At 67.2% G+C, this 57,671-nt stretch carries 45 protein-coding genes and 1 tRNA gene (1 of these 46 running past the window's edge); 30 read left to right on the top strand and 16 right to left on the bottom strand.

Annotated features, from left to right (window positions below):
* On the bottom strand, positions 1–159 hold the beginning of the coding sequence (locus tag QSJ18_RS12215) for an aldo/keto reductase (RefSeq protein WP_286326747.1). Its footprint begins 855 nt before the window's first position; only the first 159 of its 1,014 coding nucleotides appear in the window; the start codon lies at positions 157–159; its stop codon lies off the left edge, out of view.
* Between the two features lie 250 nt (positions 160–409).
* Between QSJ18_RS12215 and QSJ18_RS12210 the strand changes: the two genes are divergently transcribed.
* Positions 410–577, top strand: a complete 168-nt coding sequence (locus QSJ18_RS12210) for a hypothetical protein (protein ID WP_286326746.1) — start codon at positions 410–412, stop codon at positions 575–577.
* A 281-nt stretch (positions 578–858) separates the two neighbouring features.
* Here the strand turns inward: QSJ18_RS12210 and QSJ18_RS12205 are convergent, their stop codons facing one another.
* From QSJ18_RS12205 to QSJ18_RS12190, 4 genes are all read right to left on the bottom strand, one after another.
* On the bottom strand, positions 859–1,497 hold the full coding sequence (locus QSJ18_RS12205; protein WP_286326744.1) for a PAS domain-containing protein: 639 nt from the start codon (positions 1,495–1,497) through the stop codon (positions 859–861).
* A complete protein-coding gene (locus QSJ18_RS12200) occupies positions 1,455–1,925 on the bottom strand; it encodes a GAF domain-containing protein (RefSeq protein ID WP_286326743.1) in 471 nt (156 codons plus the stop codon). The genes QSJ18_RS12205 and QSJ18_RS12200 overlap by 43 nt, the downstream gene beginning before the upstream one ends.
* A 27-nt stretch (positions 1,926–1,952) precedes the next feature.
* Positions 1,953–3,344 (bottom strand): cytochrome P450, encoded by a 1,392-nt coding sequence (locus QSJ18_RS12195; RefSeq protein WP_286326742.1) that lies wholly within the window; start codon positions 3,342–3,344, stop codon positions 1,953–1,955.
* Between the two features lie 119 nt (positions 3,345–3,463).
* Positions 3,464–3,539, bottom strand: a tRNA-Thr gene (locus QSJ18_RS12190).
* An 82-nt stretch (positions 3,540–3,621) separates the two neighbouring features.
* Here QSJ18_RS12190 and QSJ18_RS12185 point away from each other — a divergent pair.
* A complete protein-coding gene (locus tag QSJ18_RS12185) occupies positions 3,622–4,302 on the top strand; it encodes a VOC family protein (protein ID WP_286326741.1) in 681 nt (226 codons plus the stop codon).
* A 37-nt stretch (positions 4,303–4,339) separates the two neighbouring features.
* On the opposite strand, the gene QSJ18_RS12180 is transcribed toward QSJ18_RS12185, so the two are convergent.
* Positions 4,340–5,557, bottom strand: a complete 1,218-nt coding sequence (locus QSJ18_RS12180; protein WP_286326740.1) for an NAD(P)-dependent malic enzyme — start codon at positions 5,555–5,557, stop codon at positions 4,340–4,342.
* 276 nt (positions 5,558–5,833) lie between these two features.
* Between QSJ18_RS12180 and QSJ18_RS12175 the strand changes: the two genes are divergently transcribed.
* The 3 genes from QSJ18_RS12175 to QSJ18_RS12165 are packed head-to-tail and all read left to right on the top strand — an operon-like array spanning position 5,834 to position 9,835.
* The gene (locus tag QSJ18_RS12175; RefSeq protein WP_286326739.1) at positions 5,834–6,478 is read left to right on the top strand and encodes a GntR family transcriptional regulator; all 645 of its coding nucleotides are present in this window, start codon (positions 5,834–5,836) and stop codon (positions 6,476–6,478) included.
* Positions 6,475–7,743: an MFS transporter gene (locus QSJ18_RS12170; protein ID WP_286326738.1), complete on the top strand. Its 1,269-nt coding sequence runs from the start codon at positions 6,475–6,477 to the stop codon at positions 7,741–7,743. Before QSJ18_RS12175 ends, QSJ18_RS12170 begins: the two co-directional genes overlap by 4 nt.
* 49 nt (positions 7,744–7,792) lie before the next feature.
* On the top strand, positions 7,793–9,835 hold the full coding sequence (locus tag QSJ18_RS12165; RefSeq protein ID WP_286326737.1) for a DUF6541 family protein: 2,043 nt from the start codon (positions 7,793–7,795) through the stop codon (positions 9,833–9,835).
* A gap of 24 nt (positions 9,836–9,859) precedes the next feature.
* Here the strand turns inward: QSJ18_RS12165 and galE are convergent, their stop codons facing one another.
* Positions 9,860–10,882 (bottom strand): UDP-glucose 4-epimerase GalE, encoded by a 1,023-nt coding sequence (galE, locus tag QSJ18_RS12160; RefSeq protein ID WP_286326736.1) that lies wholly within the window; start codon positions 10,880–10,882, stop codon positions 9,860–9,862.
* Between the two features lie 159 nt (positions 10,883–11,041).
* On the opposite strand from galE, the gene QSJ18_RS12155 reads away from it, so the two are divergent.
* Positions 11,042–11,941: an alpha/beta hydrolase gene (locus QSJ18_RS12155; RefSeq protein WP_286326735.1), complete on the top strand. Its 900-nt coding sequence runs from the start codon at positions 11,042–11,044 to the stop codon at positions 11,939–11,941.
* On the opposite strand, the gene rfbB is transcribed toward QSJ18_RS12155, so the two are convergent.
* Positions 11,931–12,941 (bottom strand): dTDP-glucose 4,6-dehydratase, encoded by a 1,011-nt coding sequence (gene rfbB, locus QSJ18_RS12150; protein ID WP_286326734.1) that lies wholly within the window; start codon positions 12,939–12,941, stop codon positions 11,931–11,933. The genes QSJ18_RS12155 and rfbB overlap by 11 nt on opposite strands.
* Before the next feature lie 154 nt (positions 12,942–13,095).
* Here rfbB and rfbA point away from each other — a divergent pair, with 154 nt between their 5' ends.
* Positions 13,096–13,971 carry a glucose-1-phosphate thymidylyltransferase RfbA gene (gene rfbA / locus QSJ18_RS12145; protein WP_286326733.1) on the top strand — a complete coding sequence of 292 codons (876 nt, stop codon included), beginning with the start codon at positions 13,096–13,098 and terminating at the stop codon, positions 13,969–13,971.
* Positions 13,971–14,588, top strand: a complete 618-nt coding sequence (locus QSJ18_RS12140) for a dTDP-4-dehydrorhamnose 3,5-epimerase family protein (protein WP_286326731.1) — start codon at positions 13,971–13,973, stop codon at positions 14,586–14,588. The genes rfbA and QSJ18_RS12140 overlap by 1 nt, the downstream gene beginning before the upstream one ends.
* Before the next feature lie 137 nt (positions 14,589–14,725).
* Here QSJ18_RS12140 and QSJ18_RS12135 read toward each other — a convergent pair whose 3' ends face one another.
* Complete coding sequence (locus QSJ18_RS12135; protein ID WP_286326730.1) at positions 14,726–15,073, bottom strand: DUF2304 domain-containing protein; 348 nt, start codon at positions 15,071–15,073, stop codon at positions 14,726–14,728.
* Between the two features lie 16 nt (positions 15,074–15,089).
* A complete protein-coding gene (locus QSJ18_RS12130; RefSeq protein ID WP_286326729.1) occupies positions 15,090–15,791 on the bottom strand; it encodes a glycosyltransferase family 2 protein in 702 nt (233 codons plus the stop codon).
* A gap of 61 nt (positions 15,792–15,852) precedes the next feature.
* Here QSJ18_RS12130 and QSJ18_RS12125 point away from each other — a divergent pair, with 61 nt between their 5' ends.
* Positions 15,853–16,692 carry a glycosyltransferase family 2 protein gene (locus QSJ18_RS12125; RefSeq protein ID WP_286326728.1) on the top strand — a complete coding sequence of 280 codons (840 nt, stop codon included), beginning with the start codon at positions 15,853–15,855 and terminating at the stop codon, positions 16,690–16,692.
* A gap of 4 nt (positions 16,693–16,696) precedes the next feature.
* On the opposite strand, the gene QSJ18_RS12120 is transcribed toward QSJ18_RS12125, so the two are convergent.
* Together QSJ18_RS12120 and QSJ18_RS12115 are read right to left on the bottom strand one after the other, a co-directional pair.
* On the bottom strand, positions 16,697–17,971 hold the full coding sequence (locus QSJ18_RS12120) for a lipopolysaccharide biosynthesis protein (RefSeq protein ID WP_286326727.1): 1,275 nt from the start codon (positions 17,969–17,971) through the stop codon (positions 16,697–16,699).
* Between the two features lie 11 nt (positions 17,972–17,982).
* Entirely contained in the window at positions 17,983–19,353 is a 1,371-nt protein-coding gene (locus tag QSJ18_RS12115; protein ID WP_286326726.1) for a M1 family metallopeptidase, read from the bottom strand.
* Between the two features lie 145 nt (positions 19,354–19,498).
* Between QSJ18_RS12115 and QSJ18_RS12110 the strand changes: the two genes are divergently transcribed.
* Positions 19,499–19,930, top strand: a complete 432-nt coding sequence (locus tag QSJ18_RS12110) for a DoxX family protein (RefSeq protein WP_286326725.1) — start codon at positions 19,499–19,501, stop codon at positions 19,928–19,930.
* Between the two features lie 9 nt (positions 19,931–19,939).
* Here the strand turns inward: QSJ18_RS12110 and QSJ18_RS12105 are convergent, their stop codons facing one another.
* Positions 19,940–20,509, bottom strand: a complete 570-nt coding sequence (locus QSJ18_RS12105; RefSeq protein ID WP_286326724.1) for a hypothetical protein — start codon at positions 20,507–20,509, stop codon at positions 19,940–19,942.
* Positions 20,510–20,591: 82 nt separating this feature from the next.
* On the opposite strand from QSJ18_RS12105, the gene QSJ18_RS12100 reads away from it, so the two are divergent.
* Positions 20,592–21,074: a DUF5709 domain-containing protein gene (locus tag QSJ18_RS12100; RefSeq protein ID WP_286326723.1), complete on the top strand. Its 483-nt coding sequence runs from the start codon at positions 20,592–20,594 to the stop codon at positions 21,072–21,074.
* 7 nt (positions 21,075–21,081) lie between these two features.
* Here the strand turns inward: QSJ18_RS12100 and QSJ18_RS12095 are convergent, their stop codons facing one another.
* Complete coding sequence (locus tag QSJ18_RS12095) at positions 21,082–21,834, bottom strand: Clp protease N-terminal domain-containing protein (RefSeq protein WP_286326722.1); 753 nt, start codon at positions 21,832–21,834, stop codon at positions 21,082–21,084.
* 162 nt (positions 21,835–21,996) lie between these two features.
* Between QSJ18_RS12095 and egtB the strand changes: the two genes are divergently transcribed.
* Positions 21,997–23,280: an ergothioneine biosynthesis protein EgtB gene (gene egtB / locus QSJ18_RS12090; RefSeq protein WP_286326721.1), complete on the top strand. Its 1,284-nt coding sequence runs from the start codon at positions 21,997–21,999 to the stop codon at positions 23,278–23,280.
* Positions 23,277–24,245, top strand: coding sequence for an L-histidine N(alpha)-methyltransferase (egtD, locus tag QSJ18_RS12085; RefSeq protein ID WP_286326720.1), 969 nt, complete (start codon positions 23,277–23,279; stop codon positions 24,243–24,245). The genes egtB and egtD overlap by 4 nt, the downstream gene beginning before the upstream one ends.
* Here the strand turns inward: egtD and QSJ18_RS12080 are convergent.
* Complete coding sequence (locus QSJ18_RS12080) at positions 24,214–25,272, bottom strand: LLM class flavin-dependent oxidoreductase (RefSeq protein WP_286326719.1); 1,059 nt, start codon at positions 25,270–25,272, stop codon at positions 24,214–24,216. The two genes, egtD and QSJ18_RS12080, sit on opposite strands and share 32 nt — an antisense overlap.
* 144 nt (positions 25,273–25,416) lie before the next feature.
* Between QSJ18_RS12080 and QSJ18_RS12075 the strand changes: the two genes are divergently transcribed.
* From QSJ18_RS12075 to QSJ18_RS12055, 5 genes are all read left to right on the top strand, one after another.
* Positions 25,417–25,797 (top strand): SHOCT domain-containing protein, encoded by a 381-nt coding sequence (locus QSJ18_RS12075; protein WP_286326718.1) that lies wholly within the window; start codon positions 25,417–25,419, stop codon positions 25,795–25,797.
* Between the two features lie 203 nt (positions 25,798–26,000).
* On the top strand, positions 26,001–26,984 hold the full coding sequence (locus QSJ18_RS12070; protein WP_286326717.1) for an ABC transporter permease: 984 nt from the start codon (positions 26,001–26,003) through the stop codon (positions 26,982–26,984).
* Between the two features lies 1 nt (position 26,985).
* Complete coding sequence (locus QSJ18_RS12065) at positions 26,986–27,972, top strand: ABC transporter permease (protein ID WP_286326716.1); 987 nt, start codon at positions 26,986–26,988, stop codon at positions 27,970–27,972.
* Positions 27,969–30,110, top strand: coding sequence for a dipeptide ABC transporter ATP-binding protein (locus tag QSJ18_RS12060; protein ID WP_286326715.1), 2,142 nt, complete (start codon positions 27,969–27,971; stop codon positions 30,108–30,110). Before QSJ18_RS12065 ends, QSJ18_RS12060 begins: the two co-directional genes overlap by 4 nt.
* Positions 30,107–31,759, top strand: a complete 1,653-nt coding sequence (locus tag QSJ18_RS12055) for an ABC transporter family substrate-binding protein (protein WP_286326714.1) — start codon at positions 30,107–30,109, stop codon at positions 31,757–31,759. Before QSJ18_RS12060 ends, QSJ18_RS12055 begins: the two co-directional genes overlap by 4 nt.
* A gap of 238 nt (positions 31,760–31,997) precedes the next feature.
* Here the strand turns inward: QSJ18_RS12055 and QSJ18_RS12050 are convergent, their stop codons facing one another.
* On the bottom strand, positions 31,998–33,662 hold the full coding sequence (locus QSJ18_RS12050; protein ID WP_286326713.1) for a (2,3-dihydroxybenzoyl)adenylate synthase: 1,665 nt from the start codon (positions 33,660–33,662) through the stop codon (positions 31,998–32,000).
* Between the two features lie 132 nt (positions 33,663–33,794).
* Here QSJ18_RS12050 and QSJ18_RS12045 point away from each other — a divergent pair, with 132 nt between their 5' ends.
* The 12 genes from QSJ18_RS12045 to QSJ18_RS11990 form a co-directional block, all read left to right on the top strand.
* A complete protein-coding gene (locus QSJ18_RS12045) occupies positions 33,795–35,153 on the top strand; it encodes a salicylate synthase (RefSeq protein ID WP_286326712.1) in 1,359 nt (452 codons plus the stop codon).
* Positions 35,150–36,496, top strand: a complete 1,347-nt coding sequence (locus tag QSJ18_RS12040) for a beta-ketoacyl [acyl carrier protein] synthase domain-containing protein (protein ID WP_286326711.1) — start codon at positions 35,150–35,152, stop codon at positions 36,494–36,496. The genes QSJ18_RS12045 and QSJ18_RS12040 overlap by 4 nt, the downstream gene beginning before the upstream one ends.
* On the top strand, positions 36,489–37,835 hold the full coding sequence (locus tag QSJ18_RS12035) for an acyltransferase domain-containing protein (protein ID WP_286326710.1): 1,347 nt from the start codon (positions 36,489–36,491) through the stop codon (positions 37,833–37,835). Before QSJ18_RS12040 ends, QSJ18_RS12035 begins: the two co-directional genes overlap by 8 nt.
* Complete coding sequence (locus QSJ18_RS12030; RefSeq protein ID WP_286326709.1) at positions 37,832–39,145, top strand: SidA/IucD/PvdA family monooxygenase; 1,314 nt, start codon at positions 37,832–37,834, stop codon at positions 39,143–39,145. The genes QSJ18_RS12035 and QSJ18_RS12030 overlap by 4 nt, the downstream gene beginning before the upstream one ends.
* Positions 39,146–39,151: 6 nt before the next feature.
* A complete protein-coding gene (locus tag QSJ18_RS12025; RefSeq protein ID WP_286326708.1) occupies positions 39,152–40,090 on the top strand; it encodes a methionyl-tRNA formyltransferase in 939 nt (312 codons plus the stop codon).
* A gap of 49 nt (positions 40,091–40,139) precedes the next feature.
* Positions 40,140–44,543 carry a non-ribosomal peptide synthetase gene (locus QSJ18_RS12020; protein ID WP_286326707.1) on the top strand — a complete coding sequence of 1,468 codons (4,404 nt, stop codon included), beginning with the start codon at positions 40,140–40,142 and terminating at the stop codon, positions 44,541–44,543.
* Positions 44,540–49,219: a non-ribosomal peptide synthetase gene (locus QSJ18_RS12015; RefSeq protein ID WP_286326706.1), complete on the top strand. Its 4,680-nt coding sequence runs from the start codon at positions 44,540–44,542 to the stop codon at positions 49,217–49,219. Before QSJ18_RS12020 ends, QSJ18_RS12015 begins: the two co-directional genes overlap by 4 nt.
* A complete protein-coding gene (locus tag QSJ18_RS12010; RefSeq protein WP_286326705.1) occupies positions 49,219–49,977 on the top strand; it encodes a thioesterase II family protein in 759 nt (252 codons plus the stop codon). The genes QSJ18_RS12015 and QSJ18_RS12010 overlap by 1 nt, the downstream gene beginning before the upstream one ends.
* Before the next feature lie 55 nt (positions 49,978–50,032).
* Entirely contained in the window at positions 50,033–54,742 is a 4,710-nt protein-coding gene (locus tag QSJ18_RS12005) for an SDR family NAD(P)-dependent oxidoreductase (protein ID WP_286326704.1), read from the top strand.
* Between the two features lie 46 nt (positions 54,743–54,788).
* On the top strand, positions 54,789–55,910 hold the full coding sequence (locus tag QSJ18_RS12000) for a YncE family protein (protein ID WP_286326703.1): 1,122 nt from the start codon (positions 54,789–54,791) through the stop codon (positions 55,908–55,910).
* A 286-nt stretch (positions 55,911–56,196) separates the two neighbouring features.
* Positions 56,197–56,433: a hypothetical protein gene (locus QSJ18_RS11995; protein ID WP_286326701.1), complete on the top strand. Its 237-nt coding sequence runs from the start codon at positions 56,197–56,199 to the stop codon at positions 56,431–56,433.
* Between the two features lie 11 nt (positions 56,434–56,444).
* The coding region (locus tag QSJ18_RS11990) for a TPR repeat region-containing protein (protein ID WP_286326699.1) at positions 56,445–57,671 on the top strand (1,227 nt) is incomplete at its 3' end.

Here is a 57,671-nt window from a genome sequence, read left to right as displayed (position 1 = left end):
GAACAGGGTGACCCCGCTGTCGATGGCCTCGGCCACCAGTTCACTGGCCACGCGCTGCTCGGCGTCGTCGGAGGAGCGATTGAAGCTCATGAACCCGAGTCCGATCGCCGATACTTCCGGCCCGTCGGTGCCGAGGACGCGGCGTTGAGTGACTGGCATGTGGCAGTTCCCTTCTGACGAGATGCCGCTCTGGATGGTGAGCGGCGGACTTGCACCACGATGGGGTATGCCCCGGTGGGCGAACAATGAAATTGCGCTACCTGAACCGATCAGCAGCGCTTGCCGTGGTCGGCCGTCGCCGGTGGTGGGTGGTCGGCGGCTTTCGGTGTCCGCGCTCGGCGGCGTCTCTATAGTTGAGGTCAATCCGGGCGTGCAGTGGTGGCCGGTAACGCAGTGAGGGAGCGTAGCGATGTCGGACTTCGTCAAGAAGATCAAGGAAGACGTGAAGGCCGTCTCCGCGGCGATCGACCAGGAGCTGACCGTGCTCGAAGGTGTCGACGGCTTCGACGCGCTGGCGCCCGACCGTGGCGCCGAGGACTTCAACGGTGCGCCGCAGGAGGCCACCGCGGAAGAGTAGGCGCCGGACGCCTGGTCCGGCACCTTCCCCTCGTGAAGGTGCCGGACCGCGTCCTACTCGCGCCAGATGCGGCAGCGCGAGGATGGATGACGACGGGTCGGCATGAATGCACAACTCCTTCGCCAGGTCTGGGGTCAGCGGGATGACCGACCGTCCTCGGGCGACGACGGTCGTATCGCGACCGTCCTCGGAAATCCGGAGAAACGGGAACATCCACCTGGCGAGGTGCGCGTGAAGCAGGAGTCTAGCATCGGGTCCGCCGAGCGTCCGGCGGTGCGTCCTCAGTCGTCGTCGGCCGTGAAACGATCGGACGGCGCCGCGTCGTCGAGTCGACTGAAGCGACCGATGTGCAGGACCTCGCCGACACCGCCGGGATAACGCCGCAGGCTGAAACGAACCTGGACCCACTGTCCGTCAGCGCCGAGAAGTCGTGCCGGGAACGGGATTTCGAGGTCGTCGGCGCCGTCGGCGAGTTGCCGGGCGGCGTCGGTGAAACGGGGCCAGTCGTCGGGGTGGATGAGATTGCCCGCGACCGGGATCGAATCGGCGTGGTCGACAGCGGACTCCGCGATGTACCCGGGCCGGGCCGACACCCAGTACATGATCGCGGGTGTGCTCGGTGACGTCGCGGTCGCCGGCCGGTACGCGACGAGGACGGCAGGCGCCGCGTTGTCCTGCGATTCGACGTCGCTGAGGCGGAGCGCGGTGAGCAGTCCGATCTGTGGAGGTTCGGTGTCGGTGACGTCGTGGAACATGCCGCGGACCTCGGTGCCATTCGGGCCTGCGGCTCCACGTGCGAGGGCTCGCCACGCCATCAGGTGACTGTCGTCGTGCAGTACCGTCAGCGATCCCTGGAACTCGGTCCGCCGACCGTTGTTCAGGCAGAGGTCGGCGAGTTCGTCGAGTGCGTCGAACTGCACCACCTTGCGCAGGAACTGGCCGGGGTCGCGGGTGTGCCGAATCCCTCGGCGTCGACCGAACTCATCAGATACGACTCGACGGTGTGGCGGGCCGTGAAGGTCTCGATGTCCCAGTTCACCGAGGCGATCGCCCGCGGCGGTGTGGGCGGTTCGTCGACCTGCCCGACCCATGTCTTGATGCCATAGACGTCCCCCTCGAACCCAAGGACCGGAATCATGATGACCCGGCGCGGTCCCATACGGCCGTCGACGATGCGGTCGAGCCCGGTACGCCCGTCCCGTACCTGATGGCACAGGTCTTCGACAGTGTCGATGCCGTCGGATCGGGTGATGGCCCGGACCGAGGTCCAGTCACGCGGTCGACCGTCGGTGAAGACCACCGAGAGCGTCGGTGGCCGCAGGCATTCGATGAGATACCAGGTCGCCATGGTGACCTCACTTCACGTTGTCGGTACTCAAGATCGGGGGCGGACGGACAGGGTGAACGGTTCCGGACGTAGCGTCGCACGTTCGATCATCGCGGGTTCGGTGCGGTCGTCGGTCGGTTCCCAGCGGAATCGTGAGGCCGCGGCGCCGACCAGGAGCGCCGCCTCGTGGAGGGCGAACTGCCTGCCGATGCAGGACCGGGGACCGGTCCCCCACGGCGAGAAGAAATGGCCGGAGTTCGCGGTCACCCGGGTGTTGAGGAAACGGTTCGGGTCGAACTCGTCGGCGTTCGCGCCCCACACCGCCGGGTCGCGTTGCGCGGCCAAGGCGAGTACGAAGACGCCACGACCAGCCGGGATGTGATAGCCGTCGAGGTCTTGGTCGGTGCGCGCGATCCGGAAGAAGCCGGGTGCCGGTGGCCACAGTCGCAGGCATTCGTTGAGGAAGGCGCGGGTGGCGCGGGCCTTGGCGACTGCCTCGAAGGTGATGTCGCCGGTCGCGGGGAGTTCGGCAGCGATGGCGTCGGCTGCCTCGGGATGCCGCGCCAGATAGAACAGGGCCACCGACATCAGCGCGGCCGTGGTCTCGTGGCCCGCCGCGAGGAAGGTGATCACCTGGTCGCGGACATTGTCGTGGGGCAGGGCGTCGCCGGTGTCGGGGTCGACGGTGTTGAGCATCAGGCCAAGCAGGTCGTCGGTGTGGGTGGCGGTGGTGTCGTCGGCGAGGCGGTCGGTGATGATGTCGTCGATGAAGGAGCGGGCGAGCTGGACGTCGGCGCGACGCTGAGACGTGGACATGAGTTCGCGGATCGGGCCGATCACCGGAAGGTCGTTGGCGGACTCGCTGGCCCACCGCAGCGTGCGGTCGAGCGCGGCGAGGAAGTCGCCGGTCGCGGACTCCTGGTCCGGCTCGTCGGCGGGGCCGAGTAGGCCCATCCGGCGGGAGAATCCGGCCCGTCCGATGACTTCCAGCGTGGCTGCGGTCATGTCCGAATCGACTGCGACTTCGTTTGTCGCCGACCACTTTTCGGCGAGGTCATCGACTACGGTTCGCATCGCCTCGTGGTAGGTGCGCATGGCGTCCGCGCCGAATCCGGGGTTGAGGATGCGCCGCGCCTGACCCCACAGTGGGTCGGAGCTGCGTGCGGTGAACAGTCCCGAACCGGCGACCGCTCGCAGCTTCGCCAGCGGCCCGACGAGCACACGGCCCCAGTTCTTCTCGTTCAGCGTCTGACCGGCCGGACCCGCTCCGCCGACCACGATCAGCACGTCGCCGAGGAGTTTGCGCTGATAGATCGGGCCGAGTTCACGCGCCAGTGCGGCCTCATGCTGGGTCGGCCGGCGACGGTCGGCCGAGGTGATGTCACCGAGAACCGGGACGCGTCCCCTCGGGTGCGGCAACTGGGCGATGGTGCGGGTCACGGCGACCAGTGTGGCATGTCCGAAAGCGCCACTTCGATCAGGAAGCGCCAGTTCTAGAATGCGCTTTCTGGTTCGAAGTGGCGCTTTTGCGAGGGGTCCGACGAAGAAGTCGCTGGTGATGGAGCCGCCCAGGGGAATCGAACCCCTGACCTATTCATTACGAGTGAATTGCTCTACCGACTGAGCTAGGGCGGCGTGCTGCGTAAGCAGCGCTCACGAGTGTAGCGAGTGTGTTCGGCGGCGCAAAACCGGCCCTGACTCGGCGTAGGGTGCGGTTATGGCCGGATCAACCAGAACTCCGATGTCCGCGGCCGCAGCCACCGAGACGGTCGGCGACCCGTGGCGGGTGCTGTCCAACAAACTCGTGGCCGGCTTCCGCACCGGGTCGATGGTGAAGGGGCGGGACTTCATCTCCCGGATCATCGATGCCGCCGAAGCGGCCAATCATCACCCCGACATCGATTTACGTTATGGCACAGTTCATCTCGTGCTGACTACGCACAGCGAACATGGGCTTACCGAAGCTGATGTCGCACTGGCGAACACCATTGTCGGGATCGCGGCGGACCTGGGGATCGAGGCCGACGGGAAACCCGTGGCGCAACTCGACATCGCCATCGACGCCCTCGACATCGACGCGATCCGGCCGTTCTGGCGGGCGGTCCTCGGCTACGGCGACGCCGACGCGAAGGAACTCATCGACCTCACCGACCCGGCCGGCCGGCTACCGGGTGTGTGGTTCCAGCAGATGGGGGAACCACGTCCGCAGCGCAGTCGTACCCACCTCGACCTGTGGGTGCCGCACGACGTCGTCCACGAGCGTCTGCAAGCGGCGCTCATGGCCGGGGGACAGTTGCTCACCGATCGGCACGCGCCGTCGTTCTGGGTGCTGGCCGACCCGGAGGGCAACGAGGTGTGTCTGTGCACCTGGCAGGAACGCACAAACCCCCACGAGTGAAACGCAGACTCGCGGGGGGTTCGGGCGGAACGACAGGTCAGACGAGACCTTCGGCGTGTGCGGCCGCGGCGACAGCAGCGGCGACCGCCGGTGCGACGCGCTCGTCGAGGGGACTCGGCACGATCTTGTCGGTGCTGAGTTCGTCGGCGACGACCGAGAAGATGGCCTCGGCGGCGGCCAGCTTCATCCGCTCGGTGATCCGGCGGGCACCGGCGTCGAGCGCGCCCTTGAACACGCCGGGGAAGGCCAGCACGTTGTTGATCTGATTCGGGAAATCGCTGCGCCCGGTGGCCACGATGGCCGCGTACTTGGCCGCGACCTCCGGGTGGATCTCCGGATCGGGGTTCGACAGTGCGAAGACGATCGAGTCGGGAGCCATCGTGGCGATGTACTCCTCGGGGATCTTGCCTGCCGACACGCCCAGGAAGACGTCGGCGTCCTTGAGTGCCTCGGCCGGTCCGCCGCTGACCGCGCGCGGGTTGGTGCGTTCGGCCAGTTCCTGCTTGAACTCGTTGAGGTCCTCGCGGTGGAAGCTGACGATGCCCTTCGAGTCGAGCATCACGATGTCCTTGATGCCCGCGGCGATCAGGATGTTCGCGCAGGCCACGCCGGCGGCGCCGGCGCCGGAGACGACGACACGCAGCGAGGTGATGTCGCGCTGGAGTGCGGCGACCGCACCCTTGAGGGCGGCGAGCACCACGATGGCGGTGCCGTGCTGGTCGTCGTGCATGACGGGGCAGTCCAGGGCCTCGATGACGCGCTGCTCGATCTCGAAGCACCGCGGCGCGGAAATGTCTTCGAGGTTGACCGCACCAAAACTCGGGCGCAGCCGGATCAGCGTTTCGACGATCTCGTCGGGATCGGTTGTGTCGAGCACGATCGGGATCGAATTCAGGCCGGCGAAGCTGCGGAACAGGGCCGACTTGCCCTCCATGACGGGCAGTGAGGCGCGCGGGCCGATGTCGCCGAGTCCGAGCACGGCGGTACCGTCGCTGACCACCGCGACCAGCCGATCGGTCCAGGTGTACTTGTTCACCAGGTCGACGTCGGCGTCGATGGCGCGCGAGACCTGGGCGACGCCGGGCGTGTAGGCGATCGACAGGTCACGCTGGGTATTGATCGGTGAGCTCAACTCCACCGACAGCTTGCCGCCCACATGTGCGAGGAAGATCTCCTCGTCGGTGATGGGCAGATCAGCGGTCGTCGGTTCGTCGATCGACTCGCCCGTGCGGGCGTTGTCCTCCGTGCTCGTCAACGTGGGTCCTCCTGGCTTCCGCGCCGTCCTGGCGCGGGATGCGTCGTGCGAGGCTGCGCTGCCTCGATTGGTGCGCGCGGCGGATACCGCGCGGCCGTGTGGCGGTTCGGTGCGAGCCTCGTTGCTCGTCATGCGTCGAACGCGCCGCCGTGTCGGGCAGGGGTGTCGCCCCGGCACGGAACCTGTCCAGTCTTTCACCGAACCGAGCGCTCGGACAAGGTGGGTGTCCCACTGGGATTGGCACTTCCGGGCATCGGTGGAGTACAACTTGTATCTATGTTGCATGGCAGTACGGAATCCGCTGCTGAGCGGGTATATGCCGAGGTCAAAGAACTGATTCTCACAAACGGCATCGCCGGCGGTGAGCTGATCAGTGAGGGTGAGATCGCCCAGCGGTGCTCGGTAAGCCGAACCCCGGTGCGCGAGGCGTTCCTCCGTTTGGAGGCCCAGGGCTGGATGCGGCTCTACCCCAAGCGGGGTGCGCTGGTGGTGCCCATCGGGGACCGCGAGGCGCGTGACGTGGTCGACGCACGATGCCTTCTGGAGGGGCATGCGGTGCGGTCCGTCGTCGACCGTTCCGGGGCGCTCGCCGATCTCGCGCAACGGCTGCGCGCCAACCTCGACAGCCATCGGGCCGCCGAAGCCACCGACGTCGCCGAGTTCTCCCGGATCGACGCGCAGTTCCATCAGCTGATCGCCGCGGCCGGTGACAACCAGCTGCTGGAGGGGTTCTTCGTCAGCCTCGGTGAGCGTCACCGTCGGATGACCACGGCCAGCGTGCATCGCGACAGTGCGATCGCCGCGCGGATCCTCGATGACCACGACGAGCTGGTGCGGGCGATCGAGGCCGCCGACGCCGATCTGTTCGACGACGCGCTGGCCCGGCATCTGGTCGCCGTCCACGATCTGGAGGGGAAATGAGCACCACGCGCATCCGCCGGGATCTCGGCTGGTCCGCGGTCTCGCTCGCCGTCTTCGCCGCGGCGTGGGGCGGAAACGAGTTCACGCCGCTCCTGGTGATGTACAAGCAGGATTCGGCGATGTCCACGGTGACCGTCGACGCCCTGCTGTTCGCCTATGTCTTCGGCATCGTGCCCGCGCTCCTCATCGGCGGCCCGCTGTCGGACCGCTACGGCCGACGTCCGCTGATGCTGCCCGCGCCGGTCCTGGCGGCGATCGGTTCGCTGCTGCTGGCCACCGGCGCCGACTCGGTCGTCCAGCTCGGCGTCGGGCGGGTGTTCAGCGGTGTCGCCCTGGGATTGTCGATGGCGGTCGGCGGCAGCTGGATCAAGGAACTCAGCGATCGGGACGGCGCCCGGACCGGCGTCGCCGCCAAACGGGCCGCGATGAGTCTGACCGCGGGATTCGGGATCGGCGCCGGTGTCGCCGGTGCGCTCGCCCAGTGGGCGCCGTGGCCGCACGTACTGACGTATGTCATCAACATCGCGCTGTCGTTGCTGGCCGCACTGGCGCTCCTCGGCGCGCCGGAGACCCGGCAGCGTCGGCAGACATCCCGTCCGTTGCGGGCGGATCTCCGGATCCCGTCGGCCTCCCATCGTCGCTTCCTGCTGGTGGTGCTACCGGTCGCACCCTGGGTGTTCGGTGCCTGTGCGTCGGCCTACGCGATCATCCCCGCGCTGATGTCGGCGCGGACGGCGGGCGCCCCGATCGCCTTCGCCGCGCTGTGTTGCGTGCTCGGACTGACCGCCGGGTTCGGTATCCAATCGCTGGCCCGCCGCATCGACGACCCGCACGGCAACCGCGGCGTCGTCACCGCGCTGATCTTCCTCGCCGTCGGCATGGTGTTGGCCGCGATCGCCGCGCACGCCCTCACCATCTGGCTGTCGCTGGTGGCCGCGGCGGTGCTGGGCTGCGGCTACGGTATGGCACTGATCGCGGGTCTGCTGGAGGTGCAGCGCATCGCCGGGCCCGACGACCTGGCCGGGCTCACCGCGGTCTTCTACGGCCTGACCTACCTCGGGTTCGCCGTTCCGGCGGTGCTCGCCTGGATCTCGCAGACCTGGTCATCGATCGGCTATCCGGCGATGTTCGGCTTCGGTGCGGTCGCGGCGGTGGTGTGCCTGGCGGTCACCATCGCCGGGCATCACCTGGTGCGACGCGAGATCGTCGAAGAGAGGCTGGGTCCCGCCACTGCCGACCGCCGGGAACTGTCGGGCACACGGTGACGGGTAACCTTCTGGTGTTTGATCGCTGGGCGGCAGGAAGGCGCGGGTGATGATGCTGGGGGCGTGGGTCGTCGTGGTGACCGCGCTGGTCCTGATCGTGCCGGGAGCACTGGTCGGGCGCCGGATGTCGTTGCCGTGGCCGGTCGCATTGGCGGCCGGTCCGCCGATCACCTTCGGGCTGGTCAGCATCGCGACGGTCCTCTACTCCGCGGTCGGTTTCGAATGGAATCCGGTCAGCGCCCTGGTCGCGCTGGTCATCGCTTTGGCGGTCGCCTGGGGATACTCGGCGCTGCTGGCCACGCGCCTCGGCCGACGGCTGGCTCCGGTGCCCGGCTCGACCGCAGGCTCCGACGATCGTCCGGCCGGCCACACCGCGATGCTGCGCGCGGGGGCAGGCGTGTTCGTCGGCGGTGCGATCATCGCGCTCACGTGTATCCGGCCGCTGGTCAACACTGGGTTCGCCGGGCTGAACACACCCTCGCAGGTGTGGGATTCGCTGTGGCACGCCAGTTCGCTGCGCTGGATCCACGAGACCGGAATCGGCTCGGGTCTGCGGATGGGTGAGCTGATGAACTACGACACCCACGGGTTCAACTACTACCCGAATGCGTGGCATGCGCTGGGCGCGTTGCTCTTCCCGATCACCGGTGCCAACCCCGTTGAGCTGTACAACACCTATTCGCCTGCCGTACTCGCGATCACCGTGCCCCTCGGTGTGGCCTCGTTGTCGTATTGGTTCGCCCGTCATCGTTTCGACGTCGACGCCTCGGCGCTGATCGCCGGTATCGGCGCCGCGATCAGTGCGCTGTTCCCGTCGCTGCCCTACGTCGAGATCGCCCTCACCTCGGTGCCCAACGCGGTCGGCGTGAGCCTCGCGCCGGTCGCGGCGGTCCTGACGATCGGTGTGGTCGCTGATAGACGACGGATCGGTCCGGCTGCGCTCGCCGTCGCCGGGGTCACCGCCACCCATCCGTCGGGGCTGATCCTGATCGGCGTCATCGTCGGGCTGTGGTGGCTGTGCGAAGGATTGTGGCGGCCCGCCGCCGGACGACTGCGCGACTTCGCCGCCCTGGCCGCCGCGGGTGCGGTGACGCTGGTGCTCATCGTGCCGGTCGTCTGGGGCACGATCAGCGTTGCCGACACCAACGAGCTGCCCTTCTTCGACTTCCGTGTGGAGACGGTCGGCGTCGCGAAGGGTCTCGCGCAGGCGGCCTTCAACGGCACGATCCCGCTCGGCCCGTTCTTCCCGGTGTGGCCGCTGATCATCGTCACCGTCGCGGGCCTGGGTGTGCTGGTGTGGCTGCGATGCTGGGCGGGGCTGGCCGCCTGGATCGTCTTCGTCCTGGTCACCGCGAACTCGGTGGTCGAACTCGGCCCGCTGTCGTATCCGCTCGGTGCCATCGGCGGCTACTTCTACAATTCACCGCACCGGCTGACCTTCGTCGTCGCGCTGCTGTCGGCGGCCGCGGCGGGGGTTGCGGTCGGTGCGGCGACGCTGTGGCTGGCCACGACGGTGCGCGAACGCTGGGCACCGGGACGCGCCGCCGCGGTCGTCGCCTCGGCGGCGCTGGCGGTGATGCTGGTGATCGTCGCCGGGGCCGGTGTCTACCGCTATCCGCCGAACGCCCAGATCGCCACCAAGGAGCGCGGCGAGAAACTCGTCGGTGCCGACGATCTCGCCGCCTACGACTGGCTCGCACAACAGCCGGGGGCGCGCGATTCACTGATCCTCAACAACCTCGACCAGGGCACCGGCTGGATCTACCCGGTCACCGGCCTGCACCCGATGTTCCCGTTCTATCGGGCCAACGAGTTCTCGCAACGCCAGCGGGACCTGTTCTGGGGTGTCACCAAGATCGGCGCCGATCCGGCGATCGACAAGATTGTGCGAGATATGAACGTGCACTTCGTGATCGACTCACCCCCGAGCTACTGGGCCTTCCAGCGCGGCGTCCCCGACCCGGAGCACGGGGTCCAGGGCGACCCGTTCCTCGCGTTGCGTGAGCACGGGGCGCCGGGGCTGACCGTCGTCTACACCCGCGGGAACGTCACCGTTTATCGGGTCGACGAGGAGGTCTTGGCCGGACGCTGAGTCCGCCGACGGGGGAGGCGAGCCTCACGACGGGTCCGGATACCCCTGCGGATTGTTCGACTGCCAGCGCCAGGTGTCGGCGCACATGTCGTCGATCGTCTTGTGCGCGAACCACTTCAGTTCGGTGTTGGCACGGGTGGGATCCGCATAGGATGCGGCGATGTCGCCCGGGCGACGCGGTGCGATGTCGTAGGGGATGGGCTGTCCGCTCGCCCGTTCGAAGGCCTTGACCACCTCCAGCACCGAAACTCCTTGTCCGGTACCGAGATTCCAGGTCGACATACCCGGTTCGCCGACGCTGATCCGGTCCAGGGCGGCGACGTGGCCGGCAGCGAGATCGTCGACGTGGATGTAGTCGCGGACACCGGTGCCGTCGGGGGTGTCGTAGTCATCGCCGAAGATGGACAGCCGTTCGCGCCGGCCAACCGCGACCTGCGCGACGAAGGGCATCAGGTTGTTCGGGATGCCGCTGGGGTCCTCCCCGATCTGGCCGCTGGGGTGCGCGCCCACCGGATTGAAGTAGCGCAGCGCGGCGATCCGCAGCCTCGGGTCGGCGGCGGCGACGTCGGTCAGGATCTGCTCGATCATCACCTTGGTCCAGCCGTAGGGGTTGGTCGCCGAGGTGGGTAGGTCCTCGGTCATCGGCAGTTGCGGCTCGGCGCCGTAGACGGTGGCCGACGACGAGAACACCAGGGTGTGGACGTCGTGGCGGGTCATCGCGCGCAGCAGGGCGAAGGTCGAGTCGAGGTTGTTCTGGTAATAGTCGAGCGGTTTGGCCACCGACTCACCGACCGCCTTGTATCCGGCGAAGTGGATCACCGCGTCGACCTGCTCGGTGGCGAAGAAGTGTTCGGTCTTGTCGACATCGGTCAGGTCGAAGGCGTGCACCGGGATCGACGTCCCGGCCAGCCCCTCCAGCCTGCCCACGACCGTCGGTTTGGCGTTGGAGAAGTCGTCGACGATGACCACCTGGTGGCCGGCGTCGATCAGGCGGATCACGGTATGCGAGCCGATGTAACCGGCGCCGCCGCTGACGAGTACGCGCATGCAGACCACCGTATGCGGCGAACCTGTGCGACGACCATGTGTACCGCTATGGCGCCGGACACGCTGAGGTCCTTGTCGGCGTCGAGTGCGAAGGCTAGGGTGCGAGGAACTGTGTCATTGATCGATGACATGGTCGGGGATCGACGATAGGGGACTCAGGTGTCGCGCACCGATGTGGAATTCGACTCCGGCGACGCGAGTTGTTCGGCCTGGCTGTACCTGCCCGACACCCCGACCGCCGATGCTGCGCCACCGCCGATCCTGGTAATGGCGCACGGCTTGGGCGCGGTGCGCGAGATGCGGCTCGACGCCTTCGCCGAGCGGTTCGTCGCCGCCGGATACGCCTGCCTGGTCTTCGACTACCGCGGCTTCGGTACCAGTGAGGGGACGCCGCGCCAGCTGCTGTCGGTGAAGCGGCAGCTCGCCGACTGGTCGGCCGCGATCGACTACGCGCGGTCGCGCCCGGAGGTCGACCGCAATCGGGTGATCCTGTGGGGGACGTCGTTCTCGGGCGGACATGTGCTGGTGGCGGGCGCGCGTGACGGAAGGGTGGCGGCGGTGATCGCGCAGTGCCCGTTCACCGACGGCCTCGCCTCCCTGCGAGCCATGGAGCCGAAGGTGGCCGCCAAGGTGACGGTGCGAGCGATCGCGGACCTGGCGTCGGTGGCGGCCCGTCGTGCGCCGGTGACGGTGGCGCTGGCCGGCGAACCCGGTTCCACCGCACTGATGACCGCGCCCGACGTGGTGCCCGGTTATCTGCCGCTGGTACCCGACGGGGTGCCGTTCGTGAACGCGGTCCCGGCCCGGGTGGGTCTGGCGATCCCGACCCGATTCCCCGGCCGATCGGTGCGCAACCTCGACTGTCCGACGCTGATCTGTGCGTGCGACCAGGATTCGGTGGCTCCGGTCGGTCCGACGGTGAAATACGCGGCCACGAATCCGAAGGTTCGTCTACTCCGCTACGACGAAGGGCATTTCGACATCTATGTCGGCGACGCGTTCGAGAAGGTCGTCGCCGACCAGCTCGCCTTCCTCGGTGAGGCCGTCCCTATCCGGTGATCTGTTGGGTGGCGGCGTAACCGGCTTCCACCGCTGCTTTGCCGGGCTGCCACCAGTCGGTGTGGCCGCGATACCAGTCGATGGTCGCCGACAATCCGGCACGGAAGTCGAGATAGTTTGGCCGCCAGCCTAATTCATCCCGAAGTCGGGTGGAGTCGATGGCGTAGCGGCGGTCGTGGCCGGGTCGGTCGGTGACGAAGTCGAAGGCGTCGGCGGGCCGGCCCAGCAGTTCGAGGATGGTCTCGACGACGGTCCGGTTGTCGACCTCGCCGTCGGCGCCGATCAGGTAGGTCTCACCGATGGTGCCGTGGTCGATGATAGTCCACACGGCGTCGTTGTGGTCGTCGACGTGGATCCAGTCGCGGACGTTGCGGCCGTCGCCGTAGAGCTTGGGGCGGATCCCGGAGAGCACGTTGGTGATCTGCCGCGGAATGAACTTCTCGATGTGCTGGTACGGCCCGTAGTTGTTGGAGCAGTTCGAGATGGTCGCCGCGATGTCGAAGGATCGTACCCACGCCCGCACCAGCAGGTCGCTGCCCGCCTTCGTCGACGAGTAGGGGCTCGACGGGTTGTACGGGGTCTGCTCGGTGAAGCGGGCCGGATCGTCGAGTTCGAGGTCGCCGTAGACCTCGTCGGTGCTGATGTGGTGGAACCGCACCCGATGGCGGCGGACCGCTTCCAGCAGCGTGTACGTGCCGACCAGGTTGGTCTGGACGAAGGCCGACGGATCGGCCAGGGAGTTGTCGTTGTGCGACTCGGCCGCGAAATGCACCACCAGGTCGGTGTCGGCGACCAGCCGGTCGACCAGCTCGGCGTCGGCGATGTCGCCCTGCACGAGTTCGACGCGGTCGGCGACCGCGCTCAGCGTTTCCGGATTCGCCGCGTAGGTCAGTTTGTCGAGCACCCGAAGTTGCACATCGGGGCGGGTGACCAAGGTGCGCAGGACGAAGTTGGCGCCGATGAACCCGGCCCCGCCGGTCACGAGTACTCGTGTCGTCATCTCTGCTCCCGTCGTCGGGATGCGCATCGCCGGGTCGACCTGTCCGCAGCACTCCCGTCCGGGCGCATCGTCTCGGCTCACGATGGTACAGACGGCGGGGTTGCAGGCGGTGGGCCGACACCTGTCGGTGCCAGGTCCGCCTAAGCTGTTCGGCATGCGCGGAATCATCTTGGCCGGGGGGACCGGAACGCGGCTGCACCCGATCACGCAGGGCGTCAGCAAGCAGCTGGTGCCGGTGTACGACAAGCCGATGATCTACTACCCGCTGTCCACGCTGATGCTGGCCGGGATCTCCGACATCCTGATCATCACCACCCCGCACGACCGGGCGGCCTTCGGGGGGCTCCTCGGTGACGGTTCGCAGTTCGGTATCAGTCTGTCGTATGTGACCCAGCCGTCCCCGGACGGGCTGGCACAGGCGTTCATCCTCGGGGAACACCACATCGGCGACGACTCGGTGGCGCTGGTGCTGGGCGACAACATCTTCTACGGGCCGGGTCTGGGCACCCAGCTGCAGGGTTTCGAGAACGTCGACGGTGGTGCGATCTTCGCCTACTGGGTGGCCAATCCGAGCGCCTACGGCGTGGTCGACTTCGACGAGAACGGCATCGCCCGGTCGCTGGAGGAGAAGCCGGCCACCCCGCGCTCGAATTTCGCGGTGCCCGGCCTGTACTTCTACGACAACGACGTCGTCGAGATCGCCAAAGGTCTGTCCCCAAGTCCGCGTGGCGAATACGAGATCACCGACATCAACGCGCACTATCTGGAGCGGGGCAAGTTGTCGGTGACCGTGCTGCCGCGCGGTACCGCGTGGCTCGACACCGGCACCTTCGACTCGCTGCTCGACGCCGGGAATTTCGTGCGCACGGTGGAGCAGCGGCAGGGCCTCAAGATCGCGGTGCCCGAGGAGATCGCCTGGCGGCGTGGCTTCCTCGCCGACGACGACTTGCGTGCCCGCGCGGAAGGACTGCGCAAGTCCGGCTACGGCGACTACCTGCTGGAACTGCTCGAACGTGGAAAGGGTTTCTGATGCGGGTGCGGCCGTTGGCCATCGACGGGGCGTGGGAGCTGACGCCGGTCCAGCACGGTGATTCGCGGGGATTGTTCGCGGAGGCGTTCAAGGCCGATCTGCTGGCCGAGGTCATCGGGCACCGTTTCGACCTGGCCCAGGTCAACCTGTCGGTGTCGGCGGCAGGTGTGCTGCGCGGCATTCATTTCGCCGACGTCCCGCCTGGGCAGGCCAAGTATGTGACCTGTCCGTCTGGGGCGATCCTGGACGTGATCGTCGACATCCGGGTCGGGTCGCCCACCTTCGGGGCCTATGACACCGTGCTCCTCGACGACGTCGACCGTCGCGCGGTCTACCTCAGTGAGGGTCTCGGTCACGGATTCTGTTCCCTTGCCGACAATTCCACGGTCACCTACCTGTGCTCGACCGGCTACAACCCGGGCGCCGAACACGGCATCAACCCACTCGACGCCGACCTCGGTATCGCGTGGCCGACCACCGCGCGGGACGGCTCGCCGCTCGTCTACGAGCTGTCCGAGAAGGACACCGCCGCACCCGGATTGAGCGCCGCTCGGGACTCGGGACTGCTGCCCGAATATGCCGATGTGACGGCCTACCTGCGGTCGCTGGCGGACTGACCCCACCCGGCCCGCCCACCCGGCCGAAAATAGGGGACGAAGTTCCTCCCCCACTTTTTTGTTCTTCGCCCAGTTGCACCTCGGGGACGAACCCGAAAGTCGGGGAGGAACAGACTTCGGTCGGCGGCTGCCGTCGACTAACCGTCGCCGTTGTTCTCCTGGCGGGCGTTCTGCAGGGCGATGGCCCGGGCCAGCCGGGCGTAGCGCACCTCCAGGTCACGGAAGCGCAGATAGGTGGAGATGGTGGTGAACGCGAAGGCCAGGACCAGCAGGAACAGCACCAGGTCCAGGCCGCGTTCGATACCGAATTTCTTGGCCACCCAGGTGACGTCGTCCTGGCGGAGCATGGCGTAGGCGCCGAAGACCACGAATGCGACGAACAGCAGTTTGACGCCGGCCGAGGCCTTGGCGGTACCGCGGTTGACGAAGAAGAACCCCACCAATGCGACGATCCCGAGGATCGCCAGAATCTGGAACCAGATCATCGTCGCTTCTCCTCGCTCACTTGCGCATCCGGCTGTGGAACAGCCCGTCGGCGACGATGTTGACCCCGTTGATGAGTGACTGCCCCTTGGCCCGCGAGTACTCGGTGTAGAGGATCGTCACCGGTTGTTCGGCCACCCGCCACTGGTGGTGGTCGATGAGGGTGACGAACTCCGACGCGTGACTCATGCCTGCCATCAGTAGATCGAGCTGATCGGCGACCGTCTTGTTGAATGCCCGTAACCCGTTGTGCGCGTCCGACAATCCGAGGCGACGAGTCCGCGGGGACAGGAAGACGATGGTGCGCAACGCCATCCGGCGCAGCGGCGGCACCGAGGCGCTGCGGCCGTCGGCGAAGCGAGTGCCGACGATGATGTCGACCGGTTCGGTGCGCAGCCGGGCGATCATCGCCGAGACATCATCGACCTGATGCTGTCCGTCGGCATCGAAGGTCACGAAGTAGCGGGCGCCTGGCTGGGTACGCGCATATTCGACGCCGGTCTGGATCGCCGCACCCTGCCCGAGGTTCACCGGATGACGCACCAGGTGGGCGCCGGTCGCGCCGATCTCGGCTGCCGAATTGTCGGAGCTGCCGTCGTCGACGCAGACGATGTTGGGGAAGACCTGCCGGGCGTGGTCGATCACCTCGCGGATGACCTGCCCCTCGTTGTAGACGGGTACCACCAGCCACACGTCGTCATTGGTGGTGTCGCCGGTCATGGACGTAACCCTAACGCGTGCGGGGAGGCGGCCCCGGATCGGTGGTGACTAGGCTGATCGGGTGCCGATCGACGTGATGATGCCCTTCTATGGAGACGTCGGACAGTTCCAGCAGGCGGTGCTCAGTGTCCTCGACCAGTCCGAGCCGGATCTCCGTCTGACGGTCGTCGACGACTGCTATCCGGATTCGACGCCGCGCGAGTGGCTCGACGGCCTGGGCGATGCTCGGGTGCGATATCTGCGCAACCCGACGAATCTCGGGGTCAACGGCAATTTCCGGCGGTGTGTCGAGCTCGTCCAACACGACTGGTTCGTGGTGATGGGCTGCGACGATGTCATGCTGCCCGACTACCTGTGCACCGTGCGCAGCCTGGCGGAGATGCATCTCGACGCGTCGGTGATCGCACCCGGTGTCGAGGTCATCGACTCCGACGACCGGCCGGTGCGCCCCCTCGGCGACCGCATCAAGGCGATCCTCGCTCCGCCGCGCGCCACCGTCCTGCACGGCGAGAAGCTCGCGACCAGCCTCTACCACGGCAACTGGACCTACTTCCCGTCGCTGCTGTGGCGCACCGAGGCCGTGCGCGAGGTCGGTTTCCGTCCCGGCCTGGAGGTCGTGCTGGATCTGGCGCTGCTGGTCGACCTGGCGTCGGTCGGCGGCTCCCTGGTCTACGACCCCGAGATCGTCTTCCGCTACCGCCGCCACCGGGCGTCGGTGTCGTCGGTCCGGGCCGTCGACGGTCGGCGGTTCGACGAGGAGAACAGTTTCTTCGCCGAGGAAGCCCGGCGCTGCGCCGACCGCGGCTGGAACCATGCCGCCCGGGCCGCCCGATGGCATGCGACCTCCCGCCTGCATCAGTGGCAGGCCCGCGCCGGGTCGGTGGTCGCGCGGCGGGGATGAGCCGCTACGTGCGACGCATGAGCCCGGCCACATGGACGGCGATACCGGCCAGCGGCCCGATGACCAGTGCGGCGCACGAACGGGTGTCGACGTCGGCGGGGATGAGCAGGATCAGAGCCGAGGCGATGGTCGCCACCCACCAGCCGGTCGCGTACCAGCGGTGGGCGCCGGCGGCGACGGTCGCGGCACCGGTGACGGTCAGTAGGCCGAGGGTCGTCGCACCGAGCGTGAGCAAACCGACGACGGCGCCGTCGAGGTCGTAGTCGTCGCCGAAGATCGTCGTCAGCAGCCACGGACCGATCAGCCAGGCGGCCACCGACCCGAGCACGCCGATCGTCGCGACGACGGCCAGCGGGCCGCGCAGGGCGCGCCCGATGGCGTGGCGGCCATCGACGAACCGGGAGATCAGTACGCCCTGAAAGCTGTTCAGCGGCACCAGCAGTGGCGCCCTGGTCAAGGTGACCGCGAGGATCACCGCGCCGATGAGTCGGTCGTCGTCGGCGGCGTGGCCGAACGTCTCCGAGCCTGCGGTGACCTTGATGAGAACCGGGAAACCCATCACGAGAACCGCGCTGGCCAGAGCCGCGGCCATCGCGGTCAGTGTGTTGGTGGTCAGCCTGCGCGCGTTCGCGTCGCCGGGCAACCCGACGGCGGTGCGGGCCGCCGCCGATGTCAGGAGCAGCACACACCACGACGCCGACCCGGCAACGGTGATCACCAGGAAGGCGGTCAGGCCCCAGCCGAGGGCCGCGGACATGACCGCCCCCACCAGCCGGATGAGCGCGTCGACCGACAGGAGAACGGCGAAGGCCGACCAGCGCGATGCCCCCGACAATGCTCCGCACAGATGCGCGTACACCGCGAAACTCGCCACCCCGCCGGCCAGCAGCAGCACCGACAGCCAGCGCTGCTCGTCGAAGACCGACCCGCTCCACAGCGGTGCGGTGACCGCGACGAGCGCGGCCAGCACGAAGCCGATGGCCACATTGATCCGCACCGGGCGATCGGCCGGGGTGTCGATGCCCAGAGCGTCGCGCCGATGATCCTGGGCTGAACGGATCGCGCGGGTGGTCTCCTGCAACTGTCCGTTCTGGGCGCCGGTCACGATGCCGTAGGCGGCCCAGAACACCGCGAACACGCCATATCCCGACGCTCCGAGATGACGGGCGGCGATCAACAGCACCAGGTAGCCCGACGCGGCCGCGATGATGGTGGCGACGGTGACCCGACCGAGAGTGCCGGCGAGGGAATCTGAGTCGGTGTTGTCCGGTGCGGTCATGGCCGACAGGCTCAGGCGGGGCCGGGGTAGGGCGGTAGTGCGGGTGTGAACAGCCACGCATCCCACAGTTCACGCAGCGGCGTCGCGGAGTAGTTGGCGGCCAGTGCGATGAAGTCCTCGGTACTCACCGACCCGTAGCGGTATTTGTCCGTCCACCGCTGCAGCAGCGCGAAGAACTGTCCGTCGCCGATGGCCAGGCGCAGGGCGTGCAGGGTCATAGCCCCCCGCTTGTACACCCAGTCGTCGAACATCTTGCGCGGACCCGGGTCGGCCAGCGGCACCCGAACCGGGTTGGCGGCGAGTTTGGCGTAGTAATGCCGGGCCCACTCGTCGGCGCTGCGGCCGCCGGATCGCTGGCTCCACAGCCATTCCGCGTAGCAGGCGAAGCCCTCGTGCAGCCAGATGTCGCGCCACCGCGCGATCGTCACCGAGTTGCCGAACCACTGATGCGCCAGTTCGTGGGCGACGAGGCGTTCGGCGGTGCGGGTGCCGTCGCAGTGGTTGGCGCCGAAGGTGGAGAAGCTCTGCGCCTCGATCGGGATCTCCAGGTCGTCGTCGGTCACCACGACGGTGTACTGCGGGAACGGGTAGGGCCCGAACATCTCGACGAAGGCCTCGACCATCTCCAGCTGGCGACCGAAGTCGACGCCGAAGGTCGCCTGCAGCCGCGGCGGGATCACCGCCTGGACCGGAATCGGCTTGGTGGCCAACGTGATCTGCTTGTACTGGCCGACCTGGATCGACGCCAGGTAGCTCGGCATCGGCTCGACCTGCTGATAGACCCAGGTGGTCTGCGCCGCACGCACCCGCTTGGATTCCAGGACCCCGTTGGCCAGGGCGTAGTAGGGGCTGTCGGTGGTGATGGCGAATCGGTAGGTGGCCTTTGCGCACGGATGGTCGTCGCAGGGAAACCACGACGCCGCGCCGTTGGGCTGATTGGCGCACAGTGCGCCGTCGGTGAGTTCCTCCCAGCCGACCTCACCCCACGGGCCGTGGATGGGCCGTGGACTGCCGTGGTAGCGGATGAGGATGGTCATCGCCCCGCCCGGTGGGATCGGTGATTCCGGTGTCAGGGTCAGCTTGTTGCGGCGGTGGCTGTAGCGCGCGCGTTTGCCGTTGATCAGTACCCGGTCGACGGCGAGTGTCGCCGCCATGTCCAGGGTGAACTGTCTGAGTTCGGCAACCGAGGTCGCGGTCAGCGTCGCGCCGCCGGACAGTCGGTTACTGGCCACCTTGTACTCGAGTTCGAGGTCGTATCGGGATACTCGATAGCCCAGATTGCCGTTGTGCGGCAGATAGGGATCGAGGATGTCGGCCGGTGACCCGAGTACCGGCTGACCTGAGTTCGCGTTTCGTGAACCAGAGCCAGATTTTCCCGGCACGTACTCTCCTCAGCTGATCTCCGGCCCGACGCGTCCAGATATCGATCGCGCGTTCTCGCCACGGCGTGTGCCGCGGTCACGGACACTCACAGTACCTGCCGAACCCGGAACTCACCGGGTCCGACGCTCTCAGAAGGAGATGAGCATGGCCGGTTTCAATCATCTTGCGCAGTTCGTGGCCAGGGCGATCCTCGGAGTCATCTTCATCGCCCATGGATGGCAGAAACTTACCGACACCGGTGTGGACAACGTGGCCACCTGGTTCAAGTCCCTGGATATCCCGTTGCCGACGTTCTCGGCCTACCTGGCGACCTGGGCGGAACTGATCGGCGGCGTCTGTCTGATCATTGGGTTGCTGTTGCCGCTGGTGTCGCTGGTGCTCATCGTCGACATGATCGGCGCGATCTACTACGTGCACGGCGACCACGGATTCTGGGCCACCGATGGCGGCTACGAGTGGCCGTTGGCGTTGATCGCGGGCCTGCTGGCGGTGGGTTTCGTGCCGCACGGCATCAGTGCGGCGGACACCTACATCCTCAAGCGACGCAATCGCGATACCGCGGCACCGACCCCGTGATGTTGCGGTTCAGGCCGGCGCGAAACCGTCGAAGGTGACCTCACCCTCACGATCGGAGCCGTCGGGTACATCCGCGATCAGCTGGTTGATCGTCGAGAGCAGGTCGCGGCTGTGGGCCAGCTTGACCCCGTCGATGAGGCCCGGCGCCACCAGCGACGCGGGGTCGGTGCCGTGGCGATACACCGCCGCGGCACCGAGAAGGCGCAGCGCCTGCTGCGGATCGGCCTCCCAGAGCGCGTCGGCGGTGGTGAGGTACAGCCGCAGCGCCGGCGGGTAGTCGTGGAGATGCACCAGCGCCCACGCCCAGTGTTTGGCCACGTCGACGGTGTCACGCTCACCCCGACCATGGGTCCGGACGTACTTTCCGTGGAGTTCGCTGCACAGTGGGGTGCAGTCCGACCACAGCTGCAATTGCGAGGTGCACCGGACGCAGTCATGCAGGTTGGACAGATACATCGGCGAGTAGGGGCCTTCACGGCGGGAACGGATCTCGCGGAGCACCGAGAACTCTGCCAACGCGTGCGTGTACTCGCCCGCCGAGATCAGGGCTTGGGCCTCGGCCTGCATTTCCTCGATCATCTCTCCGATTGTGGCCGATCCCCGGTGGCGTCGAGAGGTGAATGGCCGAACCGGACACGGGATGCGACCTATCGTTGAAGGCATGAACGACATCGCACCTTCAGACGGTGACTACAGCCTCGACGATGACGATCAGTTGCAGCCGGGCGACACGCTCGACGATCGGGGCGTCGACGACGTCCTGGACGAGGGGTACTCGCCGCCCGACCACAAACCCAAGGGTGCGGTGCACGGTTTGACCGCGCAGGAGATGCGGGAGGGTGAATCCCTTGACGAGCGACTGCGGGAAGAGGAGCCCGACGTCGACGACGGCGATCCGCTGGATCGGATCGACGCCGACGAACGCGACGAAACTCGTTGGCGTTCACACGAATCTGACCACGACAATGAGTTCGCCGAGGCCGTCGACCAGGTCGGCGACCGACGGTCGGGACGACTGGTGGCACCCGACGCGGGCTTCGGCCCCGACACCGAGAGCGAGGCGTTCGCCAGTGATGTCGGGATCGACGGGGCGGGGGCGTCGGCCGAAGAAGCTGCCATGCACTACCTGGACGAGGACAACTGACCGGAGGTCAGGGTTTGTCCAGCACCTGAGCCAGGGCGGTGACGAGGTCGGTGCGCAGTGTCGCGGCGTCGAGGCCGATGGCGGTCAGCGTGGCGGCGAGTTCGTCGTCGGCGAACAGGCCGAGCAACAGATGTTCGGTGCCGGTGTAGCTGTGGCCGAGTTCGGCGGCAACCGCGACCGTCGTCTCCAGGACCTTCTTCGCGCCCGCGTCGTAGGGCGCCAGGGTGGGGCCGTCGGATGCTGCTGCTGCGGTGTCTTCCGGGCCTGGAGCGGGGACGAGCGCGGCGAGGGTGGCATGTAGACGATCGGCGTCGACGCCGCGACCGCTGAGGAGCGTCGCTGCCAGACTGCCGGTCTCGTCGGCCAGGGCGTCGGCGATGCGGGCGGCGGTGACGGTATCGGCGGCCGCCTCGACGGCGCGCGCATTCGCGACCATCAGAACATTCGCGGCGCGCGGGGTGAATGAGGCGAACGGATTGTCGGCGGGCGCCTCGGCGCTGGTGCGGGTGACGAAGCGTTTCTGGGCTGCTTGTTTGCTCACGCCCATGCCGGCCCCGATGGCGGTCCACGACGCCCCCGCGCGGCGGGCCTGGTCGACGAAGTGGCCGATCAGATGGTCGGCCATTTCGCCGAGATGATCCGCGGCGACCATGGCGGCGGTCAGTTGGTCGAGCGGATCGTCGTGGGTTGCCCGGATGGCGTCGATGAGGTCGTCGAGACGGATACGAGCGGCGGGATTCGGGGGGGACGCGTCGGTCATGTCGTCAACCGTAGGTTGACGCCAGCGCCATCGTCAACCCCTGGTTGACGATGGTTGTCGGCTGAATGTTCGTTGACACATGCCGACTGTCTCGACACGATGGAGAGCGATGTCGACGCCCCGGGCGCCCGACCGCTCGGCGCCTACATGTGGAGGTTGTCTATGAGCATCACTTCGCCGGTCACTGCCGACTCTCCGGTGCCGGAATCTGCTGATTCCGGTGTGCCCTCGAAAACGCCGCTCCTGGAACAATTTCGCGAGGTGCGTGCACTGACCGATCGCCTCTCCTCGACGCTGTCGGCCGAGGATCAGACGCCGCAGTCGATGACCGAGGCCAGCCCGGCGAAATGGCATCGGGCGCATGTGACCTGGTTCTTCGAGGAGTTCGTGCTCCGAGCCGATCCCGAGTACGTCGTCTACGACAACACCTTTCGCTATCTGTTCAACAGCTATTACGAAGCGGTGGGTGAGCGTCACCCGCGCCCCGACCGGGGCCTGGTCACCCGGCCGGGCGTCACCGAGGTGACCCGCTACCGCGAGCATGTCGATGCGGCGGTGGTCGATGCGCTCGACCGCGGGCGGCTGGACGATACGGCGTTGGCGCTCGTCGAACTCGGGTGCAATCACGAGCAACAGCATCAGGAGCTGTTGCTGATGGACATCAAACACCTCTTCTCCACACATGCCTTTGCGCCGGTCTATGTCGATCGCGCACCGGATTCCGGTGCGACGACCGCGCCGCAGACGTGGCGGTCGGTATCGGGTGGAATCCGGGAGATCGGCATGGCCGGAGCTGGTTTCGCCTACGACAACGAAGGCCCCCGGCATCGGGTCTTCCTGGAGGACTTCGAGATCGCCGACCGTGCGGTCACCAACGCGGACTGGCTGGAGTTCATCGCCGATGGCGGATACCGGCGTCCGGAGTTCTGGTTGTCCGACGGGTGGGCCCATATCCGACAAGCCGGGTGGCAGGCGCCGGAGTACTGGCGCGATCAGGACGGCGAGTGGACGACCTTCACGCTGTCCGGACGCCGCCCGGTCGTTCCCGACGAGCCGGTCGTACACGTCTCGTTCTATGAAGCCGACGCCTTCGCTCGGTGGGCGGGTGCGCGGCTCCCCACCGAATTCGAGTGGGAGGTCGCGGCCGCCGAAACCGGAACGGCCCGTGGCCAACTCCTCGACCCCCGTCGATGTCATCCCGCCCGGGCCGGGAGAGCGATGATCGGTGACGTCTGGGAGTGGACCGCCAGTGCGTATCTGCCCTATCCGGGATTCGTGCCCGCCAACGGTGCGGTTGGGGAGTACAACGGCAAGTTCATGTGCGATCAGCATGTGCTGCGCGGCGGGTCCGCGATCACCCCGCCCGGCCATGAGCGGGCCACCTATCGCAACTTCTTTCCGGCCGCCTCACGCTGGGTCTTCGCCGGACTGCGGTTGGCCCGATGACGGCCGGGGTGGATTCGCCGCTGGCACTCGACGCGCTGGCCGGCCTCTGGCAGGACCCGCCGACGCTGCCGGTGAAGTGGCTCTATGACGAACGCGGCAGTCGGCTCTTCGACGAGATCACCAGGCTGCCCGAGTATTACCCGACCCGACGCGAGACCGAGATCCTGACCGCACGCGCCGCGGAGATCGCGGCGACGACCGGTGCGGAGATGATCGTCGAACTCGGGTCGGGGACGTCGACCAAGACGCGTCTGCTGCTCGACGCCTTCGTCGCCGGCTGTGACCCGGGCGGTTCGCGGATCTCCTACGTTCCGGTTGACGTGAGCGACGAGATGCTCAGTGTCACAGCCGAAATACTGAGCGCCGACTATCCAGATCTCGATGTGGTGCCGGTGGTGGCCGACTTCACCGAGCCCGGTTTGACGCTACCCGTCGCAAACGGCCCGCGGCTGGCGGTGTTCCTCGGCGGCACGATCGGCAACTTCACGCCAGATTTCCGGGTCGAGTTCCTCGACCGGCTGGCGGCGGCACTGGCTCCCGGCGACTACTTTCTGCTCGGTGCCGACCTCATCAAGGACACCGGCCGCCTGGTGGCCGCTTACGACGACAAGTCGGGTGTCACTGCCGATTTCAACCGGAATCTGATCGAGGTGCTACGCACCGGGCTCGACGCGCGCAACCTCTACGCCGACGACTTCGAGCACATCGCGCGCTGGAATCCGGCCGAGCATCGGATCGAGATGTGGCTGCGGACTCGACGAGATGTCAACGCCTGGTTCGAGGTGCTCGGCAAGGCGTGGCACCTGCCCGCCGGTGCCGAGATCCATACCGAGATCAGCACGAAGTTCGAGCCGGCTGCCCTCGCTGCGGAGTTGGCGTCGGTGGGCCTGCCCGCAGTCGCGCAGTGGACCGACGTGGCGGGGGATTTCCTGCTCACCCTTGCCTGTCGGCGAGAATCTCCCTGACTCGTGGAATGACCTGCGTGCCATACAATTCCACGCTCCGCATCAGATTGCGGTGCGGGAGGGTGCCGTGCGAGTACTTCATGTCGAATCGGCTCAGGCCCAGCGCGGTCACGGTGCCGGCGATCTTCTGGGCGACGGTCTCGGGTGAGCCGACGTAGAGCGATCCCGACGGTCCGGTCGAGCGCTCGAACTCGATCCGGGTCGGCGGCGGCCAGCCACGTTCGGCACCGATCCGGGCCACATAGCCGCGGTAGTGCGGCCACAGCTCTTCGCGCGCCTGGTCGTCGGTGTCGGCGACGTGGCCCGGCGAATGGACACCCACCGGCAGTGTCTCGGTGCCCAATTCGGTTGAGGCGCGATGGAACAGGTCGACATAGGGTTTGAATCGCAGTGGGTCGCCCCCGATGATCGCGAGCATGAGCGGCAGTCGGTAGGTGGCCGCCCGCACCACGGATTCGGGGCTGCCGCCCACCGCGATCCAGGTGGGCAGTGGTGGCGTCTCCAGAGCGGGAAACACCGATTGGGAACGCAGCGGCCCGCGCGTGGCCCCCGACCAGGTCACCGGCTCACCTTCGCGCAGCCGCGCGAACAGCGACAACTTGTCGGAGAACAACTCCTCGTAGTCGGCCAGGTCGTAGTCGAACAGCGGAAAGGACTCGGTGAAGGAACCGCGTCCCAGGATCACCTCGGCGCGGCCGGAGGAGAGTGCGTCGAGCGTCGCGAACCGCTGGTAGACCCGGATCGGGTCGTCGGAGCTGAGCACGGTCACCGCCGAACCGAGCCGGAGGCGGCTGGTCCGCGCGGCGATCGCGGCCAGCAGCACCTCCGGTGCGGATACCGCGTAGTCGTCGCGATGGTGTTCGCCGACGCCGAGAAAGTCGACCCCGACCTCGTCGGCGAGCACCGCCTGGTCGAGGACGTCACGCAGCGTCTGGGCGTCGCTGACCCGATCCCCGTGGTCGTCGACGGTGTTGTCGCCGAAGGTGTCGAGTCCCAGTTCGGGACTGGATGTCGCTGTGTCGTGCATGGCCTCACCCTAATTTGATGAATTGGCGGTTGAAATCCGACATTTCGCACTGACAGCCATCTGTAGGGGTATGGGCTGTGAGATGCTTTCGGCAATGGTCATCCGCGGAGTTGACCTGCACTCATTAGTGAAGGAGCCGGCCCTATGTGGGACTCGTTCTGGGATTTCATCTGGTACACGATCGTCATTTTCGCGTTCATCGCGTACCTGATCATTCTCTGGCACATCATCTCGGACCTCTTCCGTGACAAGGCGGCATCGGGTTGGCAGAAGGCGGTCTGGGTCGTTTTCCTGATCATATTCCCGTATCTGACGGCATTGATCTATCTGCTCGTCAAGGGCAAGGGAATGGCGGAACGGCAGCGAGAGGCTTACGCCGAGGCGAAGCAGGCGTCCGACCAATACATCCGCTCGGTCGCCGGCCATTCGCCGACCCAGCAGATCGCCGACGCCAAGGCACTGCTCGACTCCGGTGCGATCAGTCCGCAGGAGTTCGAGGCACTCAAGGCCAAAGCTCTGGCCTGATCCGGCACAACCGACCACAGGGTCCCGCATCGATGCGATGCGGGACCCTGTTTTTCGCGCTCCTTCGGTGGTGCCTTCGCCACGCCCGAGACGGAAACAAGGCACCAGCGTGCTCGCGCTGACAGAATGATCACCTCAGCCGTACACCAGCTCTGTACAGCGAGCCCGACCGAAGCCTGTCCGTACGACACCGTGGAGCGCATGTGATCGCATACCTGTGCAAGCGCATCGGGGTGTGGGCTGTCCTGGTATTCGTCGCAACCAACCTGACGTATTTCCTTGCCACCGCCATGCTCGATCCGCGCTCGAATTACGCGGTTCGTCGCCCGCCGTTGCCGGAACACGTCGTCGACGCGACGCTGGACACCTACAACCTCAATGACAAGGTCCCGCTGCTGGAGCGGTGGTGGACCTGGCTCACCAACATCCTGCTGCACTGGGATTGGGGCAACAGTCCGGTCGGCCTCAGCGTCAACGAGCAGATCTCCTTCCGGGCTTGGTCCTCGGTCCAACTCCTGGCGGCGGCGACGATCATCTCCACGCTGCTCGGCATCGCCCTCGGTGTCTACACCGCGCTGCGGCAGTACAAGGTGTCCGACCGCGTGCTGCAGTTCGTCTCCCTGGTGACCATCAACCTGCCGGTCGCGGTGGTCGGCCTCGGCATCGTGCTGGCGGCCATCTCGCTCAATCAGGCCGCCGGCGACTCCCTGGTCTATGTGTCCGGCGCGAAAAGCCTCGACGTCCACGGCTTCTGGCCGGTGCTGTCCGATCGGGTGCAACATCTGATCCTGCCGACCATCACACTCGTCATCACCAGCTATGCCGGTCTGCACATCCTCCAGCGTTCGCTGCTGCTGGACACGATCAACGCCGACTACGTGCGGACCGCCCGGGCCAAGGGCCTCACCCGTGGCCGGGCCGTTCGGCGGCACGCCCTGCGTACCGCCATCATCCCGGTCGCCGTGGGTATCGCCTTCGCCATCCCGGCGGTGTTCACCGGAGCGGTGCTGACCGAGACCATCTTCGGGTGGGAGGGGATGGGCCGCTATTTCGTCACGTCGATCAACACCAACGACATCCACGGTGTCGTGGCGGTCTCGGCCTTCGGCGCGGTGGCGACCGCGGTCGGCGCGATCCTCGCCGATCTGTTCGTGGTGTACCTCGATCCGAGAGTGCGGGTGAGCTGAGATGACGATGATGCCCCCCGAACCGCGGCGCGGCGCCCCCGGAGCCGGGGATACCGCGTCCGCGCCGATCATGGGTGAAACCGGCGGACTGCTCGCTGAGAGCGCCACCCCGCCGGCACCGATCGCCCGGCATCGAGGCGGTCGAACCCGGATCCTGGCCAAGCGGTTCGCACGTAACACCCTGGCGCTGGTCGGCCTGGCCATCTTCGTGTTCCTGGTGATCTTCGCGATCTTCGGCGGCATGATCGGCCAGTGGTCCTACAGCGACGCCGACTTCTTGGCGATCGGGTTCCCGCCGTCGACCGAACACTGGTTCGGGACCAACGACGCCGGCAACGACCTGTACGCGCAGGTTGTCCACGGTCTACAACGATCGCTGGTGATCGCGGTCTCGGTCTCGGTGTCCACCACCGCGATCGCGGCGTTGCTCGGCGGGTTGTCCGCCTACTTCGGTGGTTGGGTGCAGCGGATCATCTTGGGATCGATCTACATCCTGCTGGTGGTGCCGTCCTTCCTGATCCTCGCGCTGGTCTCCAACAAGACCGGCGGCGACTGGCGGTGGCTGATCGTGGTGCTCGTCGCCTTCGGCTGGATGATGCTGGCCCGCGTGGTCCATTCGATGGCGCTGACCATCCGCGAACGTGACTATGTGGCCGCCGCACGCTATCTGGGTGTGCGTCCGGTGACCATCATCGTGCGGCACATCCTGCCCAACATGGCATCGCTGCTGGTGATCAACTTCGCGCTTGGCATGGTCGCCACCGTGCTGACCGAGACCGGCCTATCCTTCCTCGGCTTCGGTATCAAGATTCCCGACGTGTCCCTGGGGTCGCTGCTGCAGGCCGGAACCGGCTCGCTGGCCGCCTCGCCCTGGCTGTTCTGGTTCCCGGCCGGGGTGCTGGTGCTGCTGACCGTGTCGATGGCGCTCGTCGCCGACGGGCTGCGCGATGCCTTCGACCCGACTTCGACGAAGGGACAGGCGAAATGAGTCTCGACACCGAGATCCTGGCCGACGCCGTCGGCACGCCGGAGCATGGCGACGTGGTGCTGTCCGTCGCCGACCTGACCGTCTCGTTCGGCAGCGAGGCCGGCCGGGTCGACGCGGTGCGCGGACTGTCCTACGACCTGCGCGCGGGCATGACCACCGCCATCGTCGGCGAATCGGGTTCTGGCAAGTCGGTCTCGGCGATGGCCATCCTCGGGTTGCTGCCCGACAGCGCACGAGTCGGTGGGTCCGTACGCCTGCACGGGCGTGAGCTGAACGGCCGGTCCGACAAGGAGATGTCGACGATCCGGGGCCGGGAGATCGCGATGGTCTTCCAGGATCCGCTGTCCTCGCTCACCCCGGTGTTCACCGTCGGCGATCAGATCGTCGAAGCCCTTCAGGCACACCAGAAGCTGACGAAGAAGTCAGCCTGGGTGCGAGCGGTGGAGCTGCTCGGACTCGTCGGCATCCCGGATCCGGCGCGTCGTGCCAAGGCCTTTCCGCATGAGCTGTCCGGCGGTATGCGTCAACGTGTGATGATCGCGATGGCGATCGCCAACGATCCGTCGGTGATCATCGCCGACGAGCCGACCACCGCACTCGACGTGACCATTCAGGCGCAGATCCTGGAACTGCTCGACACCGCGCAGCGGGAGACCGGCGCCGCGGTGCTGCTGATCACCCACGACCTCGGGGTGGTCGCGGGCAGTGCCGACGACGTGGTGGTGATGTATGCCGGCCGCGCGGTGGAGACCGCCGACGTGGACACGCTGTTCCACGCGCCCCGGATGCCGTACACGGTCGGCCTGCTCGAAGCGGTCCCGCGTGTCGACCGGCGCTCGGACACGTTGACCCCGATTCCGGGTACGCCACCGTTGCTCATCGACCCGGCCGACGAATGCCTGTTCGCGCCGCGCTGCCCGATCGCCCGAGACGAATGCCGCAGCACCGAACCTGCTCTGCGTGCGATCGGAGCCGGCCGGGCCGAGTCCGTGCCCGACCATCTGGTCGCGTGCGTGCGCGCCGACGATATTGCCGATGGTGCGATCGATGGTTCGCCGATCTATCCTCTGCCGCAACCTGATTCGCGAGCCGATCGGGCACCTCGGGACGACCGGCCACCGGTGCTGCAGGTCGAGAATCTCCGTAAGGAGTTCCCACTGACGAGCGGGCTACTCAAACGCCGGGTGGGTACGGTGCGTGCGGTCAACGGTGTGACCTTCGACATCCGGCGCGGCGAATCGCTGGCCATCGTCGGTGAATCGGGCAGCGGCAAGTCGACGACACTCCTGGAGGTGATGGACTTCGCACAGCCGGCGGGCGTGGTCCGCATCGGCGGTGTCGATCCGGCCGCGGTGCCCAAACGGGAGGCGCGGTCGCTGCGCCGTGAGGTCTCCATCGTCTTCCAGGATCCGGCCGAGGCCCTCGATCCGCGTTTCACCGCTTTCGACATCGTCGTCGAACCCCTACGCGCACTGGGGGTGCCGCGTGCGGAGGCCGACGCCAAGGTCGAGGGGCTGCTGCGACGGGTCGGTCTGGATCCGGCCCATGCCGACCGGTTTCCGGCAGCCTTCTCCGGTGGGCAACGTCAGCGGCTGGCGATTGCCCGTGCGCTGGCGACCGAGCCGTCGCTGATCATCCTCGACGAACCGCTGTCCGCACTCGACGTGTCCGTGCAGGCCGATATCGTCAACCTCATCCGCGAACTGCAGTCGGTTGGCGATGTGGCGTATCTGGTTGTGGCACACGATCTATCCGTGGTTCGTCACCTTGCCGACCGGGTGGCGGTGATGTACCTCGGCGAGTTCGTGGAGGTCGGCGAGACCGAAACCGTCTTCGACGAGCCCGCGCATCCCTACACTCGGGCACTGTTGTCGGCCGTGCCGATTCCGGATCCGGTGGCGCAACGCAACCGCAACTACGTCCCGCTGACCGGTGAGCAACCCAGCCCGACCGCCGAGATCGTCGGCTGCGCCTTCGCCGGGCGGTGTCCGTTGCACGCCCGGCTGGATCCGGATCGGCAACAACGCTGTCGCACCGAGGCACCGACGCTCCGTGCCGAGGTACCGACACTTCGCGCTGAGGCCGCCGCATCCGCCGATCACGAGGCGGCCTGTCACTACCTGGGGGTGGACGCATGAAACGCCTACTGATTGTGCTGGTCACGGTCGGTCTCGTGGTCGCCGGTGCCACCGGATGTGGGGTCTCGCTCGACAGCGGACCAGTCAACACGACCGGTGCCGACCTGAATCCGCAGCCACGTGACAACATCCGCGACGGTGGGACACTCACCACCGCCATCGGCGAGGTCACCGCGCAGTGGAACACCTTTCACGCCGACGGCACCGCCTACACCCGAACCCTGTGGAACTGGTACAACCCGGTGCTCGCCTTCTTCTCGCCGGACGGGATCTATTCGCCGAACCCCGACTATCTGACCAAGGTGGACAAGGCGCTGGTCGGCGGGCGCACAGTGGTCACTTACACCGTGAATCCGAAGGCCTACTTCAATGACGGGACACCGATCGACTACCGCGCCTTCGTGGCGACCTGGAAGACCAGTGCGGGCACCGATCCGAGCTACATCGTCAGTTCCACCGACGGCTACGACCAGATCGAGTCGGTGACGCGGGGCGTCGACGACCGGCAGGCAGTGGTGCGCTTCAAGGGGGTGTGGGCATGGCCGGACGGTCTGTTCAACTCGGTGTTGCACCCCAAGGCCGCAGTCCCCGACTTCTACAACAAGGGCTACGTTCAGCAACCGCACCCGGAACTGGGCGCCGGGCCGTACACGGTGGCCTCCTACGACCGAAACAATGCCATCGTCAGTTTCAAACGCAATCCGAAGTGGTGGGGAAAACCGGGCAAGCTGGATCGTCGCTGGTTCCGGCAGATGGAACCGCAGGCGGCGATCAACGCCTTCCGCAACGGTGAGTTGGATGCGATCGGCGTGGGCAGCAAGGATTCTCGCGCGCAGGTCATCACCATGAACGACATCGACATCCGTACCTCAGGGTCGCCGTCGCAGTCACTCATCGTGGTCAATCTCGACACCCCGACCCTCTCGGACATCAGGGTGCGTGAGGCCTTGCTGCGCGGGGTGGACCGGGCGACCCTGGCTCGTATCGATTTCAGCGGACTGAACTTCACCGAGCCGCTGCCGGGCTCACTCGCCATGTACTCGTTCCAGCCGGGTTATGAGGACAACGTCGCCGGGATCATCGACTACGACGAGGCTCGGGCCAAAGCCATTCTGGATGAGGCGGGTTGGCGTCCCGGAGACGACGGAACGCGGGAGAAGAACGGGCAACGACTGTCCCTGACCCTGCCGATTCTCGGTGATTCGCCGAGTTCGCAGAACAGTGCGCGAGCGCTGCAGGTGATGATGGGGAAGATCGGTATCGACCTGCAGATTCAGCAGCGACCGACGTCGGACTTCTCCAAGGTGATCGTCAACAAGGAGTTCGACATCTTCCTGATGGCCTTCTCCTCCAGCGATCCGTTCGGCATGGCGTACCTCTGTCAGATCTGGTGCAAGGGATCACAGTTGAACAAGGCCGGTGCCGGATCGGTCGAACTCGACGCCGAGATCCGTCGCGTCGCGCAGATCGCCGATCCGATGGCTCAGATCAAGGCAGGCAACGAGGTGGAACGCAAGGCGTTCGCGCAGTATTCGGACCTGCCGTTGACCAATGGGCCGACGATGGTCGCGGTCAAGAAGGGCCTGGCGAACTACGGCGCCGGCCTGTTCTACATCGGACCGATCGAGGACATCGGCTGGCAGAAGTAGTCCGACGAAAGTAGGGGACGAATCTTCGTCCCCTACTTTCGTGGTCGTCCCCTGGTTGTATCTGGGGGAGGAGCCGGAAAGTGGGGGAGGAACTCTTCCCCTACTTTCGTGTGGGGGCTCAGGCGGGGGTGGTGGCCTCGGAGTTGGGGAGGGCTTCGTCCCCTACTTTCGTGGTCGTCCCCTGGTTGTTCCTAGGGGAGGAGTCGGAAGATAGGGGAGGAGTGTTCGTCCCCTACTTTCAGGCGGGGGTGGTGGCCTCGGTCAGGCGGCCACGCAACGCGACCTTGTCGATCTTGCCGACCGCGGTGACCGGCAGGGCCGAGACGAACCGCAGGTCGTCGGGGAGTTTGAAGGCCGCGAGGCCGCGGTCGGCGAGGTAACGCCGGAGGTCGGCGAGCCGGGGTAGTTCATCGCCGAATCCGATCGGCGAGACCGCGGCCACGCAGATCTTCTCGCCGAGAACGGGATCGGGCAAACCGACCACGGCGACCTGGGCGATGCCCGGATGGGTGAGGAGGTTCTCCTCGATGTCGTCAGCGGCGACGTTCTCCCCGGCCCGCACGATGGTGTCCTTGATCCGGCCGGTGACGATGAGGTCCCCGGTGGGTAGCCGCCGGACCAGATCGCCCGACCGATAGTAGCCGTCGGCGGTGAATGACCGCTGATTATGTTCGGCCGCACGGTAATACCCGCGAATGGTGTACGGGCCGCGGACCAGGAGTTCACCGTCGACGCCGTCGGGCACCTGGGCGCCGTTCTCGTCGACGATGCGGACGTCGTCGGCCTCACACATCGGGCGGCCCTGGGTCCGATGGATCGTGGCCCGGTCGTCATCGCGTCGCGTGTAGCAGATGAGACCCTCCGCCATACCGAAAACCTGTTGGACGACGTCGCCGAAAGCCAGGTCGATGGCCTGGGCGTCGGGCTCGGCGAGTTTGGCTCCGCCGACCTGGAACAGACGCAGGGACGACCGGTCGGCTTCCTCCCACTCGGTTGCGGCACACCAGAGTTGGGCCAATGCCGGGACCAGTGCGACTGCGGTGACCCGGTACTTCTCGATCACCTCGAAGGCGCTGTCCGGACTGGGATTGTCGGTGAAGACGGTGTGGCCGCCGACGGTGAGGATGCCGAGGAAGCCGGGGCAGCACAACGGGAAGTTGTGGGCCGCCGGAAGTGCGACGAGCATCGTGTCGGCATTGGTCAGTCCGCAGATCTGGGCCGAGCGGGTGGCGTTGAAGGTGTAGTCGGCGTGCGTACGCGCGATGAGCTTCGGTAGGCCGGTCGTCCCGCCGGACACCAGGAACAGGGCCGGCAGGTCGGGATCGGCGGAGTCGGGCAGCGAGATCGCGGCCGGATCGGCATCGGGCAGAGGGGCGAACTCGGCGTGGTCACCGTCGATGAACACCATCGTGAGGCTGTCGGTCAGGCTGACCAGTTCGCGTGCGAGGTCGCGGAAGTCGAAGCCGCGACGTCCATCTTCGCTGATGTAGGCGACCGCGTCGGCGCCCACGGCCAAATGTGCGATCTCGGCGATCCGGTGTGCGGGCAGCGCCATCACCGGGACGACTCCGGCGCGGATCAGGCCGAGCGCGGTGACGGCGAAGGTCAGCGAGTTGTTGACCTGCAGGACGACCCGCTGTCCGGGCCGCAGGCCTGCGGCGGCAAAACCGGCAGCTCGGCGTCCCACCGCCGCGCCGAGTTCGGCGTAGGTCAGGCTGCCGAGCTCATCGACGGATGCGTCGGTGACGGCGAGTTGTGTCGGCCGTGCGGCGACCTGGGCGTCCAACAGTTGCCAGAGCGGCGCGGTGGCCAGCAGTCCGGCCTCTCGGTAGCGGATGGCCGAGTCGATGGGGTGCGGGGTGAACCCGGTGGCGAGGTCGGCCAGGTCGGTGGCGTGAGACATGCCCCCATTGAACCATCAATTAGGTATGCCTTACCATAACCAAGGTTCGCTTAGGCTGTCCTTCGCAATGGCTGATGGTCGCCAACCCAGTCCGGATCTGCGTTACATGTCGAGACAAGGGGCATCGCACATATGTCGCTGACCACCACCCGGTCGAGCATCGAGTCGGCCACCGACGAGCACCTTCCCCCCGTGGACCCCGCGCGCGTCTGCGCGGCCTGGGCGGCATCCGGCGAGTTCGGCGACCACGTCGTCTACGAGCAGGCGCGGCGATGGACCTTCGCCGGCGGTGTCCGCGCCCGCATCATTCTCACCGCCTCGGGAGCACAGGTCGCCCATGGCGAGATGATCGTGGAGTATCCGGCGGCGGCTTCACCCGCGACCACGCTCGCCACCGTGCTGGCTGAACTCGACATCCCGGACTGGCGCGTCTTCGGGTGGGTCGGCTTCGACTTCTGTGCCGACCACTATGCGGCGAGCGCACACGTCGGGCGCGACGCTGTCCTGGCGCATCTGATCGTCCCGGAGTTCGAGGCGGTCGTCGACGATGCCGGCATCGACACCGGTAACGCCGACCCGGTGACCGCCGCCCGGCTGTTCGAGATCGCCGCCGCCGAATTCACGCCGGGGAAGGCTTCGCCGGTTGCCGTCGGCCTCGATGCCGACGACTATCGCGGTCGAGTGGCAACCGCGATCGAGGAGATCGGCAACGGCGCCTACGCCAAGGTGATCCTCTCGCGGCAGGTGCCGATCCCGTTTGCCGTCGACATGCCTGCCACTTATGCCCTCGGTCGAGCAGGTAACAATCCGGCACGCTCCTTCCTGCTCTCCCTCGACGGGTTCGCCGCCGCAGGCTTCAGTCCGGAACTGGTGGTCGCGGTCGACGCGGAGCGCGGCGTGGTCACCGAGCCGCTGGCCGGTACCCGAGCGCTGGGCCGTTCCGCCGAACTCGACGCCAGCGCCCGCGACGAACTCCGGACCGACGCCAAAGAGATTGCCGAACACGCGATCTCGGTGCGCGCGTGTTTCGAGGAAATCGCCTCGGTCGCGACCGCCGGGAGCACCGCGGTCAGTGAGTTCATGGTCATCCGTGAACGCGGCAGTGTGCAGCATCTGGCATCCACCGTGCGGGGCATGCTTTCGGAGGAGGCCGACGCCTGGCAAGCCCTCGCCGTCCTGTTCCCGTCGATCACCGCATCCGGGATTCCCAAGGCACCGGCGATCGACGCCATCTACCGGCTCGAACCGCATCGCCGCGGGCTGTATTCGGGCGCGGTGCTCACCGCGTCGTCGGCCGGCGACCTGGAGGCCACCCTGGCGCTGCGCACCGTGTATTCCGAGGGCGAGCGTTCCTGGCTGTGTGCCGGTGCCGGTGTGGTCGGCCAGTCGACCCCCGACCGCGAGTTCGAGGAAACCTGCGAAAAGTTGGCCAGCGTAGCGCCTTTCGTGGTTGCGGCGTCGCCGCGCGCCGCGGCGGGAGAGCTCTCATGACGGCAGTGGCGCCCATCGGCGAGGCCGCCGCCCTGGCCGACGATCCGATCGTCGTGGTGGGTATGTCGGTGGAGGCGCCCGGCGGGATCGATACGCCGGCCGCCTACTGGTCAGCGCTGACCGAGGGTCGCGACCTCATCGGCCCGTTTCCGCGTGACCGCGGCTGGGATGTCGACGAACTTCTCGGTCTGTCGGCCCGGCACGGTTGGGGTCAGGTGGCCGATGCCGGTGGATTCCTGGACAAGGCAACAGAATTCGATCCGCTCTTCTTCGGCATCTCGCCCCGGGAGGCTGTCGCGATGGATCCGCAGCAGCGGGTCATGTTGCGGACCGCTTGGCGCGCAGTCGAGAACGCCGGGATCAACCCCCGGTCGCTGGCCGGGCAGGAGGTCGGCGTCTACGTCGGTGGCTCGGCGATGGAATACGGGCCGCGCGCTGCCGAGGTCAACGAGTATTCCGGCTATCGGGCGGCGGGATCCGCACTCGGGGCGATGGCCGGACGGATCTCGCACTGCATGCAGCTGACCGGACCGTGTATGACGGTCGACACCGCCTGTGCGTCATCGCTGACCGCGCTCGACCTGGCGGTCAAGGCACTTCGTGACGACGACGCGCAACTCGCACTCGTCGGCGGTGTGTGCGTGATGGGTTCTCCCGCCGCGTTCTACGAGTTCTCCAAGAACAACGCGCTGGCCGCAGGCGGCCAGTGCCGCCCCTACTCGTCGGAAGCCGACGGCACCCTCTGGGGTGAGGGAGCAGGCCTGATTGTGCTGGAACGTCGGTCCCGGGCGCTGGCCGCCGACCGGCGGATCTACGGCGAGATCCTGGCCACCGGTGTCAATCACAACGGGGGCGGCGCAGGCATCGCGCTACCCAGCGCCGCCGCACAGCAGCGGCTGATCGAACGGGTGGTGCAGCGCGCGGGTATCGCCCCCGAGCACGTGGACCTGATCGAGGGACATGGCACCGGCACTGCGGTCGGCGATCCGCTCGAGTTGGAGGCGCTGAGCGGGGTGTACGGGGCCGCGCGGCGCAACGCTCCGGCCGCCGTCGGCTCGGTGAAGTCCAATCTCGGTCACGCCCAGGCGGCTTCGGGAATGCTCGGACTCATCAAGGTTCTGCTCTGCGGTCTGCACGGACAGATCGCCCCGACTCGCCACGCACAGCAGCCGTCGGACTCGGTCGACTGGACCGACGTCGGGCTGCGACTGCCCGCCGCCGTCGAGGACTGGCCCGATCGGGACGGTGTGCGACACGCGGCGGTGTCCTCCTTCGGCATCGCGGGCACCAACGCCCACGCGATCATCGCCATGCCTACCGAAACGAGTGACAACAATGCGTGATGTCTACCTGGCCGACGGTTCGGCGGCTGTCGTCGTCTCTGCGGGATCGCCGGAACAGCTTGCGGCCGACGCCGCGGGCTGGGCGGCTTACCTCGACACCCATCCCGACGTGACGCCTGCGGCGGTTGCGGCACTGGCCTTCCGGGCCAAGGTCATCGAGCCCCATCGGGCCATCGTTCGCGGCCGGTCGGCGACCCAGCTCGGGGAGGCGATGCGGGCTATCGCGGCCGGTGGCGTCCACCCCGATGCGGCACGGATCGCGGGCCCGGCGCTGCCGCGCCGAATCGCCTTCGTATTCCCCGGACAGGGCAGCCAGCAAGCCGGGATGGGTCGCGACTTCTACGACCGCAGCGCCGACTATCGCGATGCGGCGGATGAGATCAACGCGGAATTCGAAGCCACGGTGGAGATCTCACCTCTGGACTATCTGCTCGACGACACTCACGCCGAGGATGTGCGCATCCTGCAGCCGGCGATCTTCCTGCACACCCTGGCGTTGGCGCGGATGTGGCAGGCCGTTGGTATCCAACCGGCAGCGGTCATCGGACACTCACAGGGAGAGATCGCCGCGGTCGTCGTCTCCGGTCATCTCGGTCTGCGTGATGGCATCCGGATCGTGGCCGACCGGGCGCGGGTCGTCTACCGGTCTGCCTATGAAGACGGCCACGACACCTGCGCCATGGCCGTGGTGGGTGCGGACCGCGCGACGGTCGAGGCGAAGCTGGCCCGACTGACCGGCTGGGCCGAACTCGCGGTGGTCAATTCCGCCACCGTGCACGCGATCAGCGGTGATGAACGGGCGATCGACACGATGGTGGCGGCCTTTGCCGCGGATGGGGTGTTCGCCCGCCGCATCGGCGTCGATCATCCCGGCCACACCTCCTTCGTGCGCTTGTACGAGAAGGAGTTCAACGGCACCCACGCGGAGATCGAGGCGACCGGGTTCGCCGCCGGTGACATCCCGTGTTTCGGCGGAACGCTCGGCGCCGAGATCACCTCGGATCTGCCCGTCGGCGACTACTGGTTCTGGAATCTGCGCAACCGTGTCCGCTTCGACCTGGCTATCACGGCCGCGGCCGACGCGGGGATCAACACCTTCGTCGAGATGTCCGAACACCCGACGATGCTGCTGTCGATCACCGAAACCCTGGGCATTGCCGGTGTATCCGCGGTAGTGGTCGGCACCGGCAAGAAGAAGTCCGATCCGCTCGATGCCTTCGCGGCGAACCATTCTCAGGTTCTCGTCGGTGACGCCGGTTTCGCCGGACCCGCGGTGATCGCCCCGGCAGGCGCGGTGCTCCCCGACTTTCTGCGCGACCGCGCGAGGGCGGTCCGATGACCGGGGCCACCACGGACCGGCTGATCGTCGTCGGGGCCGGCCCCAAGGCGATCGCCGTGGCCGTCAAAGCCTTCGTCCTGGCCGGTCTGGGTCTGCGGACTCCGCAGGTGACGGTGATCGAACCCAATGCCGTGGGCGGGAACTGGCTGGAATCCGGTGGCTGGACCAACGGTCGCCATCGCCTCGGTACGAGTCCGGAGAAGGATGCCGGATTCCCCTATCACTCCACCGCTTTCGGCGGGCGCAACGCCGAGATCAACGATCGGATGCGCGCCTTCAGCTGGAACGCCTTCCTCATCGACCGTGGCACCTACGCCGAGTGGATCGACCGTGGCCGTCCTAGTCCGCAACATCATCTTTGGGCCTCCTACCTGGGCTGGATCGCGCGCAAGATCGACCTCGACCTGGTGCGCGGGCGCGTCGAATCGGTCGGGGTCGACGACGGGCGCTGGGCGGTGCGGGTGATCGCCGCCGACGGACGGTTGGCGGACTTGGCGGCCGATCGGCTCATGATGACCGGTCCGGGCAGCAGCGAACGAACACTCGCCGACCATCCCCGTGTGCTCAGCGTCGCCGAGTTCTGGCGTCTGGCCGCACGATCGGAGCTGCCGTCGTCGTCGCGCGCGGCGGTCATCGGAGGCGGCGAGACCGCAGGATCCGCACTCGACGAACTGTTGCACCACGATGTCCTCACCGTGTCGGTGATCTCACCCAATGCGACGATCTACACGCGCGGCGAGAGTTACTTCGAGAACTCGTTGTACAGCAACCCGGTCAAGTGGCGTTCGCTGAGCCTGGCCGAGCGCCGGGACGTGGTGCGCCGCACCGACCGTGGCGTCTTCTCCGTTCGGGTTCAGGAGACGCTCCTGGCCGACGAGCGGGTTGCGCACCTGCAGGGCCGGGTGACCAGGATCGTGCCGGAGGCAGACGGCCTCGCGCTGACCCTGCACAATGAGCTGCGCCCGGATCAGACGCACGCCTTCGATCTGGTCATCGACGCAACCGGCGGCGATCCGCTGTGGTTCTTCGAGATGTTCGACCAGGGGGCAACCGATCTCGCGGAACTCGCGCTCGGCGGGCCGATCAGCCAATCGCGGGTCGAATCCTCGATCGGGTACGACCTGGCCCTGGAGAACCTCGAGCCGCCGCTGTATCTGCCGAATCTCGCCGGTCTCGCGCAGGGGCCGGGATTCCCGAACCTCAGCAGTCTCGGCGAGCTGTCCGATCGGGTACTCGCACCGGTGAGCGTCGGCGGCGTAACCCAGGAACTTCGCGACCCAGCCCATTTCCCCACTACCGCAAGGACATAGACCACGATGCGTATCGTTTCATTCGGCTACCAGACCTGGGGTCGTCGCACGCTGCAGGCGCTGTTGGACTCCGGTCACGAGGTCGTACTCGCCGTCACCCACCCGGCGAGCGAGGATTCCTACAAGGGCATCTGGTCGGATTCCGTCGAGGACCTCGCCCGGGAGAAGGGGCTGCCGGTCCACCTGACCGAGCGTGCCGACGCCGAGACCATCGAACTGGTCCAGCAGGCGCAGCCGGACGTGATCGTGGTCAACAGTTGGTACACCTGGATGCCCAGGGAGCTGTGGGATTTCCCCACGTACGGCACGCTGAACCTGCACGATTCGCTGCTGCCGAAGTTCACTGGCTTCTCGCCGGTGCTGTGGGCGTTGATCTCCGGCGCCGACGAGATCGGACTGACCGTGCACCGCATGGACGAGGACCTCGACACCGGCGACATCCTCGTTCAGCACGCGCTGCCGATCCCGGCCGGCATCAACGGCACCGACCTCGTGCTCGCCGGGATGGAATTGATTCCCGGTGCGATCAATGAGGCGTTGGCGGCGCTGGAATCCGGTGATCCGCAGTGGCGTCCGCAGGACAAGTCCGAGCGCACCTACTTCCACAAGCGTTCCGATCGTGATGGCCTGATCGACTGGCATTCGCCCGCAGTCGATCTCGAGCGTCTGGTGCGAGCGTTGTCTGCGCCCTATCCGCCGGCGTTCAGTCATTATCGCGGCGAGCGCATCGAGATCCTCGAGTCGCGGATCTCGGATGCGCGCTACGGCGGCACCATCGGGCGCGTGATCGTGCAGGAGGGTGGCGGTGCGGTGGTCTGCGGACCGAACCCGCTTCGTGGAGAGAATCCGGCGCTGGTGATCACCCGGGTCCGGACCTCCGACGGGGTCGAACATGACGGGGCGAAATTCTTCCGGCGCGGAGGGTATCTCACCGACACGCTGTGACGAGCACCGAGACCAGGAGAGCAGGGGACAGCTGAGGGTAGGGGACAGTATGACGGCTTCGATGGCAGGCGTGGCGCTGACCGATCCGCAGCGGCGGATCTGGTTCGACGTACACGGGGTGACCCCCGGTGCGCCGTCCGGATGCGTCAGTTCCGCCGTACGGCTGACCGGGTTGCTCGACAACGTGCGGCTGCAGGCCGCGGTGGCCGAAGTGGCTGTCCGACATGACGTGCTGGGCAGCGTGTTCCGGACCGGCCACGACGGTGAGCCGTATCGGGTACCGGGTGCCGTCGATCCGCAATTGGTTCGCCATGATCTGGCCGGCCTCGACCCGGAGACCGTGCGCCGACGTGTTGCGGTGGTCCGCCAACGCGATTCACAGACCGGCTTCGACCTGGAACGGCAGGCACCGCTGCGACTGTCGCTGCTGCGGTTCGCCGATACAGATCATCTGCTGCTGGTCACCGCCCATCCGATCGCGTGGGATGACCGTTGCCTGGAGCTTCTCCTGTCGGAGCTGGGCGTGCACTATGGCGCGGCCGCCGACCGGGTGACCACCCGACCCGCGGGCATTTCGATGCCGGATGCCGCGACGGGCGAGGCGCCCGAGCAGATCGGTGACGGCGGATTCTGGGCCGTCGAACTGGCCGACGCGCCGATACCGGTCGAGGTCGCAGCCGCGGCACCCGATCGTGGTTGGGTGCCAGGTTCGAACCGGGCCGACGAAGAGATGCGCGTGGCGGTGCCGATCGACGGAGAGATCCTCTCCGCGGTAGCCGATTTCGCCGCACAGGCTGGAGTATCGGGCACGGCGGTGTGGACCGCGGCCCACAGCGCCCTCATCGCCCGCCACACCGGAGCGGTCGACCTGATCGTGGCGATGCCGACATCGGTACGCCCGGCGGCGGATCGCCGAATCGGCCAACACACCAATACCGTGCTGCTCCGTACTCGGCCGGTATCGGCGCAGACCTTCAACGACTACGTCGTCGAGGTCGCGGCCACCCTCGACCGGGTGCATGCGCATCGTGGCGTGGGCATCGATGCCATCGTCGCGGCCGCACGTCCGGGGCGCACCGCCGATCGAGACGGTTTGGCACACCTCACCCGCATCGGTTTCGCGGTCGGCGAACCGGTCCGAATCCCGGCGCTCGGTGCCGTCGCCACCGAGGTCGAGACGATGGGCCGCAGCCGGCCCCAGGTCTCGTGGCATGTCGCCATCGAGCCCGACGCAGTGGTACCGCACGCCAGCGTGACGACCAGCGAAGCGGTCTCGGAAGATTTCGCCCGCGCCTATCTGGGCCACCTGCTCACGATCACGACGTCGGCGATCACCGATCCCGACTGTGCGCTCGGTGACCTGCCGGTGATGAGTGCCGACGAACAACGCATGGTCACCGAGGCGTCGCGCGGCCCTCGCGCGCGGCCGGTGTCGGCGCACACGCTGCCGGAGATGCTGGCGCAGTCGGTTCAACGGCACCCCGACGTCGCCGCGATCATCGCCGACACCTCGGACGGCCTCGTCCCGATGACCTACCGCGAACTCGACGAACGCTCCAGCAGGCTGGCCCGCCGGCTGATCGGTTCGGGAATCGGCACCGAAGATGTGGTCGCCCTCGCCGTCCCCGCGTCTACCGCATTCCTGGTGGCCGTGCTTGCGATCGGAAAGGCCGGTGGCGCATACCTTCCCATCGATCCGAGCTATCCGCGTGATCGGATCGATCTGCTTCTCGCCGACGCCCGGCCGGCACTGTGCCTGACCGCCGACGATCTCGCGGATGCCGAGATGTCCGCCGCGTCGATGGAAGGCGGGCCGATCGCCGACACCGAACGTGTGCGCCCGCTGCGACCTGGCAACCTTGCCTATCTGATGTACACCTCCGGCTCCACCGGTGTACCCAAAGGTGTGCCGGTGGCACATGCGGCCATCTCCGACCACGTGGTGGGTTTTGGTGCGCAGTGGACGATTCCGCCGCAGACCCGAGTGCTGCTGACCTCGTCGGTCGGGTTCGACGCGTCGTTGCTCGACATCTTCGTGACGCTGTCGGTGGGTGCGACCATCGTCGTCGGCGACACCGACCGCGGGCGCGACCTCCCGTATCTGGCCGACCTCATCGGCCGGGCCGACATCGGCATGCTGCATGTGGTGCCCTCGTTGTTGCGCGGACTGGTGGCGATGCCGCAGCGAGTCGACTGGCGCAGCTTGACTCACGTGGCTGTCGGCGGTGACGCCCTGACCGGTGCGCTCGCCGACCGGGCGATCTCCGCGCTCGACGTGGAGATGCGCAACTACTATGGGCCCACCGAGGCGGTCGTGTCCGCGACCCACCACCAGATCGGTCGGGCCCCGATCGCCCCGATCGAACCCATCGGTCGGCCGAACCGCAACGTCGACGCCTATCTACTCGACGAGCGGCTGACGCTCGTTCCCGATGGCGTCGTCGGCGAGATCTACCTGGGTGGCGCGCAGCTGGCGCGCGGCTACCTGGATCGTTGTGCCCAGACCGCAGCACATTTCGTTGCCGATCCGTTCAGCGCGGGCGGCCGCCTCTACCGGACCGGTGACCTCGCCCGCCGCCGTCGCGACGGCACCCTGGAATTCCTCGGCCGCGCCGACGATCAGGTCAAGGTGCGTGGATATCGCATCGAACCCGCCGAGGTCGCCGCGGTGCTGACCGGTCATCCCGACGTCATCGACTGCCATGTCACCGCCCGCCCGGGTGTCGACGGTGAGCTGCACGCTCATCTCGTCGCCCGCGCGCCCGGTCAGACCGATCCTGCCGCAGTGCATCGCCACGCGATCCGCAAGTTACCCCAATTCATGGTGCCCGTTGCCTATTCGGTGGTCGCGAGCCTGCCGCGCAACTCCGCGGGCAAGGTGGATGTGGGTGCACTGCCGGTGCCGAAGGTGATCGGTACCGGCGGAGACCGGCCACCGGTCAGTGTGTGCGAGCGCCGCGTGGCCGCACTGTTCGGACGCTTCTTCGATGCCGAGCAGGTCTACGCCGACGATTCGTTCTTCGACCTCGGCGGACATTCGCTGTCCGCTCATCGTCTGTTGGCGCAGCTTCGCGCGGAAACCGGTGTGACGCTGGGCGTATCAGAACTCTTCGCCGCACCGACGGTCGCCGGCATCGCGGCTGTGGTGGAGCAGGCCATCGGCCGCTGGCCGGCACCGTCGACGCGTGACCCGAAATCTCCAGCCGGCCCGCTGGCGCCCACCGCGGCGCAGATCTTGGCCTGGCGGGCGGGTGCGGACAACGTCATCGGTCTCACCGTCCGAGTGCACGGCGGTCTGGACAGCGCGACCGTGGCGCAGGCGATAGACCAGGTCACCGGCCGTCACGACGCGACCCGGTTGGTGCTGAACGCAGACGCCGACGGCAGCGACGTACTCACCGTGGCCGATCGGGCCGACTGGGCAGACTGGGCTGACGCCGGAGCGACGACATTCGCGAGCGGAGACCGGTTGTGGCGCTTCCGCCTCACCGGCGATCGTGAGGTCACCACCCTGCAGATCGTGGCGCATCGAAGTGCTGCCGACGACTTCTCGATCCGCGCGGTCCTCGACGAGATCGCCGCGACCATCGGCGGCGTCGGTGTGCCTGGAACCCCCGTGATCGGATTCGGGGACTACGCACGGTGGTACGCACTGTGCACGGAGACCTCCAGCGCGGCCCAGACCTGGTGGCGCAGTGCCTATGCCGGGCTCTCGGCAGGTAGCCCACGAGCGGTACGGACGGCCGCGTCGCGCGGTTCGCAGCGGGTGACCGGTGCCTTCCGGGTCGATCCGGATACCCGCAGACGACTACAGGCACTCGCCACCAAGACCGGTATCGCCGAGCGGGAGTTGTACGAGGCGGCGGTCGCAGTGGTCGCCGTCGGCCACGGTGCCGATCGCATCGTCGCAATCGGCAGTGAGACGGGCCGACTGACGCCGGCCACCGCGACGGTCGTCGGTCCGGTGACGGCACCGGCCATCGCCCGTTACGACCTCACCGGGGATCCGACGCTGGCCGCGGTCCTCGACCAGTCGCGGCTCACCGGGCACGGCGCCGACAGCGCGCCAGGTGTGCCGGTGGAAGTTCACCGTACCGTCGCGCTCGTGGCACTGGCTTCCGAGCCGCGGCCGGTCGCCACCGTGCGGTTCACCGGTGCGCCTGCACCCGTGCTGCTGCACTTCGGCGACGCCATCTTCGGTGAGGTCGAGGAGACCTCGCCCCCTGCGTACGAGCCGGTGCTCGTCACCTGCACCGGCGTCGACGGTGGCATCGACATGCAGCTCGACGCCGACGCCGACCTGTTCGGTTCCCGAGACATCGCGGCGTGGTGCGCCGGCCTCGATCATGTTCTCGCCGAATTCATCCGCACCCCGGAACGGCGCCTGTCCCAGTTGGACAATCACGGTGTCGGGACCGGTGGGCCAGACGCGCACGACGAAAGAAGCTCATGAGCGGTATCGACGATGTGATCGCCCTCAGCCCGCTGCAGGAGGGACTGTTCTCCCTGGCCCGGCTGGCCACCGACCGGCAGCACGGGGGTCAGGCCGACGGTGACGTGTATACGATCCCGCTGATCGTCGACATCGCCGGACCTCTCGACGTCGCGGCGCTACGCACGACGCTGACCAACATTCTGGTCCGCCACCCCAACCTGCGCGCCGTCTTCTGGGATACCGACGTGCCCAAGCCGGTCCAGATCGTGCCGACCGAGGTGACCTTGCCCTGGTTCGAACACGACCTGGACGAGGAGAGCGCCGACGACCTCACCGCGACCGAGGTCGAGCATATCTTCGACCTGCGGGACGGTCCGTCGTTGCGGTTCAACCTGATCCGGCTTCCGGACACCGACAGCGGGCCGCGGCACCGGTTGGTCGTCACCGTCCACCACATCCTGATGGACGGGTGGTCGGTTGGCGTGTTCTTCGCCGAGCTGCTGCAGATGTACTCCGCGGGTGGGCGCGCCGATGTGCTCCCCGCCGTTCGTCCCTACCGTGACTACATCGCCTGGCTCGCCGCACAGGATCAGGCCGCGATGATCGACCAGTGGTCGCGACGGCTGGCCGCGATCGACGGCCCGCTGATGTTCGCTGACGTGGCCGGTGCCGGACTGGACGCCACCACGACACAGCGTCCGGAGGCCGAGCACCACACCGTCGACGCCGACCGGACGGCCGCGCTGATCGGGTGGGCGCGCGCCCAGGGCATCACGCTGAACACGGCGGTGCAGTTCGCCTGGACGCTGGTCCTGGCCCGGCTCACCGGCCGCGAGGACGTCGTCTACGGCACCGTCGTCACCGGCCGTCCGCATCAGGTCAAGGACGCCGACCGGATGATCGGATTGTTCCTCAACACCATTGCAGTGCCTTTCGTCGTCGACCCCGACGCTCAGGTTTCCGCCGAATGTCAACGTCTGCAACGTGAGTCGTCCGAACTCCGCGAGATCGGCTACGTCAGCCTCTCGACGGTGCAGCGCGCCGCCGGTCATTCGGCGCTGTTCGACACGATGTTCGTCTTCCAGAACGCGCCCATGGATCAGGCCGCCCGCACCGAGGCCGCCGACGGGGTGCGCTTCACCCCGGCCATGGCGCAGAACCTCACGCACTACCCGCTGACCGTCGTCGCGCATCTCCTCGGCGACGAGTTGCTCATCGCGGTGGAGGCGATCGCCTCGGCGATCCCGGTGTCGTCGAAGACGATTGCCGACCTGCTGCTCGACACCCTCGACGCGCTGCCGCGGTCGGCGGGACACACCGTCGACCAGCTGACCGCACTCGACGCCGCCGGACGGTCGGCCGTCATCGATGTGGCGACGACACCGCAGATCTCGCCCGCACCCGTCGGCTCCGACGTCTACGACCTCTTCGCCCGTCAGGTCGCCGACAACGGTGACGCGGTCGCGTTGACCGATGGCGACATCGAGTTCACCTATGCCGAACTCGACGATCGGGCACGACGGCTAGCCGGTGTGCTGCGGGAGCAGGGGGTGGCGGCAGAGGACTTCGTCGCGATCTGCCTGCCCCGCGGGATCGACTCGATCGTCACCATCCTCGCCACGCTGGCCGCCGGCGGTGCCTATGTGCCGGTGGATATCTCGCTGCCCGGCAACCGGATCGCGTCCATCCTGCGACAGACTGCACCGGCGGTTCTGGTGGTGTCCGGTGGCACGGGTCCCGAACTGGGTGCACTCGCCGCGACCGGCACCGCGATCATCGACCTGGACGACCCGGCGATTCGCACCCGCCTCGCCGAGGGCGCATGCGCACGACCGGTCGCGCGTCATCCGCAGTCGGCTGCGTACGCCATCTTCACCTCGGGGTCCACCGGGGAACCCAAGGGAGTCCTCAACCACGACGCCGCGCTGATCAGCTATTTCACCGATCATCGTGCGCGCGTCTATGTTCCGGCCCGAGCGCGGTTGGGCCGCAGTCTGCGGATCGCGCACGCCTGGTCGCTCAGCTTCGACGCGTCCTGGCAGCCGATGGTGGGGCTGCTCGACGGCCACGCCATCCACCTGTTCGACGAGGTGGCCATGCGGGACACCGAACGGCTGGTCTCGGGTATCGAGGCGCGGCGGATCGACATGATCGACACGACTCCGTCGATGTTCCGCCAGCTGGCCCACGCCGGACTCGTGGACGGGTACGGGGACACCGCAACCGACGGCCCGCTCTCGGTGCTGGCGCTCGGCGGCGAGGCCATCGACGGTGAGTTGTGGGGACGGCTGCGGTCGTTGAGCGGTGTGGCCGTGCACAACTGCTACGGCCCCACCGAGACGACCGTGGAGACCGTTGTCGCCGATGTGACCGGGCGGGACGCAGCCGAGGAATCGGCGACCATCGGCCGACCCACCGCCGGCATGAGCGCCTATGTCCTCGATACCCGGCTCCGGCCGGTGCCCGAGGGTGTGACAGGTGAGCTGTACGTGGCCGGACCACAGGTGACCCGGGGATATCTGGGTCGTCCGGGACAGACCGCGGACCGGTTCGTGCCCGATCCCTTCGTCGTAGCGGGCGCCGGCGCGGCCGGCCGTCGGATGTACCGGACGGGTGACCTGGTCCGCCGATTGCCCAGTGGCGCAATCGGATATCTCGGGCGTGCCGATGACCAGGTGAAGGTACGCGGCTACCGGATCGAGATCGGCGAGATCGAGAACGCACTGCGGGCGGCACCCGGGGTACGTGACGCGGCCGCGGTGGTGGTGCGACGTGCGGGAGGCGCGGGCCTGATCGGCTTCGTCGTGCCGACGACGACGACGGATGGCACCGATCCAGTGGAAGTCCGTGCCCGGCTCGCCGGTTCACTGCCGTCGTATATGATTCCCGCCCGCCTGATCGTGATGGACGCACTGCCGGTCACCTCGAACGGAAAACTCGACACCCGCACGCTGGAATCGACTGCTACACAGGCAATGAACGCCACAGTGGGCAGCGCGGAACCGAGCACCGACACCGAGCGCCAACTGGCTGTGGTGGTGGGCGAGGTCTTCGGCGGAGCCGCGCCCGGCGTCGAGGACGACTTCTTCGACCTCGGTCTGGACAGCATCGTGGCCATCGCGCTCGCCGCGGCGGCCCGTGACCGCGGACTCAACGTCGGGGTGCGGCTGATCGCCGCCGCACCCACCATCCGGGATCTGGCGGCCGCCATCGACGCGGGTATCGATCTCGACGGAGCACCGGCCGACCTGGACGCGGCCGTCGACGCCGACGACGCCGGCGAGATCGCCCCGCTGCCCTATCCCGCCTGGATGCTCCGCCAGGACCGGTACCGTCGCTTGTCTCACACGGTGCTGCTGCGGGCCCCCGCCGATCTGACGCGCCCCGCGCTGGTGGCCGGTGTACAAGCGGTTCTCGATGCGCACGGTGCGCTCCGGTCGACCCTGATCGACACCGACCGCGGCCCACGGCAGGTGGTCCGCGAAGCGGGTACGGTCGGCGCCGACGCACTGGTGCGGGAGGTGTCGGTGCGCGACAGTGCCGATCCGGCGGCGGCCGTGACCGGCCACGTCGCGGCGGCCGTGGACGCCATCGATCCGCACGCCGGTGAACTGGTTCGGGTCACGTGGCTGCGGGACGTACCCACCGGTGACGTGATCGCGATCAGCATTCATCACCTGGCCGTCGACGTGGTGTCCTGGAGTGCGCTGATCCCCGCACTGGCGGCGGCCCACGAGCAGGTGCGGGCCGGTGAGTCCGCCGTGGTGCGCGGCTCGGCGACTTCCTACCGGCGCTGGTGCGCCGCGCTCGATGAATATGCACGTCACGCGGATGTCGCGGCGCAGGAAGGGTTCTGGATCGAGCAGCTGCGCGACGCGCGTCCACTCGTCGCGCGTACGCCGACGCAGATCCCGCGGTGGGGCAGTGTGCGGCTCACCGAGGCGGGGTTGTCGGCGATCGATACGGCGGCGCTGCTGCAGGCCGCCAACCGGATGTCGGGGGTGCGGGAACTACTGCTCACCGCGCTGACGCTGACGGTGATGAGCTGGCATCAACGCACCGGCGGCGACAGCCGGACAGGCGCGCATATCGCATTGGAGTCGCATGGCCGCACCGTGACCGACGCGCGCACGCCGGATTCTCCCGCGGCGACGCTGGACGTGTCCGGCACGGTCGGATGGTTCACCTCGGTGTATCCGGTCGCGCTCGGCGGCGGCGAGGTCGCGATGGACGTCGACGCAGTCCTCGATGACGCCACCCGGATCCGGGACCTGCACGACGCGGTGCTCGCGCGCCTGGCGGCGGTCCCCGACGAGGGTCTCGGCTACGGGTTGCTCCGCGACACCGTCGGTGTGCCGGCACTCGTGGCGGCAACCGAACCGCAGGTGGAGTTCAACTATCTGGGCAGATTCGACCTCGGCTTCGGAGCCGACGGGGACTGGTCGCTCGTCACCGAACCCGCGTTGGCGAACGCAGTGCCCTCGGCCCCGGAACCCGAACTACCGCTGCGCTTTCCGCTCAATCTGGTCAGCGCGGTGCGCGCCGGTGCCGATGGGCCGGAGCTGGCGACGACCTGGCGGTGGAGTGACGAGATCTTCACCGCGGCAGAGATAGACGACATCGCCGGGTTGTGGCGCCGCAGTGTGGCCGCAGTGTGCCGGGCATACGAAGTGACCGAGACGAGGAGTAACTGATGGCGCCGACCGGCTGGATCCGCAAGTTCCACAAGACGACACCCGACGCAACCATCCCGCTGTTGATCTTCCCGCACGCCGGTGCGGGGGCGTCATCGTATCGTGCTCTCTCCAAACTGCTCTCGGCACATTTCGACGTCATCATCTTCCAGTACCCTGGACGTCAGGACCGGGTCGCCGAGCCCCCGTGCACCGACCTGGCCGACATCGCGGCGGGGGCCTTCGCCGAATTCCAGACGTCGGAGTACAACAACGGTGTCCCCTTCATGACCTTCGGGCATTCGATGGGTGCGGTCGTCTCCTTCCAGTTCGCCCGGCTCGCCGAGGCTGCGGGTGTCGCGCAGCGTCAGGCCACCCTCTCGGCGGCCGTCGCGCCGTGCCGAGGAGCCTTCCGCCCGCCGGCACCGACCGGCGACGAAGAACTGCTCGACCATCTCGCCAGTCTGGAGGGCACGGGCGCCGACGTTCTCGCGAGCCGTGAGTTGATGCGGATGACCCTGCCGGTGCTCAAGGCCGATCACGCCGCAGCCGACGCCTTCCGCTGCCCGCAGGACATCACCATCGCGACCCGCATCCATGCCATCGGCGGTGACGCCGATCCGCTGGTCACGCTCGCCGACCTCAACGGCTGGCGCACACACGCTTCCGATGTCGAGGTGACGATCTTCGACGGTGGGCACTTCTACCTCAACGACCATCTCGAGGAGATCACCGAACTCCTCGTACAGGATGCGGCGTTGCCCGCCCAGCGCGTCTGAGCACTACTACACCTTCTCGTCCCCCGAACGATCACCTACTTCTGTGAGGACAAACATGCGTACACATCGGTTCCCGGACGGGACGACGCCGGTGGTGCTCTCGGCCGATACCGCGGATCTGCTGCGCGCCGAGGGGAATTCGCTCGCCGACTACGTCGCGCAGCGATCCGATCTCACGCCTGCGGCGCTGAGTGACATGCTGTTCCGGGTCCGCGACGTTCGCCGGTTCCGGGCGGTCATATCGGCCGCCGACCACACCGAGCTGCTGACCGGATTGCGTGCGGTCGCCGCGGGCAGTCCGCACCCGAATGTGATTCGAGGAGACGGGGCGGCGCGGAAGCGGAAGACCGCCATGGTCTTTCCGGGTCAGGGCGGCCATCGTTCCGGTATGGGTGCGCTGTATTACGAGTCGTCGGTTGCCTTCGCCGCCGAGGTGGACCGCGTCCACGAGGTGTTCCTGACGCTCTTCGGCGAGTCCCCGCGCGACTACCTGCTCGGGAGCACACCCGAGGTCGACGAGGTCGCGGCACTCGTCCAGCCGGCCAACTTCATGCAGATGGCGGCGCTGGCGGCGATGTGGCGTTCCTTCGGGGTGGTTCCCGATATGGTCGTCGGTCATTCCCAAGGCGAGATCGCGGCTTGCTATGTCGCCGGGGTGATGGGCCTGGAGGATGCTGCGCGTATCGTCGGCGCCCGCGCCCGCGCCGTCGATTCCTTCGCCCCGGACGACTACGCCATGGCGGTACTCGAAGCCGATCGTGGTGAATGTGAACGGATGCTCACCCAGGTGGCAGGCTGGGCCGAGGTATCGGTGATCAACTCGCCGGGGATGACCGGGATCTCCGGGTATGCGGCACCGGTGAACGAGATCGTCGGCGAACTCTCCGACCGCGGCCGGTTCAGTCGGGTCATCGCGGTGCGCTATCCCGCGCACACCGCCCTCATGTGCGATCTGTCCGACGCGGTGCTCGCGGCATCGGGCGACGCGAAAGAGCCACTGGCACATGCTGGTTTTCAGGATTCGGCAGTCACCTGTATCGGTGCCACCCTGGGGGCCGAGATCACCCCTGACCTGCCCGCCGACGAGTACTGGTTCTGGAATCTGCGGAATGTCGTGCGTTTCGACCGGGCCATCACCCGGGCCGTCGAACTCGGCGCCGACGCGTTCATCGAACTGTCCGCGCATCCCACCCTGCAACTGCCGGTGCGCGAGACCCTCGACGTCGTAGCCACGCGACCCACCGTCGTGGTCGGTACCTCCAACCGCTCGGCCACCGATATGTCGGTGGTCACCCGCAACCTTGCCGCCGTCGCGGCCGGGGACCTCGGATTCGACTGGGCGGCACTGCAGGACGACGAGCCTGCGTTGCGGTCGAAGCCGCTGGCCGACTTCCCGCACACGATCACCGCCGACACCCATCTGTGGATGGCCGACACACGTGTCGTCGAAGCACCGCGGCCTGCTGCGGCGCCGGCACCGACCGTCGCGATCGCCGAGCCGGCCGCACCGGCTACCACCGCGGCATGCCGCACCGAACGGGTGCGGGAGATCTGGGTCAAGGCCGGGCGCCGGTCGATGGTGGCGCCGCGCACGCTTGGCGTCGTTGCCATCGGTAGCGGGGCCGAGGTCCTGGCCGGTGCGGTCGTCGACCATGCCGAGGCCTTCGGAGCTCAGGCCCGGCTGTTGGCGTCGACGGCCGACCGCTCGGACCTCGACGCCGTGGTGGTGGTCGCGGCACCCGATACGGGTGCCGAGCGCGCGGACGTCGGTGCCGCCGTCGACCGGGTCGCCGGCTTCTTCGGCGACCGGGACTGGTGGGCACAGGGCGAGTCGAGGGACCACTGGCTGATCACCGTGGGCGGCGAACAGGTGCTGCCCGACGACCTCGCCGACGTCGCCGGAGCCGGCATTGCCGCCGGATTCCGCTGTCTTGCTGTCGAATACCCGACCGCTGCCTTCCGGCACCTCGATATCGGTGCGGATCTGGTGGACGACGGTGTGGATACCGCGATCGCACGCAAGATCGTCGCGGCGCTGCACACCGACCGGGAATCGGACCTCGCGATGCGGGCGGGCGACCTCTACGTCAAACGGCTCACCGCAGCCGATTCGGTGCCGCGCCCCACGGTGGCGCCCCACCATGCGCTGATCGTCGGGGGCACCGGCAATGTGGGTATGGCCTTCGCCGAGTACTTCGCCGGCCACGGCACGCGCCGCATCACGCTGGTCGGCCGACGGGACCCGGGACCGTCGGTCGCCGAGGAACTGACGAGGCTCCGCGCGACCGGCGCGGAGATCGTGTTCGCCCGTTGCGATGTGACCGATGACGGGCAGGTCGCCGGGCTTGCCGAGGATCTGCGGTCGCTACCGGTCGACCTGGTGATCCACGCCGCGGCCGACCTTCCCCAGCATGCCGGTATCGAACTCGACGCCATCGAGGCGGCTCACGTGACGCGGCTCTGCGACGCCAAGGTGCGCGGCGTCGAGCGGATCCTGGCCGCGGTCCAGCGGGGCGATGGTTTCCGGGTGCTGCTGTGCTCCTCGCTGGCGGCGACCCTGGGTGGGCGCGCCACCACGGTGTACTCGGCGGCCAATCGCATGCTCGACGCCCTCGCGGGCCGCCTGCGCGCAGTCGGCGTCGACTGCACGTCGATCCAGTGGGGGCAGTGGGCGGTGCACGACGGAACCGGAGTGGCGGGAGCCTCCGCACTGGCGGCGGTCGGGTATGCCCCGATGCCGTCCATCGAGGCGATCGAAGCGGGACTTGCGGTGTCCGAGAATGAGATCGTCGCGGCCTTCGACTGGCGTCGCGGCGACGAGGTGCTCGGCGGATACGGATACCGCCCGCTGCTGTCCGGCCTGATCGGCGCCGACACCGAACCACAACCGAAACCGTTGCCCGCGGCGGTTGCCGCGGCCGCGCCGCCGGTGCCGACGCCGGTAGCACCGATACCGACGCCCACACCGGTCCTGAGCGACGTGGACCGTCGAACCCGGGCACTGGGTTTGGTGGCCGGCGTGATCGGGGTGTCGGATGTCGACGCCATCGATACCGAGCGGCCGTTGGTGGCGTTGGGGATGGATTCGTTGCAGGCGTTGGAATTGCGGCGCAAGGTGACCGAGGAGTTCGGCTATGAGCTGCCGGTGACCGAGTTGGTCGGCGGTGCGAGTCTCGACGACGTGATCGCGATGCTCGAGGAACATGCCCCGGTCTCCACTGTCCCGACACCGCCGCCTGCGCCGCCTGCGCCGGTGGTGGCGGCTCCTCCCGTGCATACTCCTGAGACGACCCCGATCGTGGCGGGAGTGTCGGCGGCACAGCGCATTCCGGAGATGGTGGCCGGCGTGATCGGGGTGTCCGATGTCGACGCCATCGATACCGCACGACCGTTGGTGGCGTTGGGGATGGATTCGTTGCAGGCGTTGGAATTGCGGCGCAAGGTGACCGAGGAGTTCGGCTATGAGCTGCCGGTGACCGAACTCGTCGGCGGCGCGAGTCTCGATGACGTCATCACCATGCTCGGCGATCGGTCTGGTGGGATCGTGCCGCCGGCAGCTCCCGTCTCCTCGCCTGGTGCCGTGCCGGTAGCTGCCGGTGGGGTGTCCGATGCACTGGCGGTGCCGACGGGCGCACCGTCGGGGGCGACCTTGGTCGAACGTGTGCGGGTGGTCGCCGAACAGGCTGTCCCGCAACTGGACTACCGGCGAGTGCAGACCGCGCGCGTCGACATCGATCGGATCGGCCTCGCCGCGATGATGACCGCGCTGACACCCGCCCTCATCGACGGGCGGCCACACCAGGCCGACGAGATCGCGACGACGCTCGGTTTCGCGTCACGCCACTGGTGGCTGCTGCGGCAATGGCTGGACGCGCTGGCCGGTGCCGGGATCCTCGACATCGACGCCGACGGCGCCTACCGCCATGTGCGGTCGGTACCCGCACCCGTGCAGGGCGACCTGGAAAAGGTATGTGCCGAAATCGGATTCCGCCCGGTGCTGGCGGACTTCCTGCGCGCGTGCAACGACAATCTGATCCCGCTCGGGCGGGACACCATGCGAGTGCAGGAGCTGCTGTTCGTTGGAGGCGGTACCGATACCGCAGATGCCGCGTACCGCGAGAATCTGGTTGCGACCTATCTGAACCGGGCGGCCCGGGCTACCGTCACCGATCTGGCGCAAACCCTGGGAGCGCGGCGGACTCCGGTGCGAATCCTGGAACTCGGTGCGGGTGTCGGTGGCACGACGAATGACGTCGTCGCGGGACTGTCCGAGCTGTCGGTGCCGCTGGACTACCACTTCACCGATGTGTCGGACTTCTTCCTCTCCGCCGCGCGCGAGCATTTCGCGCTGTACCCGTGGATGCGCTTCGGGATCCTGGACATGAATGAGGGATTCGGGCACACCACCGATCGCTACGACATCGTCATCGCGTCGAATGTGCTGCACAACGCGCATCACATCGGCCAGACGCTCAAGCAACTGCACGATCTGCTGAACCCCGGCGGAGCCGTGGTGATCATCGAGTCGACCCACGCCTACGCACAGCTGCTCACCTCCGTGCAGTTCCTGATGTCGCCGGCAGTCGGTGCGCCACACGCCGGCGCGAACGACGTCCGCGCAGGTGAACGCATCTTCCTCACCGAGGAGGAGTGGGTCCACGAACTGCGCGGCGCGGGTCTGACCCCGGCGGTCGTACTTCCGGGCGAGGAACATCCGTTGGCCTTGTTGGATCAGCGGGTCTTCGCCGCGGTCCGGGAACTGTGACAAAGATTGCTTAGGCAATACTAAGAAGGCTGCTAGCATACGAAACATGAAAATCCGTATGGACCGAACTTTGAAGGTCGTCGGCACCGCCGTGGCGACCGCGACCGCGGCAGCGGCGTTTGTCGTGGCGCCGGTCGCCGACGCGGCACCGACCGGGTACACCTTCACCGTGTCCTCGGCGCAGGGCGGCGTGGACAGCGGTAGCGAGCTGGCGCTCGACAGTGGCCGCAACGAGCTGTTCATCACCGACAACAACTCCTATCTGGCGACCAAGGGCGGGACGGACTTCCAGATCAAGACCGACCCGATCGACCCGAAGGTGAGTGTCTTCGACACCGTCACCCGCCGGCCGGTCCGGTCGATCAAGTACGCCGCCCAGCCGCTCGGGGTCATGGTCGTCGGACCGGTGCCGCTGATCCCGATTGCCCAGGTGCCCGACGGCATCGCTCTCGACACCAAGCGTGGCCGGGTCCTGACGACTAACTCGCATGCCAACGGCATCACCATCGTCGGGATGAACGAGCGCGCCGCCACCGCGCGCAACCTGATCTCGGTGCCCGGATCCCATCCGATGGGTATCACCGTCAACCCGGGCAACGGCCTGGCCTATGTGGCGCTGAATTACATCAATCAGCTCGCTCTGATCGACACCAACGCACGCCGCGAGGTCGGGCGGATCCCGACCTTCGCACCGTCGATCATCGACCTGGATGTCAAGCGTCACCGGCTCTACATCGGCAACGCGGACAACGCGAAGAAGACCAACTACGTGGCGGTCCTCGACACCCGCACCAACAAGATCATCAAGCGCATCTCGACCCCGGCCAACTCGCGTCCGGAGGTCGACCCGGTGACCGGACGCGTGTACGCGGCCAGCTTCGACACCGGCAAGGTGTCGGTCATCGATCCGCAGACGCTGACCGTCGTCAAGACCATCGAGACCAAGGGCTCGCCGAACAAGCTGGCCATCGACGCCGAGCGTCGGCTGCTGTACTTGTCGAATCTGCAGAAGCGATCGTTGACCATCATCGATCTGACCACCGAGCGGGTCATCAAGACCCTCCCGGTCAACGGCCCGATCCACAGCATCGTCGTCGACCAGAAGACCGGCACCCTCTACGGCACCCAGCATCAGAGCGGCACGCTGACCATCGTCAAGGTCAGCTGAGGCCGGACACCACTCCTCTTCGGGGGCAGCACGACCTGTACGGGTCGGGCTGCCCCCGAAGTCGTTGGTGGGCGGGTGAGCTCATTGCGCCGCCATCCGCCGACTGTTATGTTCTCGTCCAAGAATGGTTCGGCCGCAACATAATTCGGGCCAATCGGACATTCTGGACTATCGGGGGAGAATAGCAATGGCGCCGGAACCGAGGACGCCCGGTGGTGGGCGACTCGCAGTGTCATTCGGGGAACTGGTGGCTGTAGCGCAGTCCGTCGAGCGTGAGGGATCGGGTGTGAACGCGGCTCCCGATGCGGCGTGTGCAGTCCCGGCGATGCCGCATTCGTTGACCGAAGCCGAGATTCCGCATCTGGTGGAGGCTGTCAACAACTCGAAGCATGTCGTGGCGGGTCGTATGCAGGTGATTTCGGAGGCGATCGCTACCGCCAATTCGGCTTTTGCTGCCACCGAGGAACAAAGCGCCCGTCGCCTGGCCGCTCTCGGCGACTTCAACCAGCCGTTGCGGCGCTGACTCCGGCCGCAATGCCGTATCCCACATTGTCGGATGTGCTCGTTGCGCAACCTGCTAACTATTTGACGTTGCGCGATGGGCTGACGGGACTTGCCACCAGCGTCGACGCGCATGCGCGAGGCATGGTTTCGGCGGTGACGGGTGTGGCGTGGGATGGCCACACGCGAGAGGCGGCGGTGGGCCGTGCGAACGAGGAAAAGACGGCGTTCGGGCGCATCGCGAATGTGGCCCGCGAGGCGGCCTCATCGATCGGCGCGCACGTCACGTCGCTGCAGGGCCTGCAAGCCGTACTCATCCTGGACGTCATCGAGTTGTTCCTGGACAACTACGTCATTGGTGATGACTGGACGGTGCATGATGCGATGGTCTATCCCGGGGGAGATCCGGTGCTCGACTCGGTGAACGCCAAAGTGCGGGAGCGTCGGGAGCAAGCGGCCCGCGACTACACATCGGCACTCAAAGGTAAGGCGGGCGAGTTCGCGGCCGCCGATCGCAGCCTTGCCCACGATGCTCACTCCGGGATCGAAGGGCTCAATACGCTATCGCCTGCCGGATCGGCCGTCAGTATTCGCGCAGCAGACCGGTTGCTCGATGAACTGCGCCATCACCGGCAACTCTCGCCCACGGAGTTGACGGAACTTCGGGAAGCGGCGGGTCTGACTCCCGAGCAGATCGAAGCGATTCGGGAGGGGCGTCCGGTGAGTATCGCCCCGAACCGGTACGCATACCTACGTGAACTCATGGTCGGGCTCGACGAGATGAGTCCTTCCGAGATCGATCACCTGGCCGATTATCTCGGCGGCAGGTCAGGGGGATCGGTCCAGGCGTCGCTGGCCAATGGTCTTCAGCTGATGGGCAATCCGCTCGTCAACGACGGATTCGGTCACCATGGCGGGATGGCCGCGTTGCCGTCAAAAGTGCGTGAAGCCCTTCAGCGCACCCCGGTGAGCTTCGATACGTCATATATGGCAGAAGTTGGTCCCCTCTGGAAACTGAACAACTACCACGATCTACTCGCTCTGAAAGATCTGCTCGGCAAAGGTGATCCAGCGCTGCGAGTGAATACGGACATCGACCGTGGCTTGCTCAAGCAGGCCGCTGAACTCGCCGGCGCGACCTCCAACCGCGAGGGCCTATTCCTGCAGTATGAGGACGAGAACGGCCGCCTTGTGAAGGCTGATGACCTGACCGAGACCATCAACGGGCTGGCCGGTCTCGTCAGCGTCGATCATCCGGCG

This window comes from Gordonia heveisoli (genome assembly GCF_030315745.1).
GTDB lineage: Bacteria > Actinomycetota > Actinomycetes > Mycobacteriales > Mycobacteriaceae > Gordonia.
Note: the sequence above shows the minus strand (reverse complement) of the source record. Positions and strands in the feature narration are given on the sequence as shown.

Coding starts and splice junctions, on each gene's coding strand:
- QSJ18_RS12210 (WP_286326746.1), top strand. CDS start 410: ATGTCGGACTTCGTCAAGAAGATCAAGGAAGACGTGAAGGCCGTCTCC.
- QSJ18_RS12200 (WP_286326743.1), bottom strand. CDS start 1,925: ATGGCGACCTGGTATCTCATCGAATGCCTGCGGCCACCGACGCTCTCG.
- QSJ18_RS12185 (WP_286326741.1), top strand. CDS start 3,622: ATGGCCGGATCAACCAGAACTCCGATGTCCGCGGCCGCAGCCACCGAG.
- QSJ18_RS12175 (WP_286326739.1), top strand. CDS start 5,834: ATGTTGCATGGCAGTACGGAATCCGCTGCTGAGCGGGTATATGCCGAG.
- QSJ18_RS12170 (WP_286326738.1), top strand. CDS start 6,475: ATGAGCACCACGCGCATCCGCCGGGATCTCGGCTGGTCCGCGGTCTCG.
- QSJ18_RS12165 (WP_286326737.1), top strand. CDS start 7,793: ATGATGCTGGGGGCGTGGGTCGTCGTGGTGACCGCGCTGGTCCTGATC.
- galE (WP_286326736.1), bottom strand. CDS start 10,882: ATGCGCGTACTCGTCAGCGGCGGCGCCGGTTACATCGGCTCGCATACC.
- rfbB (WP_286326734.1), bottom strand. CDS start 12,941: ATGACGACACGAGTACTCGTGACCGGCGGGGCCGGGTTCATCGGCGCC.
- rfbA (WP_286326733.1), top strand. CDS start 13,096: ATGCGCGGAATCATCTTGGCCGGGGGGACCGGAACGCGGCTGCACCCG.
- QSJ18_RS12140 (WP_286326731.1), top strand. CDS start 13,971: ATGCGGGTGCGGCCGTTGGCCATCGACGGGGCGTGGGAGCTGACGCCG.
- QSJ18_RS12135 (WP_286326730.1), bottom strand. CDS start 15,073: ATGATCTGGTTCCAGATTCTGGCGATCCTCGGGATCGTCGCATTGGTG.
- QSJ18_RS12130 (WP_286326729.1), bottom strand. CDS start 15,791: ATGACCGGCGACACCACCAATGACGACGTGTGGCTGGTGGTACCCGTC.
- QSJ18_RS12120 (WP_286326727.1), bottom strand. CDS start 17,971: ATGACCGCACCGGACAACACCGACTCAGATTCCCTCGCCGGCACTCTC.
- QSJ18_RS12110 (WP_286326725.1), top strand. CDS start 19,499: ATGGCCGGTTTCAATCATCTTGCGCAGTTCGTGGCCAGGGCGATCCTC.
- QSJ18_RS12105 (WP_286326724.1), bottom strand. CDS start 20,509: ATGATCGAGGAAATGCAGGCCGAGGCCCAAGCCCTGATCTCGGCGGGC.
- QSJ18_RS12100 (WP_286326723.1), top strand. CDS start 20,592: ATGAACGACATCGCACCTTCAGACGGTGACTACAGCCTCGACGATGAC.
- QSJ18_RS12095 (WP_286326722.1), bottom strand. CDS start 21,834: ATGACCGACGCGTCCCCCCCGAATCCCGCCGCTCGTATCCGTCTCGAC.
- egtB (WP_286326721.1), top strand. CDS start 21,997: ATGAGCATCACTTCGCCGGTCACTGCCGACTCTCCGGTGCCGGAATCT.
- egtD (WP_286326720.1), top strand. CDS start 23,277: ATGACGGCCGGGGTGGATTCGCCGCTGGCACTCGACGCGCTGGCCGGC.
- QSJ18_RS12080 (WP_286326719.1), bottom strand. CDS start 25,272: ATGCACGACACAGCGACATCCAGTCCCGAACTGGGACTCGACACCTTC.
- QSJ18_RS12075 (WP_286326718.1), top strand. CDS start 25,417: ATGTGGGACTCGTTCTGGGATTTCATCTGGTACACGATCGTCATTTTC.
- QSJ18_RS12065 (WP_286326716.1), top strand. CDS start 26,986: ATGACGATGATGCCCCCCGAACCGCGGCGCGGCGCCCCCGGAGCCGGG.
- QSJ18_RS12060 (WP_286326715.1), top strand. CDS start 27,969: ATGAGTCTCGACACCGAGATCCTGGCCGACGCCGTCGGCACGCCGGAG.
- QSJ18_RS12055 (WP_286326714.1), top strand. CDS start 30,107: ATGAAACGCCTACTGATTGTGCTGGTCACGGTCGGTCTCGTGGTCGCC.
- QSJ18_RS12050 (WP_286326713.1), bottom strand. CDS start 33,662: ATGTCTCACGCCACCGACCTGGCCGACCTCGCCACCGGGTTCACCCCG.
- QSJ18_RS12045 (WP_286326712.1), top strand. CDS start 33,795: ATGTCGCTGACCACCACCCGGTCGAGCATCGAGTCGGCCACCGACGAG.
- QSJ18_RS12040 (WP_286326711.1), top strand. CDS start 35,150: ATGACGGCAGTGGCGCCCATCGGCGAGGCCGCCGCCCTGGCCGACGAT.
- QSJ18_RS12035 (WP_286326710.1), top strand. CDS start 36,489: ATGCGTGATGTCTACCTGGCCGACGGTTCGGCGGCTGTCGTCGTCTCT.
- QSJ18_RS12030 (WP_286326709.1), top strand. CDS start 37,832: ATGACCGGGGCCACCACGGACCGGCTGATCGTCGTCGGGGCCGGCCCC.
- QSJ18_RS12025 (WP_286326708.1), top strand. CDS start 39,152: ATGCGTATCGTTTCATTCGGCTACCAGACCTGGGGTCGTCGCACGCTG.
- QSJ18_RS12020 (WP_286326707.1), top strand. CDS start 40,140: ATGACGGCTTCGATGGCAGGCGTGGCGCTGACCGATCCGCAGCGGCGG.
- QSJ18_RS12015 (WP_286326706.1), top strand. CDS start 44,540: ATGAGCGGTATCGACGATGTGATCGCCCTCAGCCCGCTGCAGGAGGGA.
- QSJ18_RS12010 (WP_286326705.1), top strand. CDS start 49,219: ATGGCGCCGACCGGCTGGATCCGCAAGTTCCACAAGACGACACCCGAC.
- QSJ18_RS12005 (WP_286326704.1), top strand. CDS start 50,033: ATGCGTACACATCGGTTCCCGGACGGGACGACGCCGGTGGTGCTCTCG.
- QSJ18_RS12000 (WP_286326703.1), top strand. CDS start 54,789: ATGAAAATCCGTATGGACCGAACTTTGAAGGTCGTCGGCACCGCCGTG.